Annotated in this window: 57 protein-coding genes; 24 read left to right on the plus strand and 33 right to left on the minus strand. The window is 74.1% G+C overall.

Annotated elements, in window-relative coordinates:
* Window positions 1-403 precede the first annotated feature (403 nt).
* Complete coding sequence (locus ABT093_RS32285; protein WP_350570421.1) at window positions 404-1,408, minus strand: stage II sporulation protein M; 1,005 nt, start codon at window positions 1,406-1,408, stop codon at window positions 404-406.
* A 219-nt stretch (window positions 1,409-1,627) separates the two neighbouring features.
* Between ABT093_RS32285 and ABT093_RS32290 the strand changes: the two genes are divergently transcribed.
* Window positions 1,628-2,542 carry an RDD family protein gene (locus ABT093_RS32290; RefSeq protein ID WP_350570422.1) on the plus strand — a complete coding sequence of 305 codons (915 nt, stop codon included), beginning with the start codon at window positions 1,628-1,630 and terminating at the stop codon, window positions 2,540-2,542.
* 31 nt (window positions 2,543-2,573) lie between these two features.
* Here ABT093_RS32290 and ABT093_RS32295 read toward each other — a convergent pair whose 3' ends face one another.
* A complete protein-coding gene (locus ABT093_RS32295; RefSeq protein ID WP_350570424.1) occupies window positions 2,574-3,227 on the minus strand; it encodes a hypothetical protein in 654 nt (217 codons plus the stop codon).
* Between the two features lie 135 nt (window positions 3,228-3,362).
* Here ABT093_RS32295 and ABT093_RS32300 point away from each other — a divergent pair, with 135 nt between their 5' ends.
* Both ABT093_RS32300 and ABT093_RS32305 read left to right on the plus strand, forming a co-directional pair.
* A complete protein-coding gene (locus tag ABT093_RS32300; RefSeq protein ID WP_350570426.1) occupies window positions 3,363-3,926 on the plus strand; it encodes a SigE family RNA polymerase sigma factor in 564 nt (187 codons plus the stop codon).
* The gene (locus tag ABT093_RS32305) at window positions 3,923-5,044 is read left to right on the plus strand and encodes a hypothetical protein (RefSeq protein ID WP_350570428.1); all 1,122 of its coding nucleotides are present in this window, start codon (window positions 3,923-3,925) and stop codon (window positions 5,042-5,044) included. The genes ABT093_RS32300 and ABT093_RS32305 overlap by 4 nt, the downstream gene beginning before the upstream one ends.
* Window positions 5,045-5,130: 86 nt before the next feature.
* Here ABT093_RS32305 and ahcY read toward each other — a convergent pair whose 3' ends face one another.
* The 6 genes from ahcY to ABT093_RS32335 all read right to left on the minus strand — a co-directional run bounded on the left by ahcY (window position 5,131) and on the right by ABT093_RS32335 (window position 11,683).
* Window positions 5,131-6,579: an adenosylhomocysteinase gene (ahcY, locus tag ABT093_RS32310; protein WP_350570429.1), complete on the minus strand. Its 1,449-nt coding sequence runs from the start codon at window positions 6,577-6,579 to the stop codon at window positions 5,131-5,133.
* A 337-nt stretch (window positions 6,580-6,916) separates the two neighbouring features.
* On the minus strand, window positions 6,917-7,894 hold the full coding sequence (locus ABT093_RS32315) for a cation diffusion facilitator family transporter (protein ID WP_350570430.1): 978 nt from the start codon (window positions 7,892-7,894) through the stop codon (window positions 6,917-6,919).
* Window positions 7,895-7,999: 105 nt separating this feature from the next.
* Window positions 8,000-9,325, minus strand: a complete 1,326-nt coding sequence (locus ABT093_RS32320) for an SIS domain-containing protein (protein ID WP_350570432.1) — start codon at window positions 9,323-9,325, stop codon at window positions 8,000-8,002.
* Window positions 9,326-9,422: 97 nt separating this feature from the next.
* Window positions 9,423-9,605 (minus strand): Trm112 family protein, encoded by a 183-nt coding sequence (locus ABT093_RS32325; RefSeq protein WP_344321698.1) that lies wholly within the window; start codon window positions 9,603-9,605, stop codon window positions 9,423-9,425.
* 101 nt (window positions 9,606-9,706) lie between these two features.
* Entirely contained in the window at window positions 9,707-11,089 is a 1,383-nt protein-coding gene (locus ABT093_RS32330) for a phosphomannomutase/phosphoglucomutase (protein ID WP_350570434.1), read from the minus strand.
* 228 nt (window positions 11,090-11,317) lie between these two features.
* Complete coding sequence (locus ABT093_RS32335) at window positions 11,318-11,683, minus strand: DUF3499 domain-containing protein (protein WP_280686050.1); 366 nt, start codon at window positions 11,681-11,683, stop codon at window positions 11,318-11,320.
* A gap of 164 nt (window positions 11,684-11,847) precedes the next feature.
* On the opposite strand from ABT093_RS32335, the gene ABT093_RS32340 reads away from it, so the two are divergent.
* On the plus strand, window positions 11,848-12,300 hold the full coding sequence (locus ABT093_RS32340; protein ID WP_350570436.1) for a metallopeptidase family protein: 453 nt from the start codon (window positions 11,848-11,850) through the stop codon (window positions 12,298-12,300).
* A 70-nt stretch (window positions 12,301-12,370) separates the two neighbouring features.
* Here ABT093_RS32340 and ABT093_RS32345 read toward each other — a convergent pair whose 3' ends face one another.
* The 3 genes from ABT093_RS32345 to ABT093_RS32355 form a co-directional block, all read right to left on the minus strand.
* Window positions 12,371-14,047 (minus strand): DUF5719 family protein, encoded by a 1,677-nt coding sequence (locus tag ABT093_RS32345; RefSeq protein ID WP_350570438.1) that lies wholly within the window; start codon window positions 14,045-14,047, stop codon window positions 12,371-12,373.
* Between the two features lie 6 nt (window positions 14,048-14,053).
* Entirely contained in the window at window positions 14,054-18,001 is a 3,948-nt protein-coding gene (locus ABT093_RS32350; protein WP_350570440.1) for a glycosyltransferase, read from the minus strand.
* Between the two features lie 168 nt (window positions 18,002-18,169).
* On the minus strand, window positions 18,170-18,439 hold the full coding sequence (locus tag ABT093_RS32355; RefSeq protein WP_030310813.1) for a WhiB family transcriptional regulator: 270 nt from the start codon (window positions 18,437-18,439) through the stop codon (window positions 18,170-18,172).
* A gap of 790 nt (window positions 18,440-19,229) precedes the next feature.
* Here ABT093_RS32355 and ABT093_RS32360 point away from each other — a divergent pair.
* The 3 genes from ABT093_RS32360 to ABT093_RS32370 all read left to right on the plus strand — a co-directional run bounded on the left by ABT093_RS32360 (window position 19,230) and on the right by ABT093_RS32370 (window position 22,087).
* Window positions 19,230-19,754, plus strand: a complete 525-nt coding sequence (locus ABT093_RS32360; RefSeq protein ID WP_350570503.1) for a cysteine dioxygenase — start codon at window positions 19,230-19,232, stop codon at window positions 19,752-19,754.
* Between the two features lie 84 nt (window positions 19,755-19,838).
* A complete protein-coding gene (gene cofD, locus ABT093_RS32365; RefSeq protein ID WP_350570441.1) occupies window positions 19,839-20,798 on the plus strand; it encodes a 2-phospho-L-lactate transferase in 960 nt (319 codons plus the stop codon).
* The gene (locus ABT093_RS32370; RefSeq protein WP_350570442.1) at window positions 20,795-22,087 is read left to right on the plus strand and encodes a coenzyme F420-0:L-glutamate ligase; all 1,293 of its coding nucleotides are present in this window, start codon (window positions 20,795-20,797) and stop codon (window positions 22,085-22,087) included. Before cofD ends, ABT093_RS32370 begins: the two co-directional genes overlap by 4 nt.
* Before the next feature lie 18 nt (window positions 22,088-22,105).
* On the opposite strand, the gene ABT093_RS32375 is transcribed toward ABT093_RS32370, so the two are convergent.
* The 3 genes from ABT093_RS32375 to ABT093_RS32385 form a co-directional block, all read right to left on the minus strand.
* Entirely contained in the window at window positions 22,106-22,438 is a 333-nt protein-coding gene (locus ABT093_RS32375; RefSeq protein ID WP_350570444.1) for a PIN domain-containing protein, read from the minus strand.
* The gene (locus ABT093_RS32380; RefSeq protein ID WP_350570446.1) at window positions 22,435-22,626 is read right to left on the minus strand and encodes a hypothetical protein; all 192 of its coding nucleotides are present in this window, start codon (window positions 22,624-22,626) and stop codon (window positions 22,435-22,437) included. Before ABT093_RS32380 ends, ABT093_RS32375 begins: the two co-directional genes overlap by 4 nt.
* Window positions 22,627-22,696: 70 nt before the next feature.
* Complete coding sequence (locus tag ABT093_RS32385) at window positions 22,697-23,719, minus strand: DNA-3-methyladenine glycosylase family protein (protein ID WP_502884371.1); 1,023 nt, start codon at window positions 23,717-23,719, stop codon at window positions 22,697-22,699.
* Window positions 23,720-23,773: 54 nt separating this feature from the next.
* Here ABT093_RS32385 and ABT093_RS32390 point away from each other — a divergent pair, with 54 nt between their 5' ends.
* Window positions 23,774-24,217, plus strand: a complete 444-nt coding sequence (locus tag ABT093_RS32390) for an SgcJ/EcaC family oxidoreductase (RefSeq protein WP_350570448.1) — start codon at window positions 23,774-23,776, stop codon at window positions 24,215-24,217.
* 34 nt (window positions 24,218-24,251) lie between these two features.
* Here the strand turns inward: ABT093_RS32390 and ABT093_RS32395 are convergent, their stop codons facing one another.
* Window positions 24,252-25,502, minus strand: a complete 1,251-nt coding sequence (locus tag ABT093_RS32395; RefSeq protein ID WP_350570449.1) for an N-acetylmuramoyl-L-alanine amidase — start codon at window positions 25,500-25,502, stop codon at window positions 24,252-24,254.
* Window positions 25,503-25,606: 104 nt separating this feature from the next.
* On the opposite strand from ABT093_RS32395, the gene ABT093_RS32400 reads away from it, so the two are divergent.
* The 3 genes from ABT093_RS32400 (at window position 25,607) to ABT093_RS32410 (ending at window position 29,639) form a co-directional block, all read left to right on the plus strand.
* Window positions 25,607-26,398 (plus strand): TIGR03089 family protein, encoded by a 792-nt coding sequence (locus tag ABT093_RS32400; RefSeq protein WP_350570451.1) that lies wholly within the window; start codon window positions 25,607-25,609, stop codon window positions 26,396-26,398.
* 36 nt (window positions 26,399-26,434) lie between these two features.
* Window positions 26,435-27,709, plus strand: coding sequence for an LCP family protein (locus ABT093_RS32405; RefSeq protein WP_350570452.1), 1,275 nt, complete (start codon window positions 26,435-26,437; stop codon window positions 27,707-27,709).
* 235 nt (window positions 27,710-27,944) lie between these two features.
* Complete coding sequence (locus ABT093_RS32410; RefSeq protein WP_350570454.1) at window positions 27,945-29,639, plus strand: LCP family protein; 1,695 nt, start codon at window positions 27,945-27,947, stop codon at window positions 29,637-29,639.
* A gap of 23 nt (window positions 29,640-29,662) precedes the next feature.
* On the opposite strand, the gene ABT093_RS32415 is transcribed toward ABT093_RS32410, so the two are convergent.
* Together ABT093_RS32415 and ABT093_RS32420 are read right to left on the minus strand one after the other, a co-directional pair.
* Complete coding sequence (locus ABT093_RS32415; protein WP_350570455.1) at window positions 29,663-30,301, minus strand: acyltransferase; 639 nt, start codon at window positions 30,299-30,301, stop codon at window positions 29,663-29,665.
* Between the two features lie 129 nt (window positions 30,302-30,430).
* Window positions 30,431-31,471 (minus strand): glycosyltransferase family 2 protein, encoded by a 1,041-nt coding sequence (locus ABT093_RS32420; RefSeq protein WP_350570457.1) that lies wholly within the window; start codon window positions 31,469-31,471, stop codon window positions 30,431-30,433.
* A 219-nt stretch (window positions 31,472-31,690) separates the two neighbouring features.
* On the opposite strand from ABT093_RS32420, the gene ABT093_RS32425 reads away from it, so the two are divergent.
* Entirely contained in the window at window positions 31,691-33,334 is a 1,644-nt protein-coding gene (locus ABT093_RS32425) for an LCP family protein (protein WP_350570459.1), read from the plus strand.
* A gap of 141 nt (window positions 33,335-33,475) precedes the next feature.
* On the opposite strand, the gene ABT093_RS32430 is transcribed toward ABT093_RS32425, so the two are convergent.
* The 4 genes from ABT093_RS32430 to ABT093_RS32445 all read right to left on the minus strand — a co-directional run bounded on the left by ABT093_RS32430 (window position 33,476) and on the right by ABT093_RS32445 (window position 38,049).
* Entirely contained in the window at window positions 33,476-36,037 is a 2,562-nt protein-coding gene (locus ABT093_RS32430; protein WP_350570460.1) for an ABC transporter permease, read from the minus strand.
* A 22-nt stretch (window positions 36,038-36,059) separates the two neighbouring features.
* Entirely contained in the window at window positions 36,060-36,848 is a 789-nt protein-coding gene (locus tag ABT093_RS32435; protein ID WP_502884372.1) for an ABC transporter ATP-binding protein, read from the minus strand.
* Between the two features lie 379 nt (window positions 36,849-37,227).
* The gene (ssuE, locus tag ABT093_RS32440; protein ID WP_350570461.1) at window positions 37,228-37,782 is read right to left on the minus strand and encodes an NADPH-dependent FMN reductase; all 555 of its coding nucleotides are present in this window, start codon (window positions 37,780-37,782) and stop codon (window positions 37,228-37,230) included.
* A 180-nt stretch (window positions 37,783-37,962) separates the two neighbouring features.
* Window positions 37,963-38,049, minus strand: coding sequence for a putative leader peptide (locus ABT093_RS32445; protein ID WP_350554585.1), 87 nt, complete (start codon window positions 38,047-38,049; stop codon window positions 37,963-37,965).
* A gap of 224 nt (window positions 38,050-38,273) precedes the next feature.
* Here ABT093_RS32445 and ABT093_RS32450 point away from each other — a divergent pair, with 224 nt between their 5' ends.
* Both ABT093_RS32450 and ABT093_RS32455 read left to right on the plus strand, forming a co-directional pair.
* Window positions 38,274-39,659 carry an LCP family protein gene (locus tag ABT093_RS32450; RefSeq protein WP_350570463.1) on the plus strand — a complete coding sequence of 462 codons (1,386 nt, stop codon included), beginning with the start codon at window positions 38,274-38,276 and terminating at the stop codon, window positions 39,657-39,659.
* An 85-nt stretch (window positions 39,660-39,744) separates the two neighbouring features.
* Complete coding sequence (locus ABT093_RS32455) at window positions 39,745-40,251, plus strand: LbetaH domain-containing protein (RefSeq protein ID WP_350570465.1); 507 nt, start codon at window positions 39,745-39,747, stop codon at window positions 40,249-40,251.
* A gap of 169 nt (window positions 40,252-40,420) precedes the next feature.
* On the opposite strand, the gene ABT093_RS32460 is transcribed toward ABT093_RS32455, so the two are convergent.
* A complete protein-coding gene (locus ABT093_RS32460) occupies window positions 40,421-41,056 on the minus strand; it encodes a hypothetical protein (protein WP_350570466.1) in 636 nt (211 codons plus the stop codon).
* Between the two features lie 246 nt (window positions 41,057-41,302).
* Here ABT093_RS32460 and ABT093_RS32465 point away from each other — a divergent pair, with 246 nt between their 5' ends.
* Window positions 41,303-41,836: an NUDIX hydrolase gene (locus tag ABT093_RS32465; RefSeq protein WP_350570467.1), complete on the plus strand. Its 534-nt coding sequence runs from the start codon at window positions 41,303-41,305 to the stop codon at window positions 41,834-41,836.
* Between the two features lie 190 nt (window positions 41,837-42,026).
* Here the strand turns inward: ABT093_RS32465 and ABT093_RS32470 are convergent, their stop codons facing one another.
* Both ABT093_RS32470 and ABT093_RS32475 read right to left on the minus strand, forming a co-directional pair.
* A complete protein-coding gene (locus ABT093_RS32470; RefSeq protein ID WP_350570468.1) occupies window positions 42,027-42,863 on the minus strand; it encodes an arylamine N-acetyltransferase family protein in 837 nt (278 codons plus the stop codon).
* 91 nt (window positions 42,864-42,954) lie between these two features.
* A complete protein-coding gene (locus ABT093_RS32475; RefSeq protein WP_350570470.1) occupies window positions 42,955-43,290 on the minus strand; it encodes a hypothetical protein in 336 nt (111 codons plus the stop codon).
* Window positions 43,291-43,418: 128 nt separating this feature from the next.
* On the opposite strand from ABT093_RS32475, the gene ABT093_RS32480 reads away from it, so the two are divergent.
* Together ABT093_RS32480 and ABT093_RS32485 are read left to right on the plus strand one after the other, a co-directional pair.
* Window positions 43,419-44,003: an RNA polymerase sigma factor gene (locus tag ABT093_RS32480; protein WP_350570472.1), complete on the plus strand. Its 585-nt coding sequence runs from the start codon at window positions 43,419-43,421 to the stop codon at window positions 44,001-44,003.
* Between the two features lie 144 nt (window positions 44,004-44,147).
* Complete coding sequence (locus ABT093_RS32485) at window positions 44,148-44,357, plus strand: hypothetical protein (protein WP_350570474.1); 210 nt, start codon at window positions 44,148-44,150, stop codon at window positions 44,355-44,357.
* Between the two features lie 131 nt (window positions 44,358-44,488).
* Here the strand turns inward: ABT093_RS32485 and ABT093_RS32490 are convergent, their stop codons facing one another.
* Window positions 44,489-45,028 carry a hypothetical protein gene (locus ABT093_RS32490; RefSeq protein WP_350570475.1) on the minus strand — a complete coding sequence of 180 codons (540 nt, stop codon included), beginning with the start codon at window positions 45,026-45,028 and terminating at the stop codon, window positions 44,489-44,491.
* Window positions 45,029-45,096: 68 nt separating this feature from the next.
* Window positions 45,097-45,393: a hypothetical protein gene (locus tag ABT093_RS32495; RefSeq protein WP_350570477.1), complete on the minus strand. Its 297-nt coding sequence runs from the start codon at window positions 45,391-45,393 to the stop codon at window positions 45,097-45,099.
* 225 nt (window positions 45,394-45,618) lie between these two features.
* On the opposite strand from ABT093_RS32495, the gene ABT093_RS32500 reads away from it, so the two are divergent.
* The 3 genes from ABT093_RS32500 (at window position 45,619) to ABT093_RS32510 (ending at window position 48,155) form a co-directional block, all read left to right on the plus strand.
* Window positions 45,619-46,026, plus strand: a complete 408-nt coding sequence (locus ABT093_RS32500) for a VOC family protein (RefSeq protein ID WP_350570479.1) — start codon at window positions 45,619-45,621, stop codon at window positions 46,024-46,026.
* 189 nt (window positions 46,027-46,215) lie between these two features.
* Window positions 46,216-47,541, plus strand: coding sequence for a sensor histidine kinase (locus ABT093_RS32505; RefSeq protein ID WP_350570481.1), 1,326 nt, complete (start codon window positions 46,216-46,218; stop codon window positions 47,539-47,541).
* Window positions 47,505-48,155, plus strand: a complete 651-nt coding sequence (locus ABT093_RS32510) for a LuxR C-terminal-related transcriptional regulator (protein ID WP_350570483.1) — start codon at window positions 47,505-47,507, stop codon at window positions 48,153-48,155. Before ABT093_RS32505 ends, ABT093_RS32510 begins: the two co-directional genes overlap by 37 nt.
* Window positions 48,156-48,683: 528 nt before the next feature.
* Here ABT093_RS32510 and ABT093_RS32515 read toward each other — a convergent pair.
* From ABT093_RS32515 to ABT093_RS32540, 6 genes are all read right to left on the minus strand, one after another.
* Complete coding sequence (locus ABT093_RS32515; protein WP_350570485.1) at window positions 48,684-49,145, minus strand: barstar family protein; 462 nt, start codon at window positions 49,143-49,145, stop codon at window positions 48,684-48,686.
* On the minus strand, window positions 49,123-49,557 hold the full coding sequence (locus tag ABT093_RS32520; protein WP_350570487.1) for a ribonuclease domain-containing protein: 435 nt from the start codon (window positions 49,555-49,557) through the stop codon (window positions 49,123-49,125). Before ABT093_RS32520 ends, ABT093_RS32515 begins: the two co-directional genes overlap by 23 nt.
* A 112-nt stretch (window positions 49,558-49,669) precedes the next feature.
* The gene (locus ABT093_RS32525; protein WP_350570489.1) at window positions 49,670-50,101 is read right to left on the minus strand and encodes a VOC family protein; all 432 of its coding nucleotides are present in this window, start codon (window positions 50,099-50,101) and stop codon (window positions 49,670-49,672) included.
* Between the two features lie 52 nt (window positions 50,102-50,153).
* Window positions 50,154-50,282 carry a hypothetical protein gene (locus tag ABT093_RS32530; RefSeq protein WP_350570491.1) on the minus strand — a complete coding sequence of 43 codons (129 nt, stop codon included), beginning with the start codon at window positions 50,280-50,282 and terminating at the stop codon, window positions 50,154-50,156.
* Complete coding sequence (locus ABT093_RS32535) at window positions 50,279-50,512, minus strand: hypothetical protein (protein ID WP_350570492.1); 234 nt, start codon at window positions 50,510-50,512, stop codon at window positions 50,279-50,281. The genes ABT093_RS32530 and ABT093_RS32535 overlap by 4 nt, the downstream gene beginning before the upstream one ends.
* Window positions 50,509-50,874 (minus strand): ATP-binding protein, encoded by a 366-nt coding sequence (locus ABT093_RS32540; RefSeq protein WP_350570494.1) that lies wholly within the window; start codon window positions 50,872-50,874, stop codon window positions 50,509-50,511. The genes ABT093_RS32535 and ABT093_RS32540 overlap by 4 nt, the downstream gene beginning before the upstream one ends.
* Window positions 50,875-51,199: 325 nt before the next feature.
* Here ABT093_RS32540 and ABT093_RS32545 point away from each other — a divergent pair, with 325 nt between their 5' ends.
* From ABT093_RS32545 to ABT093_RS32555, 3 genes are all read left to right on the plus strand, one after another.
* The gene (locus ABT093_RS32545) at window positions 51,200-52,063 is read left to right on the plus strand and encodes a helix-turn-helix domain-containing protein (RefSeq protein WP_350570495.1); all 864 of its coding nucleotides are present in this window, start codon (window positions 51,200-51,202) and stop codon (window positions 52,061-52,063) included.
* Window positions 52,056-52,259, plus strand: a complete 204-nt coding sequence (locus ABT093_RS32550) for a DUF397 domain-containing protein (protein WP_350570497.1) — start codon at window positions 52,056-52,058, stop codon at window positions 52,257-52,259. The genes ABT093_RS32545 and ABT093_RS32550 overlap by 8 nt, the downstream gene beginning before the upstream one ends.
* Window positions 52,260-52,455: 196 nt before the next feature.
* Window positions 52,456-52,980, plus strand: a complete 525-nt coding sequence (locus tag ABT093_RS32555; protein ID WP_350570499.1) for a peptidylprolyl isomerase — start codon at window positions 52,456-52,458, stop codon at window positions 52,978-52,980.
* Window positions 52,981-53,018: 38 nt separating this feature from the next.
* Here the strand turns inward: ABT093_RS32555 and ABT093_RS32560 are convergent, their stop codons facing one another.
* Window positions 53,019-53,588 (minus strand): TetR/AcrR family transcriptional regulator, encoded by a 570-nt coding sequence (locus ABT093_RS32560; protein WP_350570500.1) that lies wholly within the window; start codon window positions 53,586-53,588, stop codon window positions 53,019-53,021.
* Window positions 53,589-53,669: 81 nt separating this feature from the next.
* Between ABT093_RS32560 and ABT093_RS32565 the strand changes: the two genes are divergently transcribed.
* On the plus strand, window positions 53,670-54,107 hold the full coding sequence (locus ABT093_RS32565; protein ID WP_350570501.1) for a DoxX family protein: 438 nt from the start codon (window positions 53,670-53,672) through the stop codon (window positions 54,105-54,107).
* Window positions 54,108-54,116 lie beyond the last annotated feature (9 nt).

Below are 54,116 nucleotides of genomic sequence, written 5' to 3' on the forward strand. Positions count from 1 at the left end.
GCTGTTGAGTTCTCAAGGAACGGACGCTTCCATCAGGCGGCTTTCACACCGGCCCTCCGGGCGCTTCGTTCTTTCGTGTTTCCAGCTTATCAGATCCTCGCGGCCGGTTTGACCGGCTTTCGTTTCTCTGAATTCCCGCTGGAGGGATTTCCTTCGACTTCGCTCCGAAGCTTATCAAAGCTTTCGGTGTGCTCAGTTCCGGGATTTACCTTGTCGGAGAGGGCGTGCATTCGATGAAGCACACTCGCCTCGACTCGGCGGTGTCGTAGACACTAACGCCTGAGCCCAGCTGCTGTCCAGCCGGTCCCAACCGTTCAAACCTACTAGCCCACCCTTACCACGTCAATGGTTTAGCCGGGATGCGAGAAGAGTAGCAGGTCAGGGGCCTGTTGATCACATCGGCTCAGGCCGCGACCGGCTGCAGGTCCGCCCGGTCGGCCGCGTCCATGTCGCCGGTTTCGCCGGCCGCGGCGGCCTTTCGGCCCAACACCAGCGCGTAGAGCAGGAACGCGACCTCGGCGAGCGCGCCGATCGTGATGCGGGCCCAGGTCGGCAGACCGGACGGGGTCACGAACGCCTCCAGGACGCCCGACAGCGCCAGCACCGTGGCCAGACCGATTCCCATGCCGATGATCGAGCGCCCCTGTTCGGCGAGCGCGGTGGCGCGGGGCCGCGGGCCGGGATCGATGATCGTCCAGCCGAGGCGCAGTCCCAGGCCGCCGGCAACGAAGACGGCGGTCAGCTCCAGCAGCCCGTGCGGGATGAGCAGCCCGAGGAAGACGTCGAGCCGGCCGGCGGACGCCATCAGCCCGACGCCGAGGCCGAGGTTGAGGACGTTGCTCCACAGCACCCACAGCACCGGCAGGCCGAGCACCACCCCGTAGAGCAGGCACTGCACGGCGATCCAGGCGTTGTTCGTCCAGACCTGGGCGGCGAAGGAACTCGCCGGGCGGTCGGAGTAGTAGGTCTCGTACGCGCCGCCCGGCCTCGTCATCTCGCGGAGCTCGTCGGGCGCGGCCAGGCTGTTGCGGACCTCGGGGTGGCCAGCCACCCACCAGGCGACCAGCGCGGTGGCGAGCAGCGAGAGCACCGCCACCGGGATCCACCAGCGGCGCGAGCGGTAGAGCGCGGCGGGGAAGCTCACCGTGTAGTAGCGCGCGACGTCCCGCCAGCCACTGGTCCGGCTGCCGGTGACCGCGTCACGGGCGCGCGAGACCAGACTGGTGAGCCGGCCTTCGAGGGTCGGATCGGGCGCGGCGGCCTGGACCTTGGCCAGATGCCCGGTGGCGCGCTGGTACAGGGCGACGAGTTCGTCGGCCTCCTCGCCGGTCGGGCGCCGCTTCCTGGCGAGGGCGTCCAGCCGGGCCCACTCCCCCTGGTGGGTGGCGACGAAGACGTCCAGGTCCATGCGGCGGCTCCATGATCGGCGCGGGGCGCGAGGTCGGGCGGTGCGGACAGGTGGGCCCAGCATGCCAGGGCCGGGCGGCGAAGCGGCCGCCGGGACCTCCCTTCCCGGCGGGCTCCGCGGCCCCGTATGTTGACGGCAGCAGATCACGGGATCGTGGGGGCCGATCCACCGGATTCCCCGCCCACGAACCGCGTACCTCCACGGGAACGGACGGGTGTCTTGAGCGACCTGGTGACGGGCGAGGCGGTCGTCCTCGGCCTGCGCGCGGCGAAGCTTCCGAGCCGGGGGCTCGCGATCGCACTGGACCTCACCGTGCAGATCGCCGGGCTGCTGGCCACGACCCTGGTACTGAGCCTGACTCTGGTGGACCTGGACGGCGCGGCGGTCGCCGCGGTGGAGATCGGGCTGACCGTCTTCTTCCTGGTGGCGCTGCCGGTCATGATCGAGACCCTGACCCGGGGGCGTTCGCTGGGGAAGGCCGCGCTCGGGCTCCGGGTGGTGCGCAGCGACGGCGGGCCGGTGCGGTTCCGGCACGCGCTGGTGCGCGGGCTGGTCGGCTTCCTGGAGATCATCGTCCTGTTCGGCGTGCCGGCCGTGGTCTGCTCGGTGGTGTCCTCGGACGGCAAGCGGCTGGGCGACGTCTTCGCGGGGACGCTGGTCGTCCGCGAGCGGGTGCCCGGCGGGGGCGGTGCGGCGATCGCGCTGCCGCCGGTGAACCCGCAGCTGCTCCAGGCGATCGGCGGCGAACTGGTCGCGCTGGACCTCTCGGCCGTGCCGGAGCCGCTCTGGCTGGCCGTCCGGCAGTTCCTCGGGCGGATCGGCGAGCTGGACCAGGCCGTCGCGCACCAGATGTCCGCCCGGCTCGCGGACGACCTGGTGGCCCGCACCGGCCACCCGGTGCCGTACGGGGTGCACCCGGCGGCGTACCTGGGCGCGGTGCTGACCGAGCGGCAGCGGCGCGAGTGGAGCCGGGCGCAGGGCTACGCGTTCCAGCATGCCCAGCAGCAGGCCCAGGCGCAGGCCCAGCAGCAGAGCTGGGCGCCCGCCCCGCCGAGCACCCCGGCCGCCCCGGCCGCTCCCCCGGCTCCGCCGACGCCCCCGGCCTCCGGCGGCGGCTTCGCCCCGCCCGCCTGAGCCCGCCCGCCCGAGCCCGCCCCGGCGCCCGTCAGCCGCCGAGGCCCTCGCCGTAGCCGAACTCGGCAGGCCAGGGGTTCGGCGGTGACTCCAGTTCCTCCAGCTCGACCCCGCCCGCCGCCAGCACCACGTCCCCCGCCAGGTGCACCACCTGCTGCTCGCCCGTCTCCAGGTCCGCGACCTGATAGCGCTCGACGACCAGCGGCCCCTCGTCCGTCGCGTGCGTGTCGACCCCCTCCAGCAGCCAGCCCTGGTCGAAGGTGCGCGGCGCGAGCACCGGCTCGGTGAACGCGACCAGCCGCACCCGCGCGCTCGCCCCCTCCCGCAGCCGCAGCAGCCGCGCGGTGGCGACCAGGAAACCGGGCGAGCGCCCGGTGAAGCCGTGGGCCCGGTCGTGCCCCTCCGCCGCCTGCTCGCCGGCCGGGTCAGCCGCGTCGGCCCGCACCCAGGCCACCCCGTCGACGGCGCCGCCGCGCACCTGCCAGCCGCCGGCCCGCAGCTCCATCCGCAGCGGCCGGGCGCGCGAGTCCAGGGTGAGGTCCACGGTGCCGAGGACGCGGCCGTCCGGCGCGTACGTCTTGGAGACGTACCGCCAGCCGACCGGGCCGGGCGCGCAGCTGAACCGCTCCTCGCCGAGCAGGACGTGGTCGTGGGTGTCGTGGAGCGAGTACCGGCCGTTGGGCATGCCCGAAAGCCTACGTCCGCGCCGCGCCGGGCCGTCCCGTCGAGATCGAGAAGCCATGCAACCTCCCGCGCGCGGGACGCATCAGGGAGGTGGACGCCGCGCCCGCGGCGCCACCGAGAGGGGGAGCGTTCATCCATGGCGAATCAGAACCGCGACGCCGAGTTCACGGAGTTCGTCGCGGCTCGGGCGCCGTGGCTCCGCAAGGTGGCCTACCTGCTCTGCGGCGACTGGCACCGCGCGGACGACCTCGTCCAGGAGGCCGTCACCAAGCTGTACGTCCGCTGGGGCCGGCTCTCCGGGGTGGAGAACATGGACGGCTACGCCCGGACCGTCCTGCTCAACACCTTCCTGGCCGAGCAGCGCTCCCCGTGGTGGCGGTGGACCGCCCGCCGCGGCACCGAGACGGTTCCGGAGAAGGCCGTCGCCGCGCTGGACGTGGACGCCTCGGTCGACCTCCGCCGGGCGCTGGCCGCGCTGCCGCCCCGGCAACGGGCCACCGTGGTCCTCCGCTACTACTGCGACCTGACGGTCGAGCAGACCGCCGCCGCGCTGGAGTGCTCCACGGGCAACGTCAAGAGCCAGTCCTCCAGGGGCCTCGACGCGCTGCGCCGGTCCCTCGACCAGTGGCAGGTCCGGGAGGAGTTCCGCGAGCTGCGCGAGCTCCGCATCCCGGTCCCGGCAGAAGGAGCCGCGTCATGACCGACCGCACCCACGACTCCGCCCCCGTCACCGACCGGGAGGAGCACCACCTGGTCGCCGGGCTCACCGCGCTCGCCGACTCCCCCGCGCCCGCGAGTCGGCTGGACACCGGGTGGGCGATCCGCGCCGGCCGTTCCCGGCTGCGCCGCCGCCGGGCCGGGGTGCTCGGCGCGGTGGCGGCGGTGGTCCTCGGCGCCTCGGTGGTCGCCGCCGCCCTGCCGTTCGGGGACCCTCGCCCGCCGGACGCCGCCGCCACGGGCCTCGCCGGCGCGGAGCCCGCCCTCCCCCGCTTCGGGCCCGACACCGGCCGCACCCCGATGGTGGTGGACACGACGTTCGGCTGGCTGCCCACCGGCTTCGACCAGTACGCGTACAACTCGGGACCGACCACCGCACCGTGGAAGCTGAGCATCAAAGCCATCGGCGCGCGTGTCAGCCCGGACAACCCGAACCGCAAGCTCATCTTCCTGAGCGTCTACGGCGCCAGTGAGCAGCCGCCGGCCGCGGGGGCGGTGCCGAACGTCGAATGGCACCTGATCGACACCGCGCCGGTGAACGGGCAGCCGGCGTACTGGCGCGGCATCGGGCCGGACACGCCGACCGGCCTGGGCGGCCAGCGCATCCTGGTGTTCCGGCTGCCCGACGGGCGCTGGGCCGAGCTGACCGCGGCCTACATGGACGCCGATCCGGTGGCCGAGCTGCTGTCCAGGATCGCCGCGGGCGTGCGGACCGGCCCGCAGGCCGCGGCCATGCCGTTCACCCTGCGGGACGTGCCCGCGGACGCCGTCCCGGACGGCGGCGCGTTCAACATCGGCGTCGACTCCACCATGGGCTACGCCTGGGAGGCCTCGGTGAGCTACAAGCTGGGGAACGGCTACATCGCGGTCATCGCCCGCCCCGACGCCGAACCCGACCCGGCGTACAAGCGCCGGCCGTTGACCTCCGGCGAGGAGGAGGTCCCGCGCGCCTGCAAGACCGAGCGGGGGCTGCACGTGTGCGCGATGTCCAGCCAGGGCGACGAGCCGTTCGCCGCGGTCGGCGGGCTCCAGGGCTGGCTGGACCGGGTCACGCCGCTCGGCACCGACCCGGCCGGCTGGACCCGCGACGTCGTGCGCTGATCCCGCCCCGGAAACCGCCGGTGGCCGACGCCCTCCACAGGGGAGGGGGCGTCGGCCACCGGGATGTCTCGTCGAGCGTCACCGCATCAGTAGCGGTACTGCTCCGGCTTGTACGGGCCCTCGACCGGAACGCCGATGTAGTCGGCCTGCTCCTGGGTCAGGGTGGTCAGCTTCACGCCCAGCGCGTCGAGGTGCAGGCGGGCGACCTTCTCGTCCAGGTGCTTCGGCAGGACGTAGACACCGATCGGGTACTGCGCGGTCTTCGTGAACAGCTCGATCTGGGCGATCGTCTGGTTGGCGAAGGAGTTGGACATCACGAAGGACGGGTGGCCGGTCGCGTTGCCCAGGTTGAGCAGGCGGCCCTCGGACAGCACGATGATGGTGCGGCCGTCGTCCTTGCGCCACTCGTGGACCTGCGGCTTGACCTCGGTCTTCACGACGCCCGGGAGCTTCGCGAGGCCGGCGATGTCGATCTCGTTGTCGAAGTGGCCGATGTTGCCGACGATGGCCTGGTGCTTCATCCGCGCCATGTGGGAGGCCAGGATGATGTCCTTGTTGCCGGTGGTGGTGATGAAGATGTCGGCGGTCTCGACGACGTCCTCCAGGGTGGCGACCTGGTAGCCGTCCATCGCGGCCTGCAGCGCGCAGATCGGGTCGATCTCGGTGACGATGACCCGGGCGCCCTGGCCGCGCAGCGACTCGGCGCAGCCCTTGCCGACGTCGCCGTAGCCGCAGACGACCGCGACCTTGCCGCCGATCAGGACGTCGGTGGCGCGGTTGATGCCGTCGATCAGCGAGTGGCGGCAGCCGTACTTGTTGTCGAACTTCGACTTGGTGACCGAGTCGTTGACGTTGATCGCCGGGAACAGCAGCTTGCCGTCGCGGTGCATCTCGTACAGGCGGTGGACACCGGTGGTGGTCTCCTCGGTGACGCCCTTGATGGTGGCGGCGACCTCGGTCCACTTGTTCGGGGTCTCGACGAGCGTGCGGTTGAGCAGCTCCAGGATGATGCGGAACTCGTCGTTGTCGGCGGTGGACGGGTCCGGCGCGGCACCGGCCTTCTCGAACTCGACGCCCTTGTGGATCAGCAGGGTGGCGTCACCGCCGTCGTCCAGGATCATGTTCGGGGTCTTGCCGTCCGGCCAGGTCAGCGCCTGCTCGGTGCACCACCAGTACTCGTCCAGGGTCTCGCCCTTCCAGGCGAAGACCGGCACGCCCTGCGGGTTCTCCGGGGTGCCCTCCGGGCCGACGGCGATGGCCGCGGCGGCGTGGTCCTGGGTGGAGAAGATGTTGCAGGAGCACCAGCGGACCTCGGCGCCGAGGGCGGTGAGGGTCTCGATGAGGACGGCGGTCTGCACGGTCATGTGCAGCGAGCCGGTGATCCGGGCGCCGGCCAGCGGCTTCGACTCGGCGTACTCGGCGCGGATCGCCATCAGGCCGGGCATCTCGTGCTCGGCGAGCTGGATCTCCTTGCGGCCGAACGGGGCCAGGGAAAGGTCGGCGACCTTGAAGTCACCGGTGATGTCGGTCGACATGCGTCTGCTCCTCGCTGACGGGGGTGGGGCGTGTCCGAGGTCCTGAGGTGCGTCACAACACGGCGGGCCGCACGGGTGTGCGGCGACGCCAGGGCGCCCGGCCCGCGGCACGGTCGAACCGGCGCGGCACGGATGCCCTGTTGCTCGGCACAAACCGTCGGAGGACCTCTCTCCCTCGACCGGCGCGCACCCCCGCGGGGGCGGGCCGCCGATCGACCGCCATCAGCAGCGACGTTCTGGCTCTGGGGACGAATCTACACCGACGGCCCCGGACGGCGGCCCGCTACGGCCTTTTTCGGCCTCCCGCCCGGCCTCCCGCCCGGGGCGCCCGCGCACCTCAGTGCGCGCCGCCGGGGACCGGCCCGCCGGGCGTCGCGTACGGGTCGTCGCCCGCCGCCTCCTTCTCGGCGCTGTAGATGTCCGGCTCCAGGTAGATCGCCCGTGCGATCGGCACCGCCCGCCGCACCCGGGCCTCGGCGGCGTCGATGGCCTCGGCGACCTCGGCGGCCGTCGAGTCGGCCGGGACGGCGATCTTGGCAGCGACCAGCAGCTCCTCGGGGCCGAGGTGCAGGGTGCGCATGTGGATGACCCGGTCGACCGAGTCGTGGTCGACCAGCGCGTCACGGATCCGGCCCACCACCTCGGGGTGGGCCGACTCGCCGAGCAGCAGCGACCTGGTCTCGATCGCCAGCACGAACGCGATGGCGATCAGCAGCAGGCCGATGCAGAGCGTGCCGATGCCGTCCCAGACGCCGTCCCCGGTGATCACGGTCAGGCCCACGCCGAACAGCGCCAGCACCAGGCCGATCAGCGCTCCGGTGTCCTCCAGCAGCACGACCGGCAGCTCGGGTGCCTTGGCCCGGCGGATGTACGACGTCCAGCCGTGCGTCCCCTTGTCTTTGGCGGCCTCGCGGAACGCGGTGAAGAAGGACCAGCTCTCCAGTGCGATGGCGAACACCAGCACGCCCACCGGCCAGTACCAGTTGTCCAGCTCGTGCGGGTGGGCGATCTTCTCGTAGCCCTCGTAGACCGCGAACATGCCACCGACGCTGAACAGCACGATCGACACCAGGAACGCGTAGATGTACCGCTCGCGCCCGTAGCCGAACGGGTGCTCGGGGGTGGCGGCCCGCTGCGCCCGCTTGCCGCCGACCAGCAGCAGCACCTGGTTGCCCGAGTCGGCCAGCGAGTGGACGCCCTCGGCGAGCATCGAGGAGGAGCCGGAGAACGCGAAGGCCACGAATTTGCTCACCGCGATGCCCAGGTTCGCGGTCAGCGCCGCGACCAGCGCCTTGGTACCGCCTTCGGTGCTCATGCCCGGAAGGTCCCTCCGTCGGGGGCCGTCCGCGCGGCCCGTGCCGGACGCCCGGTCTGCCGGTCGTCGTCGACCGCATACGGTACCGGGCCGCCCGGCGTCGGCTCAGGACTGCGCGACGGCGAGGCCCAGGTAGACGGCGGCGAAGTCGGTGAGCGCCACCAGGTCGGCCAGCGCGTGCAGCGGGTCGGAGCGGTGGCTGGCGTACTCGGTGAGCCGGACGTCGTGGGCGGTGGCGAGCCGGTACGCCCGGGCGGCGCCGAAGCTGCGCGGGCCCGCGTCGTCGGCCGGCACCTCGGTGGGACCGCCGTCCGCCTCCCCCGGCGTGTCGAACCCGGACGACCCCGAGGCCCCGGCGCCGGACGCTCCGGCGCCCTCGCCCTCGCCCTCGCCCTCCGGAACGTGCCGCAGCAGCAGCACCTGGAGGTGCAGCGGATCCGGCTCCTCGACCCGGTCGCGGAAGAAGTCGTCGGGGTCGGCGCCCGCGCCCAGCTGGCCGGTGAACATGCCGCGGTGCGCGGTGAGCGCCTGCGGCAGCAGGCCCGCCAGGGCGGGGCGGCCGGCCCGGTCGGCGAGCTGGCCGGCGAACCGGACGGCCGCGGCACCGGCCACCGGGCCCTCGGCCCAGAGCAGCGGGACGGTCCCGGCCAGCCGGGCGGCCAGCCCCTTGGCCGGGTTGGTGTACGCGGCGGCGTCCGGCCGGCAGCGGACGGCGGTGGCGTCCAGCAGGTCGGCGGTGAGCGGCAGCGCGTCGTAGGCCAGCTGGGTGACGCCGAGCTTCTGGGTGAGCGCGAGCAGCGGCGCGAGGTGGGCCCAGAGCGCGGCCGGGTCCTCGGCGGGCAGGTCCGGCTCGGCGCCGCGGCCGGCCGCGGGGCCGGGGCCACCGGGCTCGGCGGCCTCGACGGCGGACGGCACGAAGGGCAGCGGCAGCGCCCGTACCTGCAGCGCGGCCTCGGCGAGCGGGCTGCCCTCGGGCGCGGTGACGACGATCGCGCAGCCGCGCGCGTAGGCCTGCTCGGCGAGCGCGACCAGGCCCCGCTCGCCGCCGCCGGCGGAGCTGATCACCAGCAGGTCGAGCGGGCCCGCCCAGCCGGGCAGCTGCCAGGCCAGGCCTGCGGTGAAGACGGCCGGGGCGGTGGCCCGGTCGGGGCGCGGGACGGGCGCGGCATCGGTGGGCGGCAGCGGGACTACCAGGCTCGCGGTGCCGGCCAGGGCGGCCAGCATCTCCCCGGCGGTCAGCGCGCTGCCGTGCCCGGCGACCAGAACGGCGCGCGGGCGGCCGTCGGGGCGCAGCCGGTCCAGGCCGGCGGCGTCGGCGAGCCGCAGGGCGGTGCGGACCCGGGCGCCGGAGCCGGCGAGGGCGAGCAGCGCGCGGTCGTGGTCGGCGCGCTGGAGGGCGGCCGGGTCGTCGAGCAGGGTGTCGTCGAGCATGCGGCGGGCCTCCGGCTGGCTGGGCGCTGAGGACGGCGGACGCGGGGCGGCCGGCCCCGGGCGGTACCCGGTCGGGGCGAAGCCGCCCCGTCCAGGATCAGGCCGGGCGGCGGGCCTCGTCCACCAGCAGGACCGGAATGCCGTCGCGCACCGGGTAGACCAGACCGCAGCCCTCGCCGGTGCAGACCAGCTCGGGCTGCTCCTCGGTTCCGCCCTCGGTGAGCGCGGCCCGGCACTGCGGGCAGACCAGGATCTCCAGCAGGAAGGATTCGAGCTTCATGGCGTTCGGTCTCCGGTCTCGGTGCGGGGGTTGCGGCGGGACGGCACGGCGGTGCCCCGGCCGAGAGGAAACCCTACCGGCCGGGGCACCGGGGCCGTACGTCAGGCGCGGACGACGGCCAGCACGCCGTCGCGCAGTTCGGCCATCCTCGCCGGGTCCTTGGCCTCGACGTTCAGGCGCAGCAGCGGCTCGGTGTTGGAGGCGCGCAGGTTGAACCACCAGTCCGGCCCGGCCACGGTGAGGCCGTCCAGCTCGTCGACGGTGGTGCCCTCGACGGCGAAGGCGGCGCGGACGGCGGCGGTGCGGTCGGCCTGGTCGGCGACGGTGCTGTTGATCTCGCCGGAGGCCGCGTACCGGTCGTACTCGGCGGTGAGCGCGGAGAGGGTGCCCGGCTGCCCTCCGAGGGCGGCCAGCACGTGCAGCGCGGCGAGCATGCCGGTGTCGGCACGCCAGAAGTCGCGGAAGTAGTAGTGCGCGGAGTGCTCGCCGCCGAAGACGGCGTCGGTGACGGCCATCTCCTGCTTGATGAAGGAGTGGCCGACGCGGGTGCGCACGGGGTTGCCGCCGAGCTCGCGGACCACCTCGGGGACGGTCCAGGAGGTGATCAGGTTGTGGATGACGGTCGGCTCGGCCTCGCCGGCGGCCTTGGCGCGGGCGATCTCGCGGGCGGCGACCAGCGCGGTGATGGCCGACGGGGAGACCGGCTCGCCGCGCTCGTCGACGACGAAGCAGCGGTCGGCGTCACCGTCGAAGGCGAGGCCGAGGTCGGCGCCGACCTCGCGGACCCCGGCCTGCAGGTCGACCAGGTTCTTCGGGTCGAGCGGGTTGGCCTCGTGGTTGGGGAAGGTGCCGTCCAGCTCGAAGTACATCGGGACGAGCTCGATCGGCAGGCCGTCGAAGACGGTGGGCACGGTGTGGCCGCCCATGCCGTTGCCGGCGTCGACGACGACCTTGAGCGGGCGGATGGCGGTGAGGTCGACCAGGCCGAGCAGGTGGTCGGCGTAGCCGCGCAGGGTCTCCCGCTCGGAGAGGGTGCCGGGCTTCACGTCGCGCGCCGGGACGGTGACGGTGTCGTCCTCGCCGGTCCAGGACTCGACCAGCTCGCGGATCTCGGCGAGGCCGGTGTCCTGGCCGACCGGGGCGGCGCCGGCCCGGCAGAGCTTGATGCCGTTGTACTGGGCCGGGTTGTGGCTGGCGGTGAACATCGCGCCGGGCAGGTCGAACGCGCCGCTGGCGTAGTACAGCTGGTCGGTCGAGCAGAGGCCGATCTGCACGACGTCGGCGCCGTAGCCGGCCGCGCCCTCGGCGAAGGCCAGGCTCAGCGACGGGGAGGAGGGGCGCATGTCGTGGCCGACCACGATCGCGGTCGCGCCGGTGACCTGGACGAACGCGGCGCCGAAGGCCCGGGCGAGGCTCTCGTCCCACTGGTCCGGGACGACGCCCCGTACGTCGTACGCCTTCACGAGCTGCTTGAGGTCGCGCACTGCGGCTCCACCCTGGTTCTTGTCTGGTCGGCGAACGCGCCGGCGGCCTGGCCGGCGGGCTGGTCGCCCCGTGGTCACATACGTCCGGGCACGGCGGCGGCCGGTTCCCGGTAGGGGGGCAGCGTACCCGGGCGGGCGGAACGGTTCGTGCGGGGGCGGGACCGGTGGCGCGGCCACGGGCGGGGCGGGCACGCGCGGGGCGCGGACGGGAGCGGGCCCGGCGGCGGGTCAGTTGTCGGGCGAGCGGAGCACCCGGAGGTGACCGCGTCGGCCGCCCTCGGTGGACTCTCCCTCGGGGGCCCGGCCCTGACGGGGGGTCTGCGGGCGGGCGGCCTCGCGGACGGCGTTGGCCAGCGCCTCCAGGTCGTCGCTGCTGCGGCGCAGCGGTCCGGCCTCGGCGGCGAGCCGGACCACCTCCCAGCCGCGCGGAGCGGTGAGGCGCTCGGCGTGCTCGGCGCACAGGTCGTAGCAGTGCGGCTCGGCGTAGGTGGCGAGCGGCCCGAGGACGGCGGTGGAGTCCGCGTAGACGTACGTCAGCGTCGCGACGGCCGGACGGCCGCACGCGGTCCGCGAACAACGACGTACAGAGCTCACGAGGGTGGACGGTACAGCACTCCCCGCCGGGGAGCGAAGACCGCCTGTCCGGAGGGTGTGCCGTGTCGTCGTGCGCGCGCCGTCGCGGTGCTCCGCTCGCCCCGGGCGAACAGGTGCGGGGGTGGTCCACTTCCGGGCGTCCAAGGACTACTCTCGGCAGTGATATGGACAGCTCCGCACCGCAGTCATCGACGGGTCCCTCGCGCCGCCCGCGGCACCGTGACCGGCACGGCCGGGGCCTGCGCGGCCCGCTGGCGCCGCCGCAGGTCCCGATCTCGCTCACCCGCTCCGAGTTGTTCGACGACTACGTCCGCGAGTCGGTGGAACGGCTGGAGCGGCGCTGGCCGCAGCTGATCGAGGTGGAGTTCGCCGTCCAGGAGGTGCCGCTGCACGAGCCGGACGGCACCGATCCGGACGGCGGGGTGCCCCTGGGCCGGGTCTCGCCGGGCCGCAAGGGCCGCAAGAGCCAGATCGTGGTGTACCGGCGGCCGGTGGAGATCCGGGCGAAGTCGCGGGAGGACCGCGCGGCGCTGGTGCACGAGATCCTGATCGAGCAGGTGGCGGAGCTGCTGGGGCTCTCCCCCGACGCCATCGACCCACGGTACGACGAGGACTGAGCCGGGAACGGCGCCGGAACGCCGGAGGGGCCGCACCCGTGCCCGGGTGCGGCCCCTCCTCGGTCGGTGCTCAGCGCAGGACCACGCCCGGGTCCTGGGAGGCCTGCGGGACCCTGACGCTGGAGCGGTCGTCGCGCAGCGCCTGGACCGTGAACATCGGCACGTCCTTGGTGGTGATCGCGAGCATCCGGGCGGCCGCGACCGGGCCGCCGGAGACGGTCTCCACGGTCAGCGCGTAGCTGCCGTTCAGTCCGGCCGGCTCGGGCGCCGGGAGGGCGACGGTGCCGCCGGCCGGCAGCTGCACCTCCTGGGTGGCGGGGGTGCCGCCGCCGGTGCCGGCCGAGGCGGTGACCTTGACGGTGGCGGCCTCGCCGGTGGAGGTGAGGAAGAGCGTGGACGCGCCGCCGCCCCGGTTGTCGGCGACGGTGGCGCGGGCGCCGACCGGCACGGTGCCGGCCAGCCAGGCGGCGTCGGACTTGCCGTTGGCCGCGCGGTCGATCCGCAGGCCGGCCACCACCGGGGTGGGGTGCTTGTCGTCGCTGGGCGACACCCGCAGGCCGGCGACCTCGTCGCGGGTCACCTTGCCGAGGTCGACGGCGGCCACCATGCCGGCCTTGACGTGGATGGACTCGTTGCCGGCCGGGGTGAACCAGCCGTTCTTGCCGGAGAGCTCGATCTTCAGGTCGGCGTCGTCCTCCGGCGGGGCCCAGACGACCAGGCGGGCGGCCGCGGTGTCGGCGGGCAGGCCGGGCATCACCTGGACGGGCGCCGGGTCGGCGGAGGCGGGCACCCAGTCGGCGCCCTTGTTGCCGTCGGCGGCGTGCAGGGCGGCGCCGACCCGGCCGGTGCGGGCGACCACGTGCACGGCGAGATCGGCGACCTGGCCCTTGCTGAGGGTGGGCAGCAGCACCGACTGCGAGCTGCCGGGGGCGATGGTGATGCCGTTGGCGGCGTCGTTCTCGATCAGGCCCTTGTCGCCGTAGAGCTTGAGGTCGACCACGGCGGCGCTGGCCTCCGTGTTGACCAGGCTGATGTAGTCGTTGCGGCCCTCGGCGGTGGAGGCGCCGACGAACCAGAAACCGGTGCCGGACGGCGTGCAGGTGATCCCGGACAGGCCGAGGCCGCGCTGTTCGGTGACGGTGGTGGTCTGGGTGACGGTGAAGCCGGGGGCGAGCGCGCCGGTGGCGACGGCCCCGGTGCCGGGCGCGGTGTCGCCGTTGGCGGCGGGGGCGGACACCGGGGTGCCGGGCTTGGCCAGGGTGAGCCGGGCGTCGGAGGGCGCGGTGTCCTTGTCGGCGGCGGGCGCCGCGGTGGGAGCCGCGGGCGCGCCGCCGGTGGCGGCCGGCGCGGCGCTCGGGGCCGCGGTGGCCGGCGCGGCGGCGGGCGCGGCCGCGTCGGAGAGCCAGCCGACCCCGCTGGCGCCCTCGCCGGCGCCCGGCGGGGTGTACGCGGTGAGGGTGGTGGAGCCGGTGAGGCCCTGGATCGGCTGCGGGCAGACCGCGGTGCTGCGCTCGACCTGCGCCGTGGTGGCGGTGGCCCGGTCGGTGGCGGCCGGGGTGGCCGGCGGGCGGAGCTCGGCGATGCCGAACACCGCCGCGAGCACCACGGCCGCGGCCAGCAGCGACTGGGTGGTCTTCGCCGCGCCGGAGCCCCGCGGGGCGGGGGCGCCGTCGCCGGCCCCGGCGGGCGCGGCCGCGGGGGCGGTCTCCGGGGCGGTGGACTTCTTCCTGAAGGCGGGCTTCTTCATCGCGGGTCAGCTCCCCGATCCGTGGTGCGGGTACCGGCCCGGGCCGTGCGGGGCGTTCGGGTCGTGCGGCTCGTTGGGGTCCGGCTGGTCGTAGTAGGGCTCGCCCTGCTGCTGGCCGGGCACCCAGGGCTGCTGGCCGGGCTGGGCGGCCTGCTGGCCGGGCTGCTGGTAGGGGTCGTAGCCGTACTGCTGCTCCGCCGGGTACGCCGGGTAGCCCTGCTGCTGGTAGCCGTCCTGACCGCCGTAGCCCTGGCCGCCGTACGGCGCGCCGACCGGCTGCTGGGCGGCGTAGGGGTCGTAGCTGTACGGGTCGGCCTGCTGGTACGTCTGGTACGGGTCGGCGTACGGCTCGGCCTCCTGCGCGGCGGCGGCCGCCTGGACCGCCCCGGCCACCGGCTCGGCGGCCGACTGCGCCGGGATCGCGCCCGGCCGGCCCTCGTACACCCCGGCGTCCGGCTCGTCGGTGTCCGGGACCGGGCCCTCGGCGCCCTCGCCGCGCTCGGCCATCCGGCGGGCCCGGCGGCTGCCGGGGGCCGGGGCCTGCGCCTGGGCGGCGGCGGCCAGCGCGGCGGCCTCGACCACGTCCTCGGGCAGGTCGTCGTCGTTGTGGTTGCGCCGGCCGGGCAGGGCCAGCACCAGGACGGTCAGGCCGAGCAGCAGCTGGGCCCAGATCCAGCCGGTGTGCAGCAGGCCGCCCTCCCGGGTGACGGCCAGCTTGCCGCCGCCCGCCGGGAGCTTGAAGCCCTGTGCCCAGCCGTCGACGGTGACCGGCTCCAGGGCGGTGCCGTCCAGGGTGGCCTTCCACTCCGGGGCGGCGGACTCGGCCAGCCGCAGCACCCGGCCCTCGGGGCCGGCCGGCACGGTGGTGTCGAGGTCGCGCTCGCCGGCCGGGACGACCACGGGGACGGCGCCCGGGGCGGTGATCAGCGCGCGGGTGGCCGGGGTCCCGTCGACCTGCCAGAGCGCGGCGCCGCCGTCCTGGTTGGCCTTGACCAGGCCGGGGGTGGTGTCCAGGACGTCCTTGAAGGTGCCGATCAGCGGCTGGTCGACCAGCACGTAGGCGATGCCGTAGCGGGAGAGCGCGCCCGCCTGGTCGGCGCCGGAGCCGGCCAGCAGGCTGCCGACCGTCTTGTCCAGGCCGGCCGTGGTGCCGGTGGCGGGGTCGACGGTGGACTCGGCCTGGCCGAGCGTCAGGCCGGCGCCGCGGACCACGGTGTAGCCGACCGAGCCGCCCTTCGGGTCGCCGGTGACGACGAGGGTGCGGGAGCGGTCGGTGGTGCCGGCCTGCTCGGCGATGAACGCGGGCACCTGAGCGCCGCGGCCGCGGTGCAGCGGACCGTCGGCGCCGGTGACGGCCCACCAGAGGCCGGTGCCCAGCGGGGCGAGCACGGCGGCCGCCACCACCAGGGCGGCGACCGGCTGGCGCCAGCCGAAGGCGATGCCGGCCACGCGGGCGTTGGCGCCGTCGGCGCCGATCGCGGCGGCGGCCAGCAGGGCGACGCCGGCCAGCAGGGTGGCGGGGCCGGACCACGCGGGGACGGCCGGGCCGCCGGAGGCCGGGGTGACCGAGGTGCCGGCCACCGCGACGGCGAACAGCAGTCCGGCACCGGCGGCGCCCCAGGCGGCGAGCACCGCGCGGCGGCGGTCGGCGCGCAGCAGGGCGGCCAGCGCGGCGAGCACCACGCCGGCGGAGAGCCAGACCGGCGGCACCCCGGCGCCGCCCGGGTTGACCAGGAGCAGCCCGGTGGCGGTGGGCCCGGCGCCGTGCAGGCCGGGCAGGCCCGCCTCCAGCAGCAGCAGCTGCGGGTCCGCGAGCACCTGGAGCGACCACGGCGCCAGCACGCCGACCGGCACCGCGAGGATCACCAGGACGCGCAGGCCGAGCAGGCGCAGCGCGGTGACGCCGGAGCCGAAGGCGCCGCCGCGGACCACCGCGATGACCAGCATGGCCAGGCAGAGCGGGACGGCCAGCGCCCAGACCAGCGGCACGAAGGCGGTGGCCAGGGTGAGCAGCAGGACGGTCATCCAGGCGGAGCGCCAGCCGGGGCGGGCGCCCTTGGCGGCGCTCTCGTCCCGGATGCCGAGGCCGGCGGTGATCGCGGCGGCGCGGGCCAGCGGCGGCAGCAGCACGGCCAGCACGGCGGTGCCGATCCGGCCCTGGGCGAGCGCGCCGGTGGCGGCGGGCAGCAGCGCGTAGGTGGCGCTGGCCCAGGCGCGGACCAGCTTGGAGTCGATCAGCGGCCGGGAGACCAGGTAGGCGCTGACGGCGGAGAGCGGGACGGTGAGGACGACCAGCAGGGTGACCGCGAGGTCGGCGTGGTCGAACAGCATCCAGGAGAGGATCGACAGCACCGCGAGGTAGGGCGGGGCGGCGGCGGTGGAGCCGGTGCCGACGGGGTGCCAGGCGTCGGCGTACATCGACCAGAGCCCGGCCGCGCCGTCGGTGGCGGGCAGCAGGGCGCCGCCGAACAGGGCGTCGGCGCCGAACAGGCCGCGGCAGGCGACCAGGGCGAACACCAGCAGGGCGGCGAACAGCACCGGTGCGGGGCGCCGGGCGAGCTTCTTGACCAGCGCGAACTGCTCGACGACCAGGTCCTCGGCGTCCTCGTCGCCGCCGGCCTCGGCGGTGCCGTGGCGGCCGGAGCCGGCGTCGTCGCCGCCCCCTATGCCGAGCGAGCCGATGGCTCCCTCGACGGCCAGCCGGGCGGTGGCGCCGGGCGCGGGGAAGAGCGTGCGGTCGTCCAGGGCGTCGGCGGAGCGGCTGCGGGAGCGGCGTTTGCGGGCGGCCATCAGCCGGGGCAGCCGGACGAGTTCGTGGCCGAGGCCGGCGAGTTCGTCGAAGGCCTGCTTGGGGTCCTTGCCGAGCAGGTTGGCGACCACCCGCAGCAGGGTGCCGAGCACCAGCCGCAGCAGGACGTAGGGGAACAGCGCGCCCTTGGAGTTGGCGAGCAGGGTGTAGACGGCGCCGGCCTTGTCCACCCGGTGCGGGTGGGCGGGGCCGCAGTCGATGGCGCGGCGCTCGCGGCTGGCGGCCTCGGCGTGCCGCAGCACGGCGTCCGGGGCGACCACGACGCGGTGGCCGGCGGCGTTGACCCGCCAGCAGAAGTCGGTGTCGTCGCGCATCAGCGGCAGCGCCTTGTCGAAGCCGCCGAGCTCCTCGAAGACGTCGCGGCGCACCAGCATGCCGGCGGTGGAGACGGCGAGCACCGGGCGGACCTGGTCGTGCTGGCCCTGGTCCTGCTCGCGCCGGTCGAGACCGGTCCAGCGGCGGCCGGAGCGGGCGATGCTGACGCCGACCTCCAGCAGCTGCCGGCGGTCGTACCAGCTGCGCAGCTTGGGGCCGACGACGGCGGCGCTGGGGGTGGAGTCGGCGACCTGGAGCAGCCGGCGCAGCGCGTCGGTCTGCGGCTCGCAGTCGTCGTGCAGCAGCCAGAGCCACTCGACGGGCCGGGTCTCCCGGGGGCCGCCGCGGCCGAGGTCGTCCTCCTCGCCGAGCGGGTCGCCGAAGTCGTCCCAGCCGCCGGTGACCGGGTCGTAGCCGGAGGGGTCGAGCCGGTAGGGCAGGTCCTCGGGGCGCAGCGGGGGGCTGTTGAAGACGGCCTCGCCGACGGCGGTGCCGAAGCCGGCCCGGCGGCCGAGGACGATCGGGCCGCTCTCCGGGAGCCAGTCGGCGAGGGTCTCGGCGAGCAGGCGCGGGGACTCGTCGGTGGAGCCGGTGTCGACGGCGAGGACGCGCTGGACCTGGCGGTCCTGGCCGAGCAGGCCGGCGAGGGCCCGGGGCAGCCAGCGGGCGCCGTCGTGCGAGACGATCACGGCGGTGACCAGGTGGCGGGCGTAGGCGGGCGGCCTGCTGGAGGAGAAGCCGCTCTGGTGGCTGTAGACGGTCATCGAGTGCGCGGGCCCCAGTTCTCGGTGGACACAGCCGGTGAACGGCAACCGGATGGCGCACCACACTAACGGCTCCTGATGGCGGCTCCGTCCACGGCGTCCGTCCTGGCCGCCCGTCCGGGAACGCGAAAGCGCCTCACCACGAGTGGTGAGGCGCTTGGCCGCAGGTCGTCCGTGCGGGCCGGTGCTTCGAGGATCCGGGGTCCGGGGATCCGGGGGACGCGTCCACCCCGGTCAGACCGCGCTCTTCTTGAGCCGGCGGCGCTCGCGCTCGGAGAGGCCGCCCCAGATGCCGAAGCGCTCGTCATTGGCCAGGGCGTACTCCAGGCACTCGGAGCGGACCTCGCAGGCGAGGCAGACCTTCTTGGCCTCGCGCGTGGAGCCGCCCTTCTCGGGGAAGAAGGACTCCGGGTCGGTCTGGGCGCACAGCGCGCGCTCCTGCCAGCCGAGTTCCTCTTCCTCCTCGATGCCGTCACCGATCAACAGCTCAAAGAGCTCGCTCATGTGGCGCGCCTCCTCTGCCCCTATTGGCGTCCCCGTGGTTGCCGTTGCCTCGTGCGGCCGACGACACGAGTGAAATTACAGTTGCGTCACTCTGGCCCAGTCAAGCCGAGCTCTGGTATTGGGGCCAGGATTCACTCCCCGGCACCAAGCCGTTACGAATAGTGTACATAACCGGACACATCGGACCTCACGCCCGTTTGCCCTCGAAGGCCGGTGAACCCTTCGCAACCGGGGGCCGGGTGACGCGCAGTCACCGCCACAGGCCGGTCATCGGCCTCCCTTCCCGGCGATCTTCCCATCGAAACATAGAGGGTGATTTATCACCCCATCGGGTAGTTCATGACCCATCCGGCCCGAATGTCCGCTCTCCCCGAGTTGACACCGCCCCCCTGGATGCGGTGTCCTTGCCCCTATGTCAGAGTTCGCCAGCCCCCGGAGTGGTTCCGCCCTCCGCCGTGCCGTGAACTCCTGTTGTCGCCTCTGTTCCTGCCGCTGTATCTAGGCGCCCGCCGTCCCGCCGCGCGCCGCCCAGGAAGCACAGAGGCCGCCCGCGATTCCCGCCCCAGGACATCCCGGATCCGGCTGATCCCCTGACGCCCCAGCCCTTCCGAGGACGACTCCCGTGCGAATGATCCGCATCCGCAAGCGGAACCGCGACCGCAGCAAGCTCACCCTCCCCCAGCCTCCGGCGACCCCCGTCGGCCTCCGGGCCGCCACCCGCCCCGGCGCCCCCGCCCCGGCCACCCGCCCCGGCGACCACCCGTGGGCCGACGGCCTCAGCGACGTCTCCATCGCCGGCGACCCGCTGGCCTTCCCGCACCTGGCCCGCACCGACCTGCCCGGGCACCCCGTCACCGTCGCCGACCACTCCCGGCTGGTGCGCGAGATCGCCGCCGACCGGGCCCGCTGGGAGCCGCTGGTCCGCTACGACGCGCTCACCCGCTGGTACGCCCGGCTGGAGACCGGCCCGGGCTACGAGGTCTGGCTGCTCAGCTGGCTGCCCGGCCAGAGCAGCGGCTTCCACGACCACGGCGCCTCCTCCGGCGTGATGAGCGTCGTGCGGGGCGAGCTGGTCGAGCGCTCCCTCACCCACGCCGGAGAGGGCGCGCGGACGCTGCGCCCCGGCGGTCAGCGGGTGTTCTCCGCCGGCTACCTGCACGAGGTGGTCAACGGCTCGCTGGAGCCGGCCGTCTCCATCCACCTGTACAGCCCCGGCCTGACCGAGATGAACCAGTACGGCGGCACGGCCGTCCCCGAGCAGCACCCGCAGGCGTCCGCCGGGGTCGGGACCGGGGCCGAGGCCGAGGCGCGCTGAGGGCGCGCCGAGGTCCGCCGCCCCGGGGGGCGCGGTTGTCAAGGGCCGGGCTGACGACCCGTCGGCGCGTGGCAGGATGGGCGCATGCGCATCGTGGCACTGGCAGGCGGGATCGGCGGAGCGCGTTTCCTGCGCGGACTCCGGGAGGCCCTCGGTCCCGAGGACGAGATCACCGTCATCGGCAACACCGGTGACGACATCCACCTCTACGGGCTGAAGGTCTGCCCCGACCTCGACACCGTCATGTACACCCTCGGCGGCGGCATCCACGAGGAGCAGGGCTGGGGCCGGACCGACGAGACCTGGTCCATCAAGGCCGAGATGAAGGAGTACGGCGTCGGGCCCGAGTGGTTCGGGCTCGGCGACCGCGACTTCGCCACCCACCTCGTGCGCAGCCAGATGCTCACCGCCGGCTACACCCTCAGCCAGGTCACCGAGGCGCTCTGCGTGCGGTGGCGGCCCGGGGTGCGGCTGCTGCCGATGAGCGACGACCGGGTCGAGACCCATGTGCGGATCACCGACGACCAGGGCACCCGGGCGATCCACTTCCAGGAGTACTGGGTCAAGCTGCACGCCGCCGTCGACGCCGAGGCGATCGTGCCGATCGGCGCGGACACCGCCAAGCCGGCGCCCGGCGTGCTGGAGGCCATCGCCGCCGCCGACGTCATCCTCTTCCCGCCGTCCAACCCGGTCGTCTCGATCGGCACCATCCTCGCCGTGCCGGGCATCCGGGCCGCCGTCGCCGCCGCGCCCGCGCCGGTGGTCGGGCTCTCCCCGATCATCGGCGGCGCGCCCGTGCGGGGCATGGCGGACAAGGTGCTCGCCGCCGTCGGCGTCGAGGCCACCGCCGAGGCGGTCGCGCTGAACTACGGCTCCGAGCTCATGGACGGGTGGCTGGTGGACACCGCGGACGAGGCGGCCGTGGCCGCCGTCGAGGCCGGCGGGATCGCCTGCCGGGCCGTGCCGCTGCTGATGACCGACGTCGCCGCCACCGCCGAGATGGCCCGGGCCGCGCTGGCGCTCGCCGAGCAGGTGCGCCGGTGAGCCTGCGGATCCTCCCGGTCCCCGGGCTGCCCGAGATCGACGCCGACAGCGACCTCGCCGCCCTGATCGCCAAGGCCGCCGACTACGAGGACGGCGACATCCTGCTGGTCACCTCCAAGGTGGTCAGCAAGGCCGAGGGCCGGCTGCTGCACGCTGCCGACCGGGAGGCCGCGATCGACGCCGAGACCGTCCGGCTGGTCGCCCGGCGCGGCCCGATCCGGATCGTCGAGAACCGCAACGGCCTGGTCATGGCCGCCGCCGGGGTGGACGCCTCGAACACCGCGCCCGGCACCGTCCTGCTGCTGCCCGAGGACCCGGACGCCTCCGCCCGCGCGCTGCGCGCCCGGCTCCGGCAGCTCACCGGGCGCCGGCTCGCCGTCGTCGTCACCGACACCTTCGGCCGGCCCTGGCGCAACGGCCTCACCGATGTCGCCATCGGCGCCGCCGGCCTGGCCGTCCTGGACGACCACCGGGGGCGCTCCGACTCGCACGGCAACGAGCTGTTCCAGACCGTCACCGCCACCGCCGACGAGCTCGCCGGCGCCGGCGACCTGGTGAAGGGCAAGGCCACCGGCACCCCGGTCGCCGTGGTCCGCGGCCTCGGCCACCTGGTCACCACCGAGGACGGCGAGGGCGTCCGGCCGCTGCTCAGGCCCGCCGCCGACGACATGTTCCGGCTCGGCACCTCCGAGGCGATCCGGCAGGCCGTCACCCAGCGGCGCACCATCCGCGCGTTCACCGCCGAGCCGGTCGACCCGGGCGCCGTCCGGCGCGCGGTCGCCGCCGCGGCCACCGCGCCCGCGCCGCACCACACCACACCGTGGCGGTTCGTCCTGCTGGAGACCCCCGAGGTGCGGACCGGGCTGCTGGACGCGATGCTCGCCGCCTGGCGCCGCGACCTCGCCGAGCTCGACGGCTGGGACGAGGAGAAGATCGCCCGCCGGACCGCCCGCGGCGACGTCCTGCGGGCCGCCCCGTACCTGGTGGTGCCGTGCCTGGTGATGGACGGTTCGCACGACTACCCCGACGAGCGCCGCGCCACCGCCGAACGGGAGATGTTCACCGTCGCGATCGGCGCCGCCGTGCAGAACCTCCTGGTCACCCTGGCCGGCGAGGGCTACGGCTCGGCCTGGGTCTCGTCCACCATGTTCTGCCGCGACACCGTGCGCAGCGCCCTCGGCCTCCCCGCCCACTGGGACCCGATGGGCGCCGTCGCCGTGGGCCGCCCCGCCGAACCCCCGCGCACCCGCCCCGACCGCCCCGCCGACGCCTTCATCGAGGTCCGCTAGCCGCCCCGGCGTCAGGGATCAGCCGTCGAGGCCGTCCGGCAGCGGCCGGAAGGCATCGCGGTCGGTGAGCGGCCGGATCGCCCGGAAGTGCCTCCGGTCGACGGTCAGCACGGCATCGGTGCGGAACTCGGCGGCGAGCGCGACGTTGATCGCGTCCGTCGGACCGATCCCCAGGTCCGGGTAGCGACGCATGACGATCCGCGCGGCCCCGAGGTGCGAGCCGACCTCGGGGACCTCGGACCGGCCGATCGCGCAGGCGCCGTGGCCGGGCTCGTCCCGTGCGTAGGCGGCGAGCAGGGCGCCGGCGTCGCCCACGACCGCGACCGCGACCGCGACCGCGACCGGCGTCACCGGCCGAACCCTTCCGTGTGCGGGCCGAGATCGGCCAGGATGCGCCCGCCCCCGCCGCCGAAGCTCGGCATGTCGTCGGTGGTGGCCACGTGACGGCCGTCCTCGGTGACGGTGACGGTCTCGCCGCGCTCGACGGCTCCAATCTCCTTGGCCGTCTGCTGGTTCGGTTCCCGCGTGGTTGCTTCCATGCGACCAGCCTCCGCCGAGCACTGCACCGTGGTACTCCCTCTTGGCGGAGGGTTCACCCGACCGTGGGGCTTAGCGGTGGCGGTGGTCGTTGGGGGTGAGGCGGGGGCCGAAGCGGGGGGCGTGGGTGCCGGTGGCGAGGATGAGGCGGCACAGGCGGTGGCGGTGGGGGCGGTAGGGCTCCAGGAGGGCCAGCATCTCGGCGTCGTCGCTGCGGACGCGGCCGGCCAGCGCCCAGCCGACGGTGTTGGGCAGGTGGAAGTCGCCGACCGAGACGGCGTCGGCGTCGCCGTTGCTGCGCTGGAGGGTCTCGGCGGCCGTCCAGACGCCGATGCCCGGGACGGCGGTGAGGCGGGCGAAGGACGCCTCGTGGTCCATCGCGGAGGCCTCCTCCAGGCGGGGTGCCAGCCGGACGGCGCGCTGCACCGTCGCCGAGCGCTTCGGGTCCACGCCCGCGCGGTGCCACTCCCAGCTCGGCACCAGGGACCACTCGCGGGCCGAGGGCGCCGCCCGCAGGCCCTCGACCGGACCGGGCGCCGGGGTGCCGAAGGCGCGCAGCAGGACGCGCCAGGCGCGGTGGGCCTCGCCGATGGTGACCTTCTGCTCCAGGATCGCCGGTACCAGGGACTCCATGACCAGGCCGGTGCTGGCCAGCCGCACGTCGGCCACCCGGCGCTGGGCCTCGCGCAGCGGGCCGGGCGGCAGGACCAGGGCGGCCGGGTCGTCCCCGGCGCCGAGCAGCTCGGGCAGCCGGTCGAGCAGCCACTGGGCGCCCGGGCCCCAGGCGTCCGCCTCGACGACACCCTCGGCGGGGCGGGTGAGCACCCGTAGCGTGCCGACGCCCGCCGGGGTGCGGGAGGCGCGCCAGACGGCGCCGTCGGCGGTGGTCCGGTACGCCGGGTCCCCCGGTCCGTGGCGCAGCGGGAGCAGGGTGCGGGCGACGTCCAGCGGGAAGCCGGGCCGCCAGTGGCGCACGGCCGCGGGACCGGTCGAGCCGCCGGAAGCGGTGGCCCTGGGGGCGGGCAGGCCCGTGTACGCGCCCCTGCGCGTGCTCCCGCTCACCGCCGTGCACCTCCTGCGCTGTCCGCCGACCATGGGGATATGAACGATACGCGGGTGGCGGGGTTGTCCCCAGGTGACGAGAGTGCCGTGCGCGCCCTCTACCACCGGGTGCTGGAGGGCTGGAACCTGCGGGACGGCTCGGCCTTCGCCGGGCCGTTCGCGCCGGACGGCGAGGTGATCGGCTTCGACGGGACCAGGCACAGCGGCCGCTCGGTGATGGCCGCCGAGGTCGGGCGGATCTTCACCGACCACGCGACGCCCGAGTACGTCGCCAAGGTGCGGCGGGTGCGGGCGATCGGCCCCGGGGTGGCGCAGCTGGACGCGGTCGCCGGTCTGGTGCCGGACGACGCGCAGGACCTGGACCCGGCGCTGAACGCGGTGCAGACGGTGATCGCGGTCGACGCGGGCGCGGGCTGGCGGATCGCGCTGCTGCAGACCACCCCGGCCCGGTACGACCTGCGGCCCGACCTCGCCCGCGCGCTGACGGCCGAGCTCCGGGAGCTGATCGCACGCGGGCCGGGGCCGGGGTGACCACGGGAGCGGAGTGGCCGCGGGACCGGAGCGACTACGGGACGGCGGTCTCGGCGCGGCCCTGGAGGCGGGCCGCCTCGGTGCGGATCCCGGGCAGCATCGGGTAGAGCGCGGCGCCCGGACACTCGGTGTTGAAGGCGTCGCGGTGGCCGGAGACGGCGTCGAAGGAGACGGTGGTGCCCGCCGGGTAGAGGCTGCTGCTGGAGCCGGAGACCAGTTGCACGCTGCCCGAGGCGTCCCGGCCGGTGAGGCCGAGCTTCCAGGCGGCGACCCTGGTGACGCCGGTCAGCAGCTCCGGCGGGGGCACGTCCTCGACGAAGGTGCCGATCGCCGCGACGCCCGCCGAGTCGGTGTTGAAGCCGAGCGTGTGCGCGCCGTGCACCGGCAGGTCGGTGCCGCCGGCCCGGCCCTCGTAGACGGTGCCGCAGCGGTCGACCAGGAAGTTGTAGCCGATGTCCCGCCAGCCGTTGCTCTGCACGTGGTACTGGTAGATCGCCCGGATCAGCCGGGGCGCGTCGGAGCACGCGTACCCGGTGGCGGTGGCGGTGTGGTGGACGAAGACCGCGCGGACCTGGCCGGTGTAGGCGAAGCCGGACTCCCGGATGGACTCGTCGGCGCCCCAGCCGGCCCGGGTGACGATCTCGGGGCGCGGGGCCTGGTGGCCCGTGCGGCGGCCGCCGCCCGCCGGTTCGGCGGGCCTGGTCCGGGGGGCGGAGGACTCGGCGCCGCGGCCCGGGTCGACCAGCTCGACCCGCAGACCGGGCGGCGGACCGGCCGGGCCGGCGGTCACCTCGACGGCGACGCCGTCGCTCGGGCCGGTCCACAGCGGGGCGGTGCCGCTCCGCCGGGGCCCGCCGGTACCCCCGGCCCGGGTGCCGGCGCCGTCCGGGGTGTCGCGGGTGTCCGGGCCGTCCTCGGCGTCGGCGTCCAGCCGCTGCCAGTCGCGCCAGGCCCCGGTGGCCGCGTCCCGGGTGCGGACCCGGACGGTGCCTTCGGCGAGGGCGTGCGCCGGGCCGTCCCAGGTGACCCCGAGCAGTTCGAACCGCCCGGTGGTGCGCGGCGCGAGTGCGCGCCCGGCGGCCGGCCGGGCGGTCAACGGGAGCGAGGTGACGGAGCCGCCGCCAGCCGAGGTCCGCGGCCCGGTCCGCGGCGGGGCGGCGGCGGGTAAGGAGCCGGACTCGGCGGCGGCCGGGCCCGCCGGCAGAACGGAGGCGCACACCGCGAGCAGGACGGCGGGCACGACGACGGCGGGACGGCCTCTGCGGGCCGGGCGGAAATTGCGCATAAACCGGATGTTCACGGGATTTCGGCCCGCGCGCCACGCCACCCGGCGCTGCTTCCACCACCCCTCCCGGACGTCCACCCGAAGGCCGTAGGCTGGGGCGCACCATGACTGCGCCTTTCGCTGCCGATGCCCGCACCCCCGTCGAGCTGCTGCACGCTTTCCTGCGAGGTGGCACTCCCTCAGTCGACCCCGCGGCCCCCCTGGTCACCTTCTACGACGACGCCAGCGGCGAACGCGTCGAGCTCTCCGCCCGGACCTTCGACAACTGGGTGGCCAAGACCGCCAACCTGCTCCAGGACGAGCTCAACGCCGGGCCGGGCGACCGCGCCGCGCTGCTCCTCCCGGCCCACTGGCAGAGCGCCGTCTGGCTGCTCGCCTGCTGGTCGGTCGGGGTGACGGCGGTCCCGGGCGGCGACCCGGCCGCCGCCGACCTGGTGGTCAGCGGCCCGGACGGCCTGGAGGCCGCCCAGGCCTGCGAGGGCGAGCGGGTGGCGCTCGCGCTGCGCCCGCTCGGCGGCCGGTTCCCGCAGCGGCCGGACGGCTTCCTGGACTACGCGGCCGAGGTGCCCGGCCAGGGCGACCGGTTCGCCCCCTACTCCCCCGTCACCCCGGACGCCCCGGCGCTGGAGACCTCCGTCGACGGCCTGCCGCTGAAGCTGACCGGGGAACAGACCGTCCGGCTGGCCCGCGAGGGCGCCGCCCGGCTCGGGGTCGGGCCGGGTGACCGGGTGCTCTCCACCCTCTCCTACGACGACTGGGCGGGCCTGGAGGCCGGACTGCTGGCGCCGCTGTCGGCGGGCGCGTCGGTGGTGCTCTGCCGCAACTCCGACGGCCTGGACGCCGACCAGTGGGAGAAGCGCGTGGAGTCCGAACGGGTGACACTGCGCCTCGGGTAATCCCCGGCCCCGGCCCGGCGGGTAGGGATCCCTGCCATGGCCGAGGACGACACCGAGCACCCCCCGACCGAACGCCCCCCGACCGAGGAGACCGGCGCCGCGGAGCCGGAAGCCGATCCCGAGGCTTCCGGCGACCGCCGTCGCCGCCGCCGGCGGTGGCTGGTCGTCACCGCGTGCGCCCTCGCGTTCCTGCTGGTCGCCTGCGGCACGGTGCTCTGGATCGCCTACCGCAAGCTCGACGGCAACATCCGCACCGACTCCACCACCGACCAGCTGCTGGCCCGGCTGGAGGCCGAGCGCCCCGCCCGGACCGCCGGGGCCCGCGGCGCGGAGAACCTGCTGCTGATCGGCAGCGACGACCGGACCGGCGCCAACGCCTCCTACGGCTCGGCGGGCGGCCAGCGTTCGGACACCACGATCCTGCTCCACCTGGCGGCCGACCGGCGGCACGCGACCGCCGTCTCCATCCCGCGCGACGTCATGGTGACCGTCCCCGCCTGCGAGAAGCCGGACGGCAACCGCAGCCGGCCCGCGCTGATGCAGTTCAACACGGCCTTCGAGACCGGCGGCCCGGCCTGCTCGATCCGGACCGTCGAGCAGCTCAGCGGCATCCGGATCGACCACTACGTGATCGTCGACTTCACCGGGTTCAAGCGGATGGTGGACGCCGTCGACGGGGTCGAGGTGTGCGTCCCGCAGCCGATCCACGACAAGGACGCCAAGCTGGACCTGCCGGCCGGGCGGCAGACCCTGCGCGGCGAGCAGGCGCTCGGCTACGTCCGCGCCCGGGAGACCCTGGGCGACGGCAGCGACACCCAGCGGATGGGGCGTCAGCAGCAGTTCCTCGCGGCGCTGATCCGCAAGGTGCAGTCGCAGGACGTGCTGCTCAACCCGACCAAGCTGTGGCCGGTGCTGGACGCGGCCACCTCGTCGGTGCGGGCCGACGGCGGGCTGTCCTCGCTGGGCGCGCTGTACGACCTGACGCAGGACCTGCGCGGGATCCCGTCCTCGGACGTGACCTTCCTGACCGCGCCGCGGCAGCCGTACCGGTTCGACTCGGACCGGGACGAGTTCGTGCAGCCGCAGACCACCCAGCTCTTCGCGGCGCTGCGGGACGACCGGCCGGTGGAGGTGCGGCCGCCGGGGTCGGGGCCGTCGCCGACGGCCCGGGCGGTGCCCACGGCCGGCCGGGCGGCGTCGCCCTCACCCGACCGGACGGCGTCGCCGTCGGCCGAGCCGTCACCGAGCGTGAGCACCCCGCCGTCCTTCGAGGGGCGGACGGCCGACGTGGACGCGTGCGCGGTGCGCTGACCCGGAGCACTCCTGATCAACCGTTGATCGGATCACCGTTCCGTACACGGATCATGATCCTTAAAGGATCTCCCCAGAAATTCCCAGCACCGGATTCACCTGCGGAAATGCCGTCAAGCACCATGGCGGAGATCACACCAGGAACAATTCCCCCACCCGGCTCGTCTAGGGTGTCCGAGTCGGTCGCGCAATTCGCGCACCGGCCCGGGAACCGGTCGGAGGGAGGGGAACACCCGTGCAGCAGGACACCCACGGCGCCACGCCGGACGCCGGCCAGCCCCCGTCCGACCCGGCCCGGGGCATCCCCGTCCAGCGCCGGCGGCACGCGGGCGAGCCCGAGTTCGCGCCCGAGTTCGTGCCCGATGCCGCGTCCGGTGTCGCGCCCGAGCCGGAGCCCGGGTCCGTACCTGAACTGCCGGCCGTCGGCGGCCGGGCCGCCCACCGCCGGGCGCGCACCGCGCGGCGCAACCGCCGCCGGCGGCTGCTGAAGTGGACCGCCGGCCTGGGCGCGTTCGTCCTGGTGGCCGGCTGCGGCGGCGCGTACTACGCCTACCAGCACTTCAACAACAACATCACCGCCGTCAAGGTGCAGCTGGGCAACGAGGCGGAGCGGCCCCAGGCGGCCGGCGACGCCATGAACATCCTGGTGATCGGCACCGACAGCCGGGAGGGCCTGGGCCGCGAATACGGCGACGAGGGCAGCGCCGGGCACGCCGACACCACGCTGCTCTTCCACGTCGCCAAGGACCGCAGCAACGCGACGGTGCTCAGCATCCCGCGCGACCTCATGGTGCCCGTCCCGGACTGCTCGACGCCGGACGGGAAGACCATTCCCGGTTCGGCGCGCACGATGTTCAACAACAGCCTCGGCCAGGAGGGCCGCGACCCGGGCTGCACCTGGAAGACCGTCGAGAAGCTGACCGGGATCCGGGTCGACCACTTCGTGATGGCCGACTTCGAGGCCGTGAAGACGCTCTCCAGCGCCGTCGGCGGCGTCGAGGTGTGCGTGGCCAAGGACATCAACGACCCGGACTCGCACCTGAAGATGAGCAAGGGCCGGCACGTCGTCCAGGGCGACGAGGCGCTCGCCTTCGTACGCACCCGGCACGCCGTCGGGCAGGGCGGCGACCTCACCCGGATCCCGCTGCAGCAGCAGTTCATCAGCTCGATGATCCGCTCCGTCAAGAGCAACGGCACCCTGACCGACCCGGCCAAGCTGTGGAAGCTCGCGGACGCCTCCACCAAGGCGCTCACCGTCGACTCCGGGATCGGCAGCGTCGACAAGCTGACGAGCCTCGCGCTGGACGTCAGCAAGGTCGACACCAAGAACATCACCTTCGCCACCGTGCCGGTGCTGGACGACCCGGTGGACGAGAACCGGCTGGTGCTCAAGCAGCCGGACGCCGGGCAGTTGTTCTCGATGGTCGGGAACGACCGGTCGCTGACCGGGACCCCGACGGCTCCGGCGGCCAGCGGGACGGCGGCCCCGGCCTCTCCGTCGGCCACGACGACCCCGACGGCTCCGGCTTCGTCGGCCGCTCCGGCGGTGGACGCGAAGGAGTTGCGGGTGACGGTGCGCAACGGCAGCGGGACGCCCGGGCAGGCCCAGCAGACCGTCGACCGGCTCCAGGCGAAGGGCTACGCCCGGGCCGCCACCTCCGCCAACGCGCCGGTCACGGCCGCCACCACGGTCTCCCACCCGGCCGGGAAGGCCACCGAGGCGGCGGCACTGGCCGCCGCGCTGGGCCTGCCCGCCGACGCGGTCAAGGCGGACCCGAAGCTGGGCGCCAAGGACGGGCTGGTGCTGGTGCTCGGCAAGGACGCTCCGGCCGCCGCGGCGGCCGCGGCGAGCCCGAGCGCGCCGCCGACCGAGGCGCCCAAGGACCTCCAGCGGGTCCAGGCCGACGACACCGACGTCTGCGCGAAGTAGCGCCCCGGGCCGCTCGGTGCGCCTCAGGCGTCCTCCGCGGTGACCCGGGCGAGCAGGCCGTCGGCCTCCCGGTACTCCTCGCCGGTGCGCGGGCAGCGCCAGCGGTCCCCGCCGGCCGCCTCCAGCGGCTCGCCGGCCCGGCCGACCCACTTGATCCGGCGGGCCGGGACGCCGGCCACCAGGGCGAAGTCCGGGACGTCCCGGTGGACCACCGCGCCGGCCGCGACCAGCGCCCAGCGGCCCACCGTCACCCCGGCGACCAGGACGGCGCGGCCGCCGATCGAACACCCCTGGCGCAGCGTCACCCCCCGGGCGTGCCAGTCGTCGCCGCGCTTGAGCCGGCCGTCGACGTCCACCGAGCGCGGGTAGAGGTCGTTGGTGAGCACCGCGGCCGGGCCGACGAAGACGCCGTCCTCCAGCACCGCGGGCTCGTAGACCAGCGCGTGGTTCTGCAGCTTGACCCGGTCGCCGATGCGCACACCGGGGCCGACGTAGGCGCCGCGGCCGATGATGCAGTCCGCGCCGACCACCGCGTCCTCGCGGACCTGGGCGAGGTGCCAGACGGTCGTCCCGGGGCCGAGCACCGCGCGCCCGTCCACGTCGGCGGTCGGCTCGACCCGGGCCCCGGCAGCGGCGGCGGACCCGCCCTCAACTGTCCCCATGGCGCCCGACGATAGCGTCGGGCGCGGGAACGGGAGGGCGGGTCCGCGGGATTGGCCGGTCTGCGCGGTCTGCGCGGTCTGCGCGGGCGGCCGGCCGGCGTGGTCGGGGCCCGGGGAGGGCGCCGGACGTCAGCCGCGTTCGGCCACCACGTCGGTGGCGGAGGGGGCACGGCTGCCGATCACCTTGCGGGCCAGCGAGCGCGGCGAGGTGACGAAGCCGAAGCCCCAGCTGAGGTGCATGGTCGCGAAGGCCACCGGGAGCAGCAGCCGCGCCTTGAGCGACAGGCCGCGGCCCTCGGCCAGCGCACCGCCGAGGACGCCCAGCAGGTAGGCACCGGGGGCGGCCAGGAAGGCCGGGTGGACGGCGACGCCGAGCACCAGCCCGAGCGTGACGCCCAGGAAGGCGGCCGGGGGCGCGAGGTAGCGCAGGTTGACCGAGCCCTTGTGGTACCGGGTGACCACCCGGCGCCAGCGGCCGTAGTCCTTGTACTGCTTGGCGAGCGCCTTGATGCTGGGCCGGGGGCGGTAGGTGACGCGCAGCTGCGGGGTGAACCAGACCAGGCCGCCGTCCTGGCGGATGCGGTAGTTGAGCTCCCAGTCCTGGGCGCGGACGAACTCCTCGTTGTAGCCGCCGAGGCGTTCCAGCACCTCGCGCCGGAACACCCCGAGGTAGACCGTGTCCGCAGGGCCGGCAAGGCCGCCGGTGTGGAAGGCGGCGTTGCCGACGCCTATCTTGGAGGTCATCGCGACGGCGACCGCGTTCTCCCACTCGGTCTCGCCCTCGGCGTGCATGATTCCGCCGACGTTGGCCGCCTCCATCTCGCCGAGCAGCCGGACGGCCGTGGTGATGTAGCCCGGGGTCAACAGACCGTGGCCGTCCACGCGTACCACTATCGGGTGGCGGGAGCCGCGGATCGCGGCGTTCAGTCCGGCGGGGGTGCGCCCGGTGGGGTTCTCCACGGTCCGGACCCGCGGGTCCTCGGCGACGAGTTCGGCGGCGATCTGCGCGGTGCGGTCGGTGGAAGGACCGAGGGCGATCACCACCTCCATCGGCCCGGCGTAGTCCTGTTCCAGGATGTGCCGGACTGCCGTGCGCAGGTGTCGTTCCTCGTTGAGCACCGGCATGATCACGGAGACCGCCGGCAGCTCCTCAGCAGCCTTGGTGTTCATCGGGGCCAACCGTACCGGTGCGGGCGGGGCGCCGTCTTGTCCCGGTCTGGGCCGCTGTGCCCGGCCCGGGAGCGGACGCACGCGGGGGACGTCGACGAGACGTTCCGCCGTCGCCGGAGAGCGCAAGGAGGAACGTTTCACCGATCGGGGCCCACCGTACCCCCCGACCCCGGCGCGCCCTCACCCGGCCCGGCCGAGGGCGCCCCTACCATCCGAGAGATGCCCGTCTCCCCCCTCTCCGCCCTGCCCGGAGGCCCGGCCGGCGCCTCGCCCGGACGGTCCGGATCCTCTCCCGGACGACGGCGCCGATGGCCCCGCCGACTGGCCGCGGGCATCGCCCTCGGCATCCTCGCCACCTCCTGCGGCGGCTGGGCGGTGCTGCACGGCCTCGGTTCGATCGACCGGGTCGAGGCCTTCGGCGGGGACGGGGCCCGGCCGGCCGACGACGGCTCCACCACCTTCCTGGTGGTCGGCACCGACGAGCGCGAGGGCATCCCGGAGAGGACGCTGAAGACCGTGCTGCACGCCGGGGGCGAGTCCTGCCGCTGCACCGACACGATGATGATCGTCCAGCTCGCCGGGAACGGCTCCCGGGCCAGTGTGATCAGCATTCCGCGTGACTCCTATGTCGACATCCCGGCCCACCGGGATCCGGCGACCCGCAAGGAGGTCCCGGCCGGCAAGGGGAAGATCAACGCCGCGTACGGGCTGGGCGGGCCGCAGCTGGCGGTCGCCACCGTGGAGCAGAACACCGGGCTGCGGATCGACCACTACCTGCAGGTGAACTTCGCCGGGTTCGTGGCCGCCGTGGACGCCGTCGGCGGGGTCCGGGTCTGCACGGCCAAGCCGCTCAAGGACGAGTACTCGGGTCTGGACCTGCCGGCCGGCACCAGCACCCTGGACGGCGCGGGGGCGCTCAAGTACGTGCGCGCCCGGCACGTCGACGGCAGCTCCGACCTCGGGCGGATGCACCGGCAGCAGAAGTTCGTCGCCCAGCTGCTGCACGAGGTGACCAGCAGCGGCACCCTGCTCAACCCGGTCCGGCTGGCCCGGGTGACGGACAGCCTGCTCGGCTCGGTCAAGGCCGACAAGGGGCTCGCGGCCGACGACCTGATCACCCTGGCGACCAGGATGAAGGACCTGACGGCCGGGCGGGCCGACTTCGTGACCGTGCCGCTCGCCTCGGTGGACCATCCGGTCGCCGGGTGGGGGTCGACGGTGCTGTGGGACGAGGAGGGGGCGCGGCAGCTCTTCGAGGCCGTCCGGGAGGAGCGGCCGCTGACGGGCGGGGCGGTCGGGGCAGGCGGAACGGGCGGGACGGGCGGGACGGGCGGGGGCCCGGACCCCGAGGCGACGGCTGAGGGTCCGGCGGCTTCGGCCCGGGCGACGGCGGCCGTCGTCGCGCCGGAGCAGGTGCACGTCCAGGTGTTCAACGCGACGGGCGTGGCCGGGCTGGGTGCCCGGGTCGACGGCGAGCTGCGGCGGGCCGGGTTCGCCACCACCGGGGCGCCGTCCAACGCCCCGGCCGGCACCGCGGCCGGGCGGACGGTGATCCGGTACGACCCGCGCTGGGCGGATGCGGCGCGGACGCTGGCGGGCGCGGTGCCGGAGGCCGAGCTGACGCCGGTGCCGGGGCTCGGGGTGATCCTCCAGCTGTACGCGGGCACGGACTACCCGGAGGCCTCGCCGACGGCGGCTCCGACGGCGGGCCAGCCCGCGGCGGGGCCGTCCGCCGGGCCCTCGGCCCTCGCCGCCCCGCCGTCCTCGGGGCCGGGTGCGGCGCCGGGTGCGGCGTCCGCCGGCCCGGCGGGGGCGGAGGAGGCGGCGGGCGCCGAACGGGCGAGCGACATCATCTGCCCGTGAGCCGGCCCGGCACGCACCGACCGGCGAGGGGCCGGGCGCCCACGGCGCCCTGCCCCTTCCCCCTATTCCCTTGGTCCCTCGGCCCCCGCCCCTGGTCCCCCGGTGCGACCCCCGATCCCCCGATCCGGGGGTCGCACCCGCTCAGTCCGTCGCGATCGCCGCGAGGATGTTCATCCGTCCGGCCCGGAAGGCCGGGATGAGGGCGGCCAGCAGTCCGATGACCACCGAGGCCGCCAGCGTGAAGACGATCGTGGTGACCGGGACGGCGAGCGCCTCCAGGCCCTGCGTCCGCAGCACCCGCTGCCCGGTGATGCCCCAGGCCAGGCCGAGCGCGGTGCCGAGGATCGCGCCGAACAGGGCGATCACCATCGACTCCAGGCGGATCATCCGGCGCAGCTGGCGGCGGGAGAGCCCGATCGCCCGCAGCAGGCCGATCTCGCGGGTCCGCTCGACCACCGAGAGCGCCAGGGTGTTGACCACGCCGAGCACCGCGACCACGATCGCCAGGCCGAGCAGGCCGTAGATCATGTAGAGCAGCGTGTTGACCTGCTCCTGGACGAGGTCCTTGTACCCGGCCTGGTCGCGGACCGAGGCCTGCGGGTACTCCTTGAGCGCGTCCTCCAGCGCGGTGAGCGTCCGGGCGACGTCCGCTCCCGCCGCCGCCTTGCCGAAGAGCACGGCGTCCACCGGCTGGGCCGCGGCCGGCACCGCCTTGCCGACGGTGTCGAGCGAGGCGAAGGTGTTGCCGTCGAAGAGCGAGTTGCCCTTGGTCATGATGACGCCGACCGGCAGCGACTGGGCGCGCCCCTGGCCGTAGTCGATCTTGACGGCGTCGCCGACCTTCAGGCCGTGGTCCTTGGCGTAGTCCTCGCCGACCGCGAGCGAGCCCTGCTTGAGGGAGTCGGCGCTGCCGGCCTTGACCGGCAGCCGGAAGTCGTCGGTGAACTGCGCGGAGACGGCGGAGACGGTCGAGTCCGAGGTCTTGCCGTCCGGCGTCGTGAAGCGCGCGCGCAGGGACTTCTGCTCGGTGACGTGGTCCACGCCCGAGGTCTTCCGCACCGCGTCGACGATCTCCGGGGAGACGCCGTTCTGGCCGGCCGAGATGATGTAGTCGGCACCGACGGAGCGGTCGATCTGCTGGTTGGTGGACTTGATCACCGTGGAGGTGAAGACCGAGGCGCCGACCACCAGCGCCAGTCCGATCATCAGGGCGGCGGCCGTGGCACCGGTGCGGCGCGGGTTGCGCATCGCGTTGCGCTGGGCGAGCCTGCCGGACGGGCCGAACAGGGTGGGCAGCAGGGCGCCGAGCACCCGCACCACGGTGGTGGCCAGCAGCGGGCCGAGGACCACGAAACCGACCAGGGTGAGCAGCACGCCCAGCCCGATGTACTGGCCGCCGGTGGCCGTCTTCTCCGCCCTGGCGGCCAGCACCAGCAAACCGCCGCCGCCGGCCGTCAGCACCAGGCCGATGACCGCCCGGACGGTGTTGGAGCGGGACTCGGCCGGGGTGCCGTGGTCGCGCAGCGCGGCGATCGGCGCGATCCGGCTGGCCCGGCGGGCCGGGATCCAGGCCGCGAGCACGGTGATCACGATGCCCACCGCGTATCCGGCGACGAACACGTCGGCGCCGATGGCGAGGTCCCCGGCGTCGAGGTGCATGCCGACCGCGTTCATCAGCTGGATCAGCCCGACCGCCAGGCCCAGGCCGGCACCGATGCCGAGGGTCGAACCGGTCACGCCGAGGAGCAGCGCCTCCACCAGCACCGAGCGGTTGACCTGCTTGCGGCTGCCGCCGACGGCGCGCAGCAGGCCGATCTCCCGGGTGCGCTGGGCGACCAGCATCGAGAAGGTGTTGATGATCAGGAAGCCGCCGACCAGCAGCGAGACGCCGGCGAAGCCGAGCATCGCGTACTTCATGAAGTCGAGGAAGGACCCGACGCTCTTCTGCCCGTCCGCCTTCTGCTCGGCGGCGGTCTTCGCCTGGTAGCCCGCGCCGAGCCCGCCCAGCGCGTCGGACTTGAGCTGCTCGTCGGTGCGGCTGCCGTCACCGAACACCTCGACCGAGGTGAAGGCGCTCTGCCCGAGCAGGACGTTCTGCGCGGTGGGGGTGTCCAGGAAGGCCAGCGCGGCGCCCGGGTTGGTGGTCTTGAACGAGGCGATGCCGACGATGGTGAAGTCGTGCTTGTCGGTGGTGATCACCCGCAGCCTGCCGCCCAGGCCGAGCTTGGCCTTCTTGGCGGTGTCCGCGTCGACGACGACCTGGTCGCCACCCTGCGGCAGGTGGCCGGAGGTGATCTCGACCGCGTTGCGCGGGGTGTCCGCCCAGTTGCCGACGATGGTCGGGGCGCCGCTGGTCGGGCCGACCTGCTTGTTGGTGGCCGGGTCGACCAGGGTGGCGTTCTCCACCGCGACCTGACCGATCGCCGTCTTCACCCCGGGGACCGCGGCGACCTTGCGGACGGTCTCGACGGATATCGCGCGCGCCTTCTCCCGGGCGTCCTCCTCGCCGAACTCCGGCTTGGCGGGCCCGACCGAGAGGTCGGAGGCGGTCGACGCGAAGAGCTTGTCGAAGGTGCTGGTCGCGGTGTTGGAGAACACCAGCGTGCCGGACACGAACGCGACCGAGAGCACGACCGCGATCAGCGAGAGCAGCATTCTCCCCTTGTGGGCGAAGAAGCTCCGCAGCGACGTCTTGAGCAGCATGATCCTGTCCGCCCCTGCCCGCTCAGCTGGTGCGCTTGCCGTCGAAACGGCGCATGCGCTCGAGGACGGAGTCGGCCGTCGGGGCGTGCATCTCGTCGACGATCACGCCGTCGGCGAGGAACAGCACGCGGTCCGCGTAGCCGGCGGCGACCGGGTCGTGGGTGACCATCACGATGGTCTGGCCCAGCTCGTCGACGCTGCGGCGCAGGAAGGAGAGCACCTCGGCGCCGGAGCGGGAGTCGAGGTTGCCGGTGGGCTCGTCGCCGAAGATGATCTCCGGGCGGGCGGCGAGCGCCCGGGCCACCGCGACCCGCTGCTGCTGGCCACCGGAGAGCTGCGTCGGGCGGTGCTTGAGCCGGCCCGAGAGGCCGACCGTCTCCACCACCCGGTCCAGCCAGGCCTGGTCCGGCTTGCGGCCGGCGATGTCCATCGGGAGCGTGATGTTCTCCAGCGCGTTCAGCGTCGGCAGGAGGTTGAACGCCTGGAAGATGAAGCCGATCTTGTCCCGGCGCAGCCTGGTGAGCTGCTTGTCCTTCAGACCGGTGATCTCCGTGTCGCCGATCCAGATCCGCCCGTCGGTCACCGTGTCCAGACCGGCCAGGCAGTGCATCAGGGTCGACTTGCCGGAGCCCGAGGGGCCCATGATCGCGGTGAAGCGGCCCCGGTGGATGTCGACGTCGACCGCGTCGAGGGCGGTGACCCTGGTCTCGCCCGAGCCGTAGGACTTGGTCACCTGACGAGCCGAGGCGGCGACGGCGGTGGCACCGCCGGGAAGCTGGGGGTCGTACACGGCTGCTGCTGCCGTCGTCACTGTCGTCTCCTAAGAAGTGGGCCCACCCGTTGCCCCCCAGCCTCGTCCGTACCACCCGCCCGGCGACATCGCGCAGGGGAGAGTCTTCGACCGGGAGCCAGCCCCACCCTCCCGGTGTACCGGGGACCCGGACCCGACCGCATCGGGTCCGCCTCGGACGGGCGGGGATGTGCACCACGTTAGGAGCCGGCACCCCTCCCCCTCGTCATCCGACGGTAGGAAGCGGCCCAACCGGAGTTGTACGGGGTCGCGCACCCCTCCCCCTAGGGGTCGGCCCGGGCCCGGTCAGGGTCCGCCCGCGTGAAGGCCCCGCCCGGCGGTTCGCCGGACGGGGCCTGGGGCCGTGCGGAGGTCCGGCGCGCGGGGCGCCGGAGGGGTGTCAGGACGCGAGGGCAGGGGTGGCCCGGCGCTCCAGCGCGGCCGCGAACGCGTCCACGACCGGCCGCAGCAGCACGTCGGTCTCGCGCTCGATGACGGTGGCGCCGTCGTCCCGGACGCTGATGTGACGGTCCAGCACGAACCAGCCCTGGGTGATGTGGTCGGCCCCCATCGAGCTGAGCACCGGCCGCAGCGCGTAGTCCACCGCCAGCACGTGCGCGGTGGAGCCGCCGGTGGCGAGCGGCAGGACCGCCTTGTCGCGCAGCGCGTACTGCGGCAGCACGTCCAGCAGCGCCTTGAGCAGGCCGGAGTACGCGGCCTTGTAGACCGGGGTGCCGATCACCACGCCGTCCGCCTCGGCGAACAGCTCCAGGGCGGCGGCCAGTTCGGGGTGCGAGAGGTCGGCGGAGAGCAGCGCGTGCGCGGGCAGGCTGCGCACCTCGAAGGGGACGACGCGGTGGCCGCGCTCCTCCAGCCGCGCGTCGACCAGACGCAGCAGACGGGTGGTGCGGGAGGTCGGGGACGGGGAGCCGGAGACGGACAGGACGGTGGCCATGGGTTCACCTCGGGGAGGAAGCGGGGCGGCGCTTCGGCAGCACGGGGCACTCACCGGGCGCGGGGCGCACCGATCGGACGGACGGGGACCGGCCGGGCGGCGGGCAGCGGTGGGCGCGCTGCGCGGGCAGCGTCGAGAAGGTGGGAGAAGAGGACGGTGGTGGGGTTCGACGGGTGCGCGTCAGCCACAACAGAGCGAACAGGACACACGCAGCAGGTCGACGTGCCGCCGACGCGTGAGAGTCCATCGCTGATCCATGGCAGTCATGCAAACACGCAGCGTTCCGGGCGGTCAAGGATCGTCCCGCCAGACGAACACCTGGTGAGACGGATGATGAGACGGAGGCGCGCGGGGCCCGGTCCGGAGCGGGGCGCACGCCCGTCGGCACCTTGCCGCGGAACGATCCGGTGCGTGCATCAAAACTGCTACAAGGGCCCTGGTGGGGGCCCCGGGGGGAGTCACGGCGCCCGGCGTCGGGCATTCTCTCCCACATGAACACGTGGCAGGAGGGCCGCCCGGGCGGCGGCGGGAACCCGTACGGCGGCGGCAACGGTGGCGGTGGCGGCGCGTACGGGCAGGGCGGCGGCGCCGAGCCGCCGCTGCCCGCCTCGCTGAACCCGCGCGGGGCGGGCGCCCCGGCGCCCCGGCAGCCCCAGCCACAGGGACACCCGCAGGGGCAGCCCCCGCGGCAGCCGCACGGACAGCCGCCGCAGCAGGCGCGGCAGCCGCAGGCGCCCGGGTACGGGCCCGCGCAGGGGTACGGCCCCGGCGCCGGGCCGGGCCGGCCCGATGCGCGGCCCGGGGTGCCGGCGCAGGGCGCGCCGGGTGCGCCCGGCGGGCCGATACCCCCCGGCGGGCCGCAGTCGCCCGCCGCCCGTCCCTCGCGCTGGCCCCGGCGCCGGATCGTCAAGTGGTCGGTCTTCGGCGTGCTGATCGCCCTGATGGTCACCGCCGTCTCCACCTGGTTCTGGGCGGACTCCAAGCTCAACCACGAGAACGTGCTCGTCGACTACCCGGGCCGTCCGGCCGCGGGCAAGGGCACCAACTGGCTGATCGTCGGCTCCGACAGCCGCAACGGCCTGTCCGACTCCCAGGAGGAGGACCTGCACACCGGCCACGCGGGCGGCAAGCGCAGCGACTCGATGATGATCCTGCACGTCGGGGACAACGGGAACACCCTGATGAGCATCCCGCGCGACTCCTGGGTGCCGATCCCCGAGCACACCGGTGAGAACGGCAAGCCCGTCAAGGCGACCACCTCGAAGATCAATTCGGCGTTCGCGGCGGGCGGCGGCAAGCTCCTCGCGCAGACCGTCGAGATGAACACCGGCATCCGCCTCGACCACTACGCCGAGATCGGCTTCGCCGGCTTCGTGGGCATCGTCGACTCGGTCGGCGGCGTGGACATGTGCATCGAGCAGGACGTCAAGGACAAGGACTCCGGGCTCGACCTCAAGGCCGGCTGCCAGAACCTCGACGGCACCCAGGCGCTCGCCTTCGTCCGCCAGCGCCACCAGATGGCCGACCAGGACCTCGGCCGGATGCGCAACCAGCAGAAGTTCCTCGGCGCGCTGGCCAAGCAGGCGGCCTCGCCGGCCACCGTGCTCAACCCGTTCACGTTCTACCCGCTGGTCTCCTCCGGCCTCGGCACCCTGATCGTCGACGACGACGCCGGGCTGACCGACCTGGGCTCGCTGTTCCTCGCCATGAAGGACGTCAACGGCGGCGGCGGCAAGAGCATCACGGTGCCGATAGCCAACCCGGACTTCAAGACCAACACCGGCGAGTCGGCGGTGAAGTGGGACACCGCGAAGGCCAAGCAGGTCTTCGACGCCTTCAAGAACGACACCCCCGTGCCGGACGTGAAGCAGCCGTGAAGCGGCGGCGGCCGCGGACGCCACGGACGTCCCGGCCGCCCCGGGCGTGCGTGACTCACCGTAACACCGCCGACACAATGGGTGGATGTCACTCGTCACCGCGCTGATCTACCGCCGCCGTCACCGCCTCCTGGGCCGCCTGGTCCAGGAGGCGCTCGCGTTCTACGGGATGGAGGTGCCGGCCGCCGCCGAGATCGGGCCGGGCCTCGTCGTCTTCCACCGGGGCTTCGGCACCGTGCTGCACCCGTACACCACGCTCGGCACCGGGGTGACGCTGTACAACGGCGTGACCGTCGGCCGGGCCGACCCGTGGGTGCCGCAGGAGGAGAGCGCGATGCGGCGGGTGGTGGTGGAGGACGGCGCGGTGCTGTGCGCGGGGGCCAAGGTGATCTGCAAGGAGGGCGTACTGACCGTCGGCGCCGGCACCGTCGTGGGCGCCAACGCCGTGCTGACCCGCTCGACCGGGCGGGGCGAGGTCTGGGCCGGCGCCCCCGCCCGCAGGGTGGGCCTGCGGGCGGGGTGGCCGGCGGACGAGGCGGTGGCGGCGTCCGGCCTGCCGGAGGCGGCGCTCGGGGCCGGGGCGCTCGGCTGAGCCGTCAGGCGTCGGCGGGCCGGGTGCGGAGGACCGCGCCGCCGGAGGGCACGCCGGCCTCGCGGATGAGGCCGCCGCCGTCCGGCTCGTGGCCGCTGCCGTCCGGTTCCTGGCCGCTCACGCCGGACCGGTCGGCCGGGCGGCCGTCACGGGCGGATGCCGCGCCGCCTCAGCGGACGGCCACGCCCGGGAGGTGGCCGGTGGCGCACTCGGCGTACCGGTGGACGGGCTCGCCCCGCCAGCCGGCGCCCTCCCCCGGCACGCCCTCCCGCTCGCCCGCGAAGCCGTGGTGGATCACCTGGCCGCCGCGCCCGCCCGTCCAGCCGGCGCGCGTCAGGTGGACGACCAGGGTGGCCGGGTGCTGCGGCAGGGGCCGCTCCAGGACGAGTTCGCGCAGGCCCTCGCCCGGCGGGAAGGTGACCACCGCCTCGCTGGTCCGCAGCCGCGCCCGGCGCGGCTCCGTCTCCACCGCCCAGTACGCGGTCACCGTGACCTCCAGCCGCCCGCCCAGGCCGCCCTCGTCCGGCTGGACGTACTCCTCGTCGGGGACCCAGCGCGCGTGGTTGCGGATGTCGTCCGGGCCGAACCACTCGGCCCAGGTGACCCAGTAGCCCGCGACGCGCTTGATCGTCATGGCCTCGCGGACGATCCGGACCGGGATGCGGGTCAGGCTGGCGGGCTCGCTCAGCAGCAGCACGCGGCCGTCCGTGTCGACCCGGAGGTCGTCCTGCGGCTCGAAGGAGAGGACGGTCACCTGCTCGAAGGTCACCTCGCCGTCGTCCTTGCGCCGACTCTTCTGCCCCATGCGTGAACCACCTTGCCGGAAAGCGGAGTTGAACGGCTCACGGCTGCCCCCGGTGGCGGGCCGGCCGCGCCCCGCGCAGCATATGGTGCCCGTTCGGTCGCGGCGCGTGATTCCGGCGAATCCCCCCGGAGCGGACGGCGCGCGGCTATCCTGCGCCTGCACACCACGCAGTGCGCGCCCCCGGGAACGCTCGCGCGCCGCCGCGCGCCACGCCTCCGCGCGCCCCCATGGAAGGAGCCCGCCCCGATGGGCGACGCACACTGGCGGGAGCTCCACCGGGAGCCGATCCACAGCGCGTACGGACGCGGCGCCGACCGGGTGACCTTCGCGATGCCCGACGGCCGCGAGGAGGTCTACCACCTCGCCAACGAGTACGCGGCCGCGGCCGTCGTCGCCCTGACGACCGATCAGCGCATCGTGCTGACCCGGCAGTTCCGGCCGGGCCCGCAGACGGTGCTGTACGAACTGCCGGGCGGCGTGGTCGACCCGGGCGAGTCGCCGCAGGACGCCGCCGCCCGCGAACTCGCCGAGGAGACCGGCTACCGGGGTGACGTCCGGCTCGTCACCGCCACCTGGCACGACGCCTACTCCAACGGCGTGCGCTACGCCTGCGTCGCCACCGGCTGCACCCCCACCGCCCGGCTCGCGCACGAGCGCAACGAGTTCATCGAGGTGGTGCTGATGGAGCTGGAGGAGTTCCGCTCCACCGTGCTGCGCCGCGGCCGGCTCACCGACGTGGGCCCGGCCTACCTGGGCCTCGACCACCTCGGCCTGCTGTAGCGCCGCCGCGGACCCGTCGCCGCGGCGGGGCGGTCCGGCCGACACCGGGGACGGGGCGGACTTCCTCGCCTCCGCCCGACGGCTCCGGGCGCCGGGGTCGACCTGTCGGCGGTGCGGCTGGACCGGTTCTGCGCCCGGCCGGCCGGGCGATCACCGGGGCGGGTGATCACCGCGACGGCCCGACGCTTGCTCAGGGGGCGGTGGGGAGGCGGTCCAGGGTGAAGCCGAAGTGGGTGCGGTAGGCGGCGAGGGCGGCGTCGGGGGCGAGCAGGTCCTCGGTGCGGGTGCCGTCGGGGGCGGTGCGCAGCAGGCGGGTACCGCCGGTGGCACGGGTGCTGGTGAGGGTGATCCGGCCGCCGTCCGGGGTGGGGCGGGAGCAGGTGGTCCCGCGGGTGAAGTGCGAGTCGGGGGACGTGGTCTGCCACCAGCAGGTCGGCACGAAGTCGGCCAGCCGGCGCGGGCGCCGCTCCAGCCGGTACTGCGGCTCGCCGTCGAGGACGACGTCGAGGTCGAGGTCGTCGGCCGCGCCGCCGTCCCCGCTCGGGCGGACGGTCAGCCGGCCTGCCGGGTCGTGCTGCTCGCCGCGCTCGTCGAGGAGCAGCGGCCGGCGGGCGAACCGCCCGAAGCCCACGTCGGCCAGCCAGGCGACGCCGTCCGCCTCCACCCGCAGCGCGAGGTGGTCGAACGGCGGCCCGGGCCGCGGGCCGTCGAAGACGCGGGCGGCGAGCAGGTCGACCCGGTAGCCGAGCGCGCGCAGCAGCGCGGCGAAGGCCCCGTTGAGTTCGTAGCAGAACCCGCCGCGCCGCCGGGCGACGATCTTCTCCAGCAGCGCGGCCGGTTCCAGGACGACGGGCTCGCCGAGGTGGATGCTCAGGTTCTCGAACGGCACGGCGTCCAGGTGCGCCTCCTGCAGCCGCGCCAGTTCGGCGGCCCCGGCCCGCCCTGGCCGCTCGGCCCCGATCCGGTCGAGGTACGCCGCCACCTGGGCGGCGGTGAGGCCTTCGGGGTCGTTCGCGAGTTCGTCCATGCCGCCATCCAAGCGGATGGAGCCGCTCCGGCCATCCGTCCCCGGGCCCGGAGCCCTCGGCCCCAGGGCCCAGGGCCGTCGGTCGCCGGGCCTACGGCTTGGCGGCGCCCCAGGCGAGGGCCAGGACGAACCACAGGGCGGCGAGGTAGCGGCGCCGGCGGCGCGGGCCTGCGGCCAGCCGCCGCGACAGCTCCGCGCGCCACCGCGGCATCAGGCGGAGCCGGGCGGGCTCCGTCAGCTGCGGGCCGACCAGCAGGGTGAGCAGGGCGCCCGGTACGCGCAGCAGGGCGCCGCGGAGCACGGCGGTGGTGACGTCGAGGACGACGGCGGCCAGCAACGCGGCCGGCAGCGCGGTGCGCCAGCCCGTCAGGTCCTCGCCGAGGAGGACGGCGTGCGGCACGGTGAGCAGGACGATGGAGTGCTTCATGCCTCCTCGACGGGGCCGGGGTGCTCGCCCTGCCACCACTGCTCGTGCAAGGAAAGGGAGTTGCGCGTCGTCGGAGGAGTGAGGGATGGCGACGGACCACCCCCGCGAAGTCCAACGGAAGGACGCCCATGGCGAAGTCGGAAGGGGCGGGCGCCCATGGCCCGTCCCCGTCGGCGCCGATGAGCGAGGCGCAGCTCGAGGAGCTCGTCCGTGACCTCCTGCCGCGCCTGGTGACCAGTCTCCGCGAGATGACGCACGACGAGCAGACGGCCGAGAGCATCGCGGCCAAGGCCTGCATGGTCGTGATCAACGAGGTCCGCAAGGGGACGGTGTTCCACCGGCCGGTGATCGCCTACGCCACCACCGTGGCGCGCCGGATGGCCATCGACCACTGGAGGTCGGCTCCCGTCCGCCGGGAGGAGCCGGTGGCGGAGATCCCCGAGGGGAGCCGGCCCGCGACAGCCGGGGACCCCGGCGACAACCAGCCGGGCGCCCGGCTGGAGTTCGAGGAGCTGCTGCGGATCGTCCACAAGGCGATCGGCGACCAGCGGCAGGCACGGATCTGGGAGCTCCACCACATCTGGCTCTGGAAGGGGGCGGAGATCGCCGAGACCCTGGGGATCTCCGCGTCCACCGTCTCCCGCGAGCTGAAGCGGGCGAACGAGCGGGCGCGGACGGCGCCGATCCCGCTGCCGCGCCGGGAAGCCGACTGACTGGGTCCGCGTCTAGGGTTCGCGGGCCGGCCGCCCGGTCGGTCCGCGGGCCCGGGTCGGGGCGCCAGAGAGGAGCCTCGAGGGCCAGTGGTCGTCGTATCAGCCCACGACCGACCACCGGCCCCGTCACGGGAAGGAAAACGTATGCAGGAGTTCATGCGGCCGACACGGGGGACGCTGCCGCAGAACCAGCAGGGGGCCGGGGGGGCCGACGTGTTCGAGAGCTGGGACGTGCTGTACGCCGAGCTGTCCGCGGGGGCCGACGCCCTCGGCGACGCCGTCGGGGAGCAGGCGGGGGATCTCTCGATGTGGGACGTTCCGTGGTCCGCCACGGAGACGGGGGGAACGCTGTGACGTATGTGCGTGTGCCGGCCGGATGGCGGCTCTCCGCGAGGCGACCGGCCGCCCCGGCTCCGCTGCGGCTGTAGCCGAGGGTTCCGCCCGGCGGGCCTGCTGCCGGAGTCGGGGCAGCAGGCCCGCCGCTTTCAGGCGCGGGAAGCGGCGGCGAACTCGCGGAGGTAAGCGCCCGCGTAGGCGGCCGCCTCCTCGCGGCTCGTGCACGGGGTGGCGTCGGGGGCGGGGGTGCCGCAGGAGCCGTCGGCGGCCCGGGCGGTCCAGGTCCAGTGGCCGGTGACCCGGTCCCGGGTCAGTTCGGCCTCGCCGCCGAACAGTTCGAGGGTGACCGGGTCCGCCGCGGCGGCCGCGGGGCGGGGGACGGCGTCCGGCCACTTCTTGCGGGCACCCTGGCGGGTGATGCCCCAGGCGGCGCCCAGCTGCTCGTAGCTCGCGCCGTACGCGCCGGCGGTGCCGGCCGCGATCTCCGTCAGCCGCTTGACCTCGGCGTCCACCGTCTTCCAGGCGGCGAGCACGGTGAGCGCCACCTCGGCCGGGTCGGCGTCCCACATGCGGTGCTCGGGTTGCCCGGATGCCCGGGCGCGGAGCGCCGAGGCGAGCGGGTTCAGGGCGTCGAGGAGGGCGACGGCGAGGGCGGACTGCTCTTCGGGGGTGATCTCGGGAGTCGGCATGCGACAACTATAGTTACCAATCACGAGATTGGTAACTATAGTTGTCGTAACGTTCGGGCGACTTGGCGTCAGGGCACGTAGACGCTCCTGCTCGCGAGCGGCGCGTAGATCGTGCCCGGGGCGATGAGCGCCTCGATCTGGCCCGTACAGCCCGACCCGGTCCAGACCTGGACGGCCGAGTCGGTGAAGTTGGTCACCACCGGGCGGACGAAGTCGCCCAGCGGGATGCACCCGCTCGGATCCGGGTGCGCGGCACCGTCGATGATCAGCACCCCGTGGGCCGCGTACGCGGTGTTCGGCACCCCGACGGCCAGCGCGGCCGCCGTCAGCCAGGCCCCGAGAACGGTGGCGGTGCGTCGCTTCATGCGTCTACTCCCTCTCGGCCGGAGCGGAGCCGCCCCGTTGCGGCTCCGCCGGTGCGGCTCAAGGTAGTGAGGCGATGACGCGCGGCAACGGAACGCCGGGCGCGGCGACACGGGCGCGGAGTGGGAAGTCGGACCGGCCGACTTTCCACGCGGCTGTCACACAAGACGACCGGGATCCGTCAGGCAGGCAGAGACGGAACACCCGAGCCACCGAAGGGCGACACCATGCTCACCAAGGTCATGTACGTCACGGTCTACGTCACCGACCAGGACCGCGCGCTGCGCTTCTACACCGAGCAGTTGGGGCTGGAGAAGCGCATCGACTACCCCGGCCCCGACGGGCGCTTCCTGACCGTGGGCGCCGCGGGCCACCCGTTCGAGATCATCCTCTGGTCGCACGCGGCGTCCGCCGGCCAGCCGGCGCGGAAGGAGGGCGCGGCCGTGCCCGGCCCGGTCATCCTGGAGTCGGACGACCTGCGGAAGGACTTCGAGGTCTGGCGCGAGCGCGGGGTGGTGTTCGACGAGCCCGAACCGCAGGAGTACGCGTTCGGCCTCCGCATCGAGGCGACCGACCCGGACGGCAACCGGATCTCGCTGCGCCAGCAGAGGCCGGTGCCGCGCACCGACGGCTGACCGCCGCCCGGGAAGGCCGGGGGCCTCGCAGCCGCAGGGCGTGCGGGGCCCCCGGTGTACCCAGGTACCCCCCAGGAGTGGCCCGAGGCCCAGTGATCGGGCCTCGACACTGCGGCAGTCTGGACCCGCGGACGCAGAACAAGACGCGGGAGGGCCGGCCGCGAGGCCGGCGCGGAGGGGGGAACGGTCGTGAGCGACGACAAGGCCGATGCGGGGAGCGAGGCACGGCGTACGCGTGCAGTACCCCGCGCCCTACGGGCCGCGGTGCGCTGCACGGTGCTGGCCGCGTTCGTGGTACCGCAGGTGGCGCTGCTCACCGCGGCGTCCTTCGCCGGCGGCCTGACGGCCCTCGGGGTGGGCGTCCCGCTGCTGCTGCCGGTCGCCCTGGCGGCCCGCCGGCTGGCCGGACTGCGGCGGACCCTGGCCGCCCGCTGGTCCCGCACCGAGATCCGCGCACCCTACCTGCCGCAACCCGAGGCCCCACCCGGCCTCGGTGGCGTCTGGGCGCGCTGCCGGACGGTCCTCACCGACCCGGCCACCTGGCGGGACCTGCTCTGGCTGTTCGTCGACCCGGTCATCGGCTTCACTCTGCTGCTGATCCCCCTGACCGTGACCGTCTACGGCGCCCTCGGCCTGCTGTCGCCCTGGATCTGGGCGACGCGAGCCGCCCATGGCGGCGACACCACGATCCTGTGGGTGCACGTGACGGACGCGGGCAGCGCCTGGACCGCCGCCGTCCTCGGGCTGCCGATCGTCCTGGTCGGGCTGGCACACGCCCCCGCTGCGCTGCGCGCCCACACCGCACTGGCCAAGGCGCTGCTCGGCCCCACCGCCCGCACGGAGGCGCTGGCCGCCCGGCGCGAGGTGGCCCGCCTCACCGAGACCCGGCGCGACGCGCTGAGCGCCCAGGCCGCCGAACTGCGCCGGATCGAACGGGACCTGCACGACGGCGCGCAGGCCCGGCTGGTGGCCATGGGCATGAACCTGGGGATCGCCGAGCGGCTGGTCGAGCGCGACCCGCAGGCCGCGAAGCGGCTGCTGGCCGAGACCCGCCAGGCCTCCGCGACCGCCCTCGGCGAGCTGCGCGACCTGGTCCGCGGCATCCACCCGCCGGTCCTGGCCGACCGCGGACTCGTCGACGCGGTGCGGGCGTTGGGCATGAACAGCCCGCTGGACGTGACGGTGTCGGCCGAGTTGCCGGGCCGCCCCGAGGCACCGGTCGAGTCCGCCGTCTACTTCGGCGTCTCGGAGGCGCTGGCCAACGCCGCCAAGCACTCCGGAGCCGTCCGCGTCGACGTCCAACTCTGGTACGCGGACGGCCTGCTGAAGGCCCAGGTCACCGACGACGGGACGGGTGGCGCCGACCCCTCGCGCGGCACCGGGCTGCGCGGCCTCGAACGCCGGCTTGCTACCTTCGACGGACTCCTGGCCGTCCGCAGCCCGCACGGCGGCCCCACGACCCTGACCATGGAGCTGCCGTGCGCGTTGTCCTCGCCGAGGACCTCTTCCTCCTGAGGGACGGCCTGGTCCGGATGCTGCAGGCCTACGACTTCGAGGTGGCGGCCGCGGTGGACACCGGACCGGACCTGCTGCGGGCCCTGCTCACCGAGCGCCCGGACGTGGCCGTGGTCGACGTACGGCTTCCCCCGACGTTCACCGACGAGGGCCTGCGGGCGGCGCTGGAGGCGCGGCGGCGGATACCCGGGCTGCCGGTCCTGGTGCTCTCCCAGTACGTCGAGCAGCTCTACGCCAAGGAGTTGCTCGCCGACGGCCTCGGCGCGATCGGCTACCTGCTGAAGGACCGGGTGTTCGACCCCGACCAGTTCGTGGAGACGGTCCACCGGGTGGCGGCGGGCGGCACCGCACTCGACCCGCAGGTGATCGCCATGCTGGTCGGCGGCACCGAACGGCGCAAACCGCTGGACCGGCTGACGCCGAGGGAGCGCGAGGTGCTCCAACTGATGGCGGAGGGACGTTCCAACGCCGGGATCGCCGAGCGCATGGTGATCACCGAGCGGGCGGTGAAGAAGCACACCGCCAACATCTTCCTCAAGCTCGACCTGCCGCCCTCGGAGGAGGACCACCGCCGGGTGCGGGCGGTGCTGGCCTTCCTGGAGGTCACCTCCTGACCGGCGGGCTCCGCAGGGCGCCCGGGAAGATCCTGTCGGGGCCGCATGGCATGGTTCGGCCGTGATCTGTGACGTGTGTGGACACGGGGCGCAGCCGGTACCGCTACCCGACGTCCGGATGCCGTAGGACCTACCGGTGAAGGAGCAGTGGTTCTGCTCTTGGTGCTACGCGTGGACCGAGCTGGGCCACGGCGTGGACGAGATCTCGCGGCCGCAGTACGTGTCACCGGACCGGCGCTGGGAACGGGCGGAGTCCGAGGAGCTGCCCGCCGATGTCTCCCACGCCCATGGGCACTTCGGGACGACGCTGTGCGGGATCCGGAAGGACGGCCTGTCCGCCTCGCCGTACCTATGGCTGCCGGGGAAGGCCGATGCCTGCCAGGCCTGCTGGGTGGCCGCCGTCGCCATCGACCGGCGCCGGCCGTCGGACGGGCGGGAGGTTCGAACGGAGGCAGGTGTCGCCTCCCCCCGACTCGGACTGGCCGCCCTTCCAGGGCCGCCGGCACCGCTGCGGCGCGGTCGGCGCGGTCAGATGGCGCGGCCCGCGGTGCGCAGGCGGTGGCCGGTGGCGGCGGCGCGGGGTGGGGTGGTGGTGAACAGGACGCGGAGCGGGGAGTCGGTGGAGAGGGTGGTGGCGGCCGCCGTGTCCAGGATGGCGAGGAGGAGGGTGAGTTGGTCGGGGGGCTCGTCGGCGAGGAGGGCGTCGGCGGCTGTGACGAGGACGAGGAGGCGGGTGGTGGTCTCGGCACCGGGTGGGTGGAGGACGTCGTGGAGGCACTCCTCGAACGCGTCCCAGTTGTGGCCGAAGTAGCCTGGGAAGGCGAGGGATTCGGCCCACTGCGCGAAGAGGGCGGCCCGGGTGCGGCAGCGGTCGCCGCGGACGAGGCGGAGCTGGTGGGCGCCGGCGGCGAACCCGGCCCAGGGATGGCCCGGCAGGAGGTCCCACCGGGCCGGGCCGAGGGGTTCCTCAGCAACCACTGGAGATCTCACGGAAGTTGGCGTAGTGGTCGAAGGTGTACCAGGTGCGGGCGGTGGCCTCGTCGCGGACCAGGCGCTCGGCGTCGCGGTGGGTGGTGGGCGTCGGGCGGGGGTTGACGTCGTACTCGTGGTACGGGGCGCCGGCCGGGAGGTCGCCGCTGCGGTTGCCGTAGGAGTTGCTGCCGCGGATGTACTCCGGGCCGGGGAGGCGGAAGTCGACCGGGCGCGGGTTGGTGGGCCAGCCGAGGTCGAACCAGATGTGGCAGGCGCGCTCGACCTGCGGAGGGAAGTCCTCGACGGGGAGCGGGGGCTGGATGACCGCCCGGGTGGAGACGGGGACGGACCAGGCGGGGGCGGCCGGAGCGAGGACGGGGCAGGCGAGGGCCAGGGCCAGGGCGGCCTGCGCCAGACGGCGGAGGGTCATGGGTACCCGTTTCGGTGCGGGGATGCGTGCATCGAAGGGGTACCGCAGGGGGGTTGGGCGTGCGGGCGGGCGCGCCGGGGACTGCGGGACGCCCACCCGCCCGGGTGACACCTCAGTCGAGGCAGAACTCGTTGCCCTCGATGTCCCGCATCAGGATGCAGGACTCGTTCTCCTCGTCGGCGATCAGGACCTGCACGCACGTCGCTCCGAGCGCGGTCAGCCGTTCGCGTTCGGCCTGGAGCGTGGCCAGGCGCTCCTCCCCCACGAGTCCGGTGCCGACGCGGACGTCGAGGTGGACGCGGTTCTTGACGACCTTGCCCTCGGGGACGCGCTGGAAGAGCACGCGCGGGCCCTCGCCCGTGGGGTCGGTGCAGGGGAAGTACTGGGGCTCCTTGCCGGGCGCGTCCGAGCGGTCGAAGTCGTCCCACGTGGCGAACCCGTCCGGCGGCGAGGCGACGTATCCCAGCACCTCGCACCAGAAGCGGGCGAGGAGGGTGGGCTTCGCGCAGTCGAAGGTGACCTGGAACTTCTTGACCGATGACATTCAGGCAGCGTAGCAAGCGGAAAGCGGGTGTTCGATCGGGTTTTCCGGGGGGTCAGTTGGGCTGGTCGTCGTCGTCGGCGTGGTGGTGGACCTTGAGGGCGGTGATGACGCCGGTGATGACGGTGGCGATGGCGAGGGCGAGGAGGGCAGCGAAGGCGGCGCCGATGAGGAAGCCGGTCACGTCCGGCCCGCTTCGCGGAGGAGTTCGAGGAGGTTGAGGAGGGTGGCGAGGGAGGTGTCGCCGAAGTGGACGAGGAGGCGGCCGTCGATGGTGGTGCCGTTGACGGTGGCGGAGCCCCACTGGATGCCGAAGGTCTTGCCGCGCTCGTGGAGTTCGCGGAGGAGAGCGGTGACCTCGGGCTCGGTGTAGGTGCGCAGGTACGTGTCGCTGGGGGTGATGGGGGCGTTCACGCGGCGGCGTCCAGCTCGAACCAGGTGACCTTGCCGGTGTTGGTCGGGGTGGAGCCGAAGCGGTGGGTGAGGGCGCGGACGAGGTGGAGCCCGCGCCCGGAGACCGCGAAGGGGTCGGCGGGGAGGCGGGGCTCGGGCAGGTCGGGGCTGTCGTCGCCGACCGAGACCCGCAGGGTGCGGGGGCTGAGGACGACGATGACGCGGGGCGCCTGGCAGCCGGCGTGCTTCCACGCGTTGATGTACAGCTCGTGAAGGGCGAGTTCGGCATCGGCGGTGGCGTCGGGGTGCCAGCCGGCGGAGGCGAGGAGGTTGCGCAGCTCGCTGCGGGCGGCGGACCAGTCGGGCGGGTTGAAGGCACGCATGGTGAACCCCCGTGGGGTGGTGGTGAGAGTGGGGAGGTGTCGGTCGGCGGGAACGTCGCCGTGAGCCAGGCCAGGGCGGGATTGGAGGTCACGCGTGGTTGCTCTTCGGCGCCCGGGCAGCAGGTACCTACTACCGGAGAAATGGGCATTTCTGACGATCCGTCGGGTCGATCGTGGAACGACCATAGCGCACGATCACTAAAAATTTAGTGCCGAAGTCCAAAGTTCCCCCTTGAGGGGGGCCTACGGGCGGAGGTTCGCTTCCGGTTGGACCCTCCAGTGGCCCGCGCGGCACACTGGCCACACCCGACGCCGAAAGGACACCATGCCCGGTCGCAGCAACCCGACTCTTCGCCAGCGACGGCTCGGCGCAGAGCTGCGCAAGATGCGCGAGCAGGCCGGCCTCGGCGGCACCGAACTGGGGAGACTCCTCGGCGCGAGCCCGTCGGTAGTGACGCAGATGGAGAGCGCGAAGATCGGCGCGAGCGCCGAACGCGTGCGCTCGTTCGCCGCGGTCTGCAAGTGCACCAACCAGCCCCTCATCGATGCGCTGGTCGAGATGGCTGTCGAACGCGGCAAGGGCTGGTGGGAGGAATATCAGGGAGTCCTACCGACGGACTTCCTGGAGATCGCGGAGATGGAGGCCCATGCCCACAAGCTCTACACATGGGCGACCACCTACATCCCAGGGCTGCAACAGACCGGGACCTACGCGTCGGCGGTCTTCTCCCGCATTTCCCCACCACTGCCACGCCATGACATCGATGTCAGGACCGCGTTTCGCGTACAGCGTCAGCGCGTGGTCAGGGCCCGCCGGACTCCGTACGTTTCGTTTGTCCACGAGGCGGCGCTGCGGATGCAGTTCGGAGGCCCAAGGGTGCTCGCCGACCAACTCGCAGCCTTGCTTGAAGCTTCCGAGCAGCCCAGCATGTCCGTGCGCGTGGTGCCATTCGACATGGACACCTTCCCCGGCGCTGGCGAGAACATCATGTACGCCGAAGGTCCGGTTCCAGAGCTGGACACCCTTCAGATGGACAGCGCCCAGGGCGTTCTCTTCTTCCACTCACCGGCGGATCTGGCGAACCAGCGCGCGACATTCGCGGGGTTGGACTCCACGGCTCTTTCCGAGGAGGACTCACGAGACTTCATCCGGAATATCGCAAGTGAGCTGAAGGGCAAGTATGAGTAAGTCTGCATGGCAGAAGTCCAGCTACAGCGGTGCATCGAACGAATGCATCGAGGTACGTACTGCGGACAGCCTGGTCGAACTACGTGAGTCCGACAGCGGAGGGATCATCATCCGCACCATGCCTCACAAGTTCGTCAAGTTCCTCCAGGGCGTCAAGAACGGCGAGTTCGACCACCATGCCGAGCACAAGGTCTGACTCGAACCCGCGTGTGGCTCCTCGCCTGACCGGCGAGGAGCCACACCGAATTAATCACTACATCTTTAGGCGAAGCGTGGTCAAGAGTACCGGAACGGCAGGCCGAGAGACCCAGTTCGGCGCTCACGAACGGGTGAATATGGGACCTCGTGACAGGATCGGGCGGGTCTGACCTCTTCCGAAAGGTGCCCCGCCCATGGGCTCGCAGCACTACGCCGTCATCAAGACCAACCACGGCACCATCACCGCCAAGCTCTTCCAGTTCCACACCCCTCGCACCGTGCGCAACTTCGTCGAACTCGCCGAGGGCTCACGTGAGTGGACCGATCCCTCCACCGGGGCTCCGACCTCCGCGCCCCTCTACAACGGGACGACTTTCCACCGCGTCATCGGCAACTTCATGATCCAGGGCGGTGACCCGCTCGGCGACGGCACCGGTGGGCCCGGCTACGAGTTCGCCGACGAGTTCCACCCCGAGCTCTTCTTCACCAAGCCCTACCTCCTGGCCATGGCCAACGCGGGCCCGAACACCAACGGCTCCCAGTTCTTCATCACCACCCGCGCCACCCCCCACCTCAACCGCAAGCACACCATCTTCGGCGAGGTCGCCGACCCCGACAGCCAGAAGATCGTGGACGCCATCGCCGCCACCCCGACCGGACCCGGGGACCGCCCCCTGGAGCCTGTCGTCATCGAGTCGATCACCATCGAGATTCGCTGACTCCCCCCGCGGAGTAGGAAGTCGGCCCCGCCGACTTCCTACTCCGCCCCGCCCCCGAACACCACCCGCAGGACCTCCCTCGCCAACTCCTCCACATCCGCCTCCCCCCTGCTCTCCGACAGCGCCCCGTTCAGCCACAGGCTCGCGAATCCGTGCGCCACCGACCACGCCGCGAGCGTCGTCGCCCGGTCCGCCCCTTCCCCCCGCGACAGCTTCCGCCCGCTCGCCGCCAGCACCGCCCCCGCCCGGTCCCGGGCCGCCGCCAGCTCCGGATCGTCCGCCCGGTAAAGCTCCGGCCGGAACATCACCTCGAAGTACGCCCGGTGGTCCACCGCGAACCGCACGTACGCCACCCCCGCCCCGTACGGATCCCCCGCCGCCCGCTCCAACGCCCCCGCGAACAGCTCGAACCCCTCCGCCGCCACCGCCGTGAGCACCCCCGCCTTGTCCCCGAAGTGGTGCGCCGGCGCGGCATGCGACACCCCCGCCCGACGCGCCAGCTCCCGCAGGCTCCACCCCGACGGCCCCGACTCCTCGATCGCCGCCAGCGCGGCGTCCAGCACCGCCCGCCGCAGGTTCCCGTGGTGGTAGCTCTCCGTCTTCCCCATCCCGTTTCCTCTCTTCATCTAGCCATTGACAAGATTACCCCGCCGAGCAAATCTTGTCAGTGACAAGATTGGAGAGTCCGCATGGCCCCGCTCATCGCCCTCCTCGGCGGCTTCGCCGTCCTGCGCCTGCTCGGCCTCGTCGCCGTCGACGCCCTCGACGCCTGGCAGCCCGCCGTCCGCGGCGCCCTCGCCCTGATGTTCCTCACCACCGGCGTGCCGCACTTCCTGCCCGCCTTCCGCCGCGACTTCGTCGCGATGATCCCGCCCGCCCTCCCCCGCCCCGCCCTGCTCGTCACGCTCACCGGCGTCCTCGAACTGGCCGGCGCCGTCGGCCTCCTGGTCCACCCGCTCGCCCCCTACGCCGCCGCCGGCCTCGCCCTGCTGATGCTCGCGATGTTCCCCGCCAACGTGTACGCCGCCCGCCACGGCGGCACCCTCGCCGGAAAGCCCGTCACCCCGCTGCCCGCACGCACCGCGCTCCAAGTGCTGTTCGTGGCAGCGGCGGTGGCCGCGGTCTAGCATCCGCCG

This window comes from Kitasatospora sp. NPDC002551 (assembly GCF_040296005.1).
In the GTDB taxonomy this organism is placed as follows: Bacteria; Actinomycetota; Actinomycetes; order Streptomycetales; family Streptomycetaceae; genus Kitasatospora.

Excerpts from the sequence above, each read along its gene's own strand:
- ABT093_RS32325 (WP_344321698.1), bottom strand. The coding sequence starts at position 9,605 with ATGAAGCTCGAATCCTTCCTGCTGGAGATCCTGGTCTGCCCGCAGTGC.
- ABT093_RS32470 (WP_350570468.1), bottom strand. The coding sequence starts at position 42,863 with ATGGACGAACTCGCGAACGACCCCGAAGGCCTCACCGCCGCCCAGGTG.
- ABT093_RS32550 (WP_350570497.1), top strand. The coding sequence starts at position 52,056 with ATGAGTAAGTCTGCATGGCAGAAGTCCAGCTACAGCGGTGCATCGAAC.
- ABT093_RS32420 (WP_350570457.1), bottom strand. The coding sequence starts at position 31,471 with ATGAACACCAAGGCTGCTGAGGAGCTGCCGGCGGTCTCCGTGATCATG.
- ABT093_RS32385 (WP_502884371.1), bottom strand. The coding sequence starts at position 23,719 with ATGGTCGGCGGACAGCGCAGGAGGTGCACGGCGGTGAGCGGGAGCACG.
- ABT093_RS32320 (WP_350570432.1), bottom strand. The coding sequence starts at position 9,325 with ATGCTCGACGACACCCTGCTCGACGACCCGGCCGCCCTCCAGCGCGCC.
- ABT093_RS32380 (WP_350570446.1), bottom strand. The coding sequence starts at position 22,626 with ATGGAAGCAACCACGCGGGAACCGAACCAGCAGACGGCCAAGGAGATT.
- ABT093_RS32315 (WP_350570430.1), bottom strand. The coding sequence starts at position 7,894 with ATGAGCACCGAAGGCGGTACCAAGGCGCTGGTCGCGGCGCTGACCGCG.
- ABT093_RS32395 (WP_350570449.1), bottom strand. The coding sequence starts at position 25,502 with ATGCGCAATTTCCGCCCGGCCCGCAGAGGCCGTCCCGCCGTCGTCGTG.
- cofD (WP_350570441.1), top strand. The coding sequence starts at position 19,839 with ATGCGCATCGTGGCACTGGCAGGCGGGATCGGCGGAGCGCGTTTCCTG.
- ABT093_RS32500 (WP_350570479.1), top strand. The coding sequence starts at position 45,619 with ATGCTCACCAAGGTCATGTACGTCACGGTCTACGTCACCGACCAGGAC.
- ABT093_RS32295 (WP_350570424.1), bottom strand. The coding sequence starts at position 3,227 with ATGCCCAACGGCCGGTACTCGCTCCACGACACCCACGACCACGTCCTG.
- ABT093_RS32340 (WP_350570436.1), top strand. The coding sequence starts at position 11,848 with ATGGACAGCTCCGCACCGCAGTCATCGACGGGTCCCTCGCGCCGCCCG.
- ABT093_RS32490 (WP_350570475.1), bottom strand. The coding sequence starts at position 45,028 with ATGCCGACTCCCGAGATCACCCCCGAAGAGCAGTCCGCCCTCGCCGTC.
- ABT093_RS32545 (WP_350570495.1), top strand. The coding sequence starts at position 51,200 with ATGCCCGGTCGCAGCAACCCGACTCTTCGCCAGCGACGGCTCGGCGCA.
- ABT093_RS32480 (WP_350570472.1), top strand. The coding sequence starts at position 43,419 with ATGGCGAAGTCGGAAGGGGCGGGCGCCCATGGCCCGTCCCCGTCGGCG.
- ABT093_RS32430 (WP_350570460.1), bottom strand. The coding sequence starts at position 36,037 with ATGCTGCTCAAGACGTCGCTGCGGAGCTTCTTCGCCCACAAGGGGAGA.
- ssuE (WP_350570461.1), bottom strand. The coding sequence starts at position 37,782 with ATGGCCACCGTCCTGTCCGTCTCCGGCTCCCCGTCCCCGACCTCCCGC.
- ABT093_RS32525 (WP_350570489.1), bottom strand. The coding sequence starts at position 50,101 with ATGTCATCGGTCAAGAAGTTCCAGGTCACCTTCGACTGCGCGAAGCCC.
- ABT093_RS32425 (WP_350570459.1), top strand. The coding sequence starts at position 31,691 with ATGCCCGTCTCCCCCCTCTCCGCCCTGCCCGGAGGCCCGGCCGGCGCC.
- ahcY (WP_350570429.1), bottom strand. The coding sequence starts at position 6,579 with ATGTCGACCGACATCACCGGTGACTTCAAGGTCGCCGACCTTTCCCTG.
- ABT093_RS32345 (WP_350570438.1), bottom strand. The coding sequence starts at position 14,047 with ATGAAGAAGCCCGCCTTCAGGAAGAAGTCCACCGCCCCGGAGACCGCC.
- ABT093_RS32445 (WP_350554585.1), bottom strand. The coding sequence starts at position 38,049 with ATGACTGCCATGGATCAGCGATGGACTCTCACGCGTCGGCGGCACGTC.
- ABT093_RS32415 (WP_350570455.1), bottom strand. The coding sequence starts at position 30,301 with ATGGGGACAGTTGAGGGCGGGTCCGCCGCCGCTGCCGGGGCCCGGGTC.
- ABT093_RS32405 (WP_350570452.1), top strand. The coding sequence starts at position 26,435 with ATGGCCGAGGACGACACCGAGCACCCCCCGACCGAACGCCCCCCGACC.
- ABT093_RS32455 (WP_350570465.1), top strand. The coding sequence starts at position 39,745 with ATGTCACTCGTCACCGCGCTGATCTACCGCCGCCGTCACCGCCTCCTG.
- ABT093_RS32400 (WP_350570451.1), top strand. The coding sequence starts at position 25,607 with ATGACTGCGCCTTTCGCTGCCGATGCCCGCACCCCCGTCGAGCTGCTG.
- ABT093_RS32450 (WP_350570463.1), top strand. The coding sequence starts at position 38,274 with ATGAACACGTGGCAGGAGGGCCGCCCGGGCGGCGGCGGGAACCCGTAC.
- ABT093_RS32285 (WP_350570421.1), bottom strand. The coding sequence starts at position 1,408 with ATGGACCTGGACGTCTTCGTCGCCACCCACCAGGGGGAGTGGGCCCGG.
- ABT093_RS32465 (WP_350570467.1), top strand. The coding sequence starts at position 41,303 with ATGGGCGACGCACACTGGCGGGAGCTCCACCGGGAGCCGATCCACAGC.
- ABT093_RS32355 (WP_030310813.1), bottom strand. The coding sequence starts at position 18,439 with ATGAGCGAGCTCTTTGAGCTGTTGATCGGTGACGGCATCGAGGAGGAA.
- ABT093_RS32475 (WP_350570470.1), bottom strand. The coding sequence starts at position 43,290 with ATGAAGCACTCCATCGTCCTGCTCACCGTGCCGCACGCCGTCCTCCTC.
- ABT093_RS32555 (WP_350570499.1), top strand. The coding sequence starts at position 52,456 with ATGGGCTCGCAGCACTACGCCGTCATCAAGACCAACCACGGCACCATC.
- ABT093_RS32305 (WP_350570428.1), top strand. The coding sequence starts at position 3,923 with ATGACCGACCGCACCCACGACTCCGCCCCCGTCACCGACCGGGAGGAG.
- ABT093_RS32460 (WP_350570466.1), bottom strand. The coding sequence starts at position 41,056 with ATGGGGCAGAAGAGTCGGCGCAAGGACGACGGCGAGGTGACCTTCGAG.
- ABT093_RS32485 (WP_350570474.1), top strand. The coding sequence starts at position 44,148 with ATGCAGGAGTTCATGCGGCCGACACGGGGGACGCTGCCGCAGAACCAG.
- ABT093_RS32540 (WP_350570494.1), bottom strand. The coding sequence starts at position 50,874 with ATGCGTGCCTTCAACCCGCCCGACTGGTCCGCCGCCCGCAGCGAGCTG.
- ABT093_RS32565 (WP_350570501.1), top strand. The coding sequence starts at position 53,670 with ATGGCCCCGCTCATCGCCCTCCTCGGCGGCTTCGCCGTCCTGCGCCTG.
- ABT093_RS32495 (WP_350570477.1), bottom strand. The coding sequence starts at position 45,393 with ATGAAGCGACGCACCGCCACCGTTCTCGGGGCCTGGCTGACGGCGGCC.
- ABT093_RS32300 (WP_350570426.1), top strand. The coding sequence starts at position 3,363 with ATGGCGAATCAGAACCGCGACGCCGAGTTCACGGAGTTCGTCGCGGCT.
- ABT093_RS32520 (WP_350570487.1), bottom strand. The coding sequence starts at position 49,557 with ATGACCCTCCGCCGTCTGGCGCAGGCCGCCCTGGCCCTGGCCCTCGCC.
- ABT093_RS32560 (WP_350570500.1), bottom strand. The coding sequence starts at position 53,588 with ATGGGGAAGACGGAGAGCTACCACCACGGGAACCTGCGGCGGGCGGTG.